The 55,186-nt window shown below is 66.1% G+C and carries 56 protein-coding genes (2 of these 56 cut by a window edge); 15 read left to right on the forward strand and 41 right to left on the reverse strand.

Annotated elements, in window-relative coordinates; genetic code table 11:
• Positions 1–923 carry the 3' portion of a S10 family serine carboxypeptidase-like protein gene (locus tag BKX93_RS05795; RefSeq protein ID WP_070979112.1) on the forward strand. The gene continues 331 nt to the left of window position 1, outside the view, so only the last 923 of its 1,254 coding nucleotides appear in the window; its start codon lies beyond the left edge, outside the window; the stop codon is at positions 921–923.
• Positions 924–1,134: 211 nt separating this feature from the next.
• A complete protein-coding gene (locus tag BKX93_RS05800; protein WP_070979114.1) occupies positions 1,135–2,328 on the forward strand; it encodes an MFS transporter in 1,194 nt (397 codons plus the stop codon).
• Here BKX93_RS05800 and BKX93_RS05805 read toward each other — a convergent pair.
• The 6 genes from BKX93_RS05805 to rbsK form a co-directional block, all read right to left on the reverse strand.
• Entirely contained in the window at positions 2,325–3,341 is a 1,017-nt protein-coding gene (locus tag BKX93_RS05805) for a substrate-binding domain-containing protein (protein ID WP_070979115.1), read from the reverse strand. The genes BKX93_RS05800 and BKX93_RS05805 overlap by 4 nt on opposite strands.
• 94 nt (positions 3,342–3,435) lie before the next feature.
• On the reverse strand, positions 3,436–4,371 hold the full coding sequence (gene rbsB, locus BKX93_RS05810) for a ribose ABC transporter substrate-binding protein RbsB (protein ID WP_046158460.1): 936 nt from the start codon (positions 4,369–4,371) through the stop codon (positions 3,436–3,438).
• A gap of 59 nt (positions 4,372–4,430) precedes the next feature.
• Positions 4,431–5,369, reverse strand: a complete 939-nt coding sequence (locus BKX93_RS05815; protein ID WP_070979117.1) for an ABC transporter permease — start codon at positions 5,367–5,369, stop codon at positions 4,431–4,433.
• Entirely contained in the window at positions 5,366–6,874 is a 1,509-nt protein-coding gene (locus tag BKX93_RS05820) for a sugar ABC transporter ATP-binding protein (protein ID WP_070979118.1), read from the reverse strand. Before BKX93_RS05820 ends, BKX93_RS05815 begins: the two co-directional genes overlap by 4 nt.
• Before the next feature lie 11 nt (positions 6,875–6,885).
• The gene (rbsD, locus tag BKX93_RS05825; protein WP_070979120.1) at positions 6,886–7,284 is read right to left on the reverse strand and encodes a D-ribose pyranase; all 399 of its coding nucleotides are present in this window, start codon (positions 7,282–7,284) and stop codon (positions 6,886–6,888) included.
• Entirely contained in the window at positions 7,281–8,171 is an 891-nt protein-coding gene (gene rbsK / locus BKX93_RS05830) for a ribokinase (RefSeq protein WP_046158456.1), read from the reverse strand. Before rbsK ends, rbsD begins: the two co-directional genes overlap by 4 nt.
• Positions 8,172–8,460: 289 nt before the next feature.
• Here rbsK and BKX93_RS05835 point away from each other — a divergent pair, with 289 nt between their 5' ends.
• Entirely contained in the window at positions 8,461–9,210 is a 750-nt protein-coding gene (locus BKX93_RS05835; RefSeq protein WP_046158455.1) for an MgtC/SapB family protein, read from the forward strand.
• Between the two features lie 15 nt (positions 9,211–9,225).
• Here BKX93_RS05835 and zapE read toward each other — a convergent pair whose 3' ends face one another.
• From zapE to BKX93_RS05885, 10 genes are all read right to left on the reverse strand, one after another.
• Positions 9,226–10,389: a cell division protein ZapE gene (gene zapE / locus BKX93_RS05840; RefSeq protein WP_070979122.1), complete on the reverse strand. Its 1,164-nt coding sequence runs from the start codon at positions 10,387–10,389 to the stop codon at positions 9,226–9,228.
• A gap of 90 nt (positions 10,390–10,479) precedes the next feature.
• Complete coding sequence (locus BKX93_RS05845; RefSeq protein WP_046167251.1) at positions 10,480–11,262, reverse strand: substrate-binding periplasmic protein; 783 nt, start codon at positions 11,260–11,262, stop codon at positions 10,480–10,482.
• A 53-nt stretch (positions 11,263–11,315) separates the two neighbouring features.
• Entirely contained in the window at positions 11,316–11,927 is a 612-nt protein-coding gene (yfcF, locus tag BKX93_RS05850) for a glutathione transferase (protein WP_070979124.1), read from the reverse strand.
• 76 nt (positions 11,928–12,003) lie between these two features.
• A complete protein-coding gene (gene cysM / locus BKX93_RS05855; protein ID WP_070979126.1) occupies positions 12,004–12,894 on the reverse strand; it encodes a cysteine synthase CysM in 891 nt (296 codons plus the stop codon).
• Positions 12,895–13,029: 135 nt separating this feature from the next.
• A complete protein-coding gene (locus tag BKX93_RS05860) occupies positions 13,030–14,664 on the reverse strand; it encodes a lactate permease LctP family transporter (protein ID WP_070979128.1) in 1,635 nt (544 codons plus the stop codon).
• A 126-nt stretch (positions 14,665–14,790) separates the two neighbouring features.
• Positions 14,791–17,607: an FAD-binding and (Fe-S)-binding domain-containing protein gene (locus BKX93_RS05865; protein WP_070979130.1), complete on the reverse strand. Its 2,817-nt coding sequence runs from the start codon at positions 17,605–17,607 to the stop codon at positions 14,791–14,793.
• Positions 17,604–19,061: a LutB/LldF family L-lactate oxidation iron-sulfur protein gene (locus BKX93_RS05870; RefSeq protein ID WP_070979131.1), complete on the reverse strand. Its 1,458-nt coding sequence runs from the start codon at positions 19,059–19,061 to the stop codon at positions 17,604–17,606. The genes BKX93_RS05865 and BKX93_RS05870 overlap by 4 nt, the downstream gene beginning before the upstream one ends.
• Positions 19,058–19,756, reverse strand: coding sequence for a LutC/YkgG family protein (locus BKX93_RS05875; RefSeq protein ID WP_070979133.1), 699 nt, complete (start codon positions 19,754–19,756; stop codon positions 19,058–19,060). The genes BKX93_RS05870 and BKX93_RS05875 overlap by 4 nt, the downstream gene beginning before the upstream one ends.
• Positions 19,753–20,496, reverse strand: coding sequence for a (Fe-S)-binding protein (locus BKX93_RS05880; protein ID WP_070979135.1), 744 nt, complete (start codon positions 20,494–20,496; stop codon positions 19,753–19,755). Before BKX93_RS05880 ends, BKX93_RS05875 begins: the two co-directional genes overlap by 4 nt.
• Positions 20,497–20,691: 195 nt before the next feature.
• A complete protein-coding gene (locus BKX93_RS05885; protein WP_046158445.1) occupies positions 20,692–21,636 on the reverse strand; it encodes a chemotaxis protein in 945 nt (314 codons plus the stop codon).
• A 258-nt stretch (positions 21,637–21,894) separates the two neighbouring features.
• Between BKX93_RS05885 and BKX93_RS05890 the strand changes: the two genes are divergently transcribed.
• Positions 21,895–22,665 (forward strand): FCD domain-containing protein, encoded by a 771-nt coding sequence (locus BKX93_RS05890; RefSeq protein ID WP_070979137.1) that lies wholly within the window; start codon positions 21,895–21,897, stop codon positions 22,663–22,665.
• Between the two features lie 58 nt (positions 22,666–22,723).
• Here BKX93_RS05890 and rfaD read toward each other — a convergent pair whose 3' ends face one another.
• The 10 genes from rfaD to cmk form a co-directional block, all read right to left on the reverse strand.
• A complete protein-coding gene (gene rfaD, locus BKX93_RS05895) occupies positions 22,724–23,725 on the reverse strand; it encodes an ADP-glyceromanno-heptose 6-epimerase (protein ID WP_070979138.1) in 1,002 nt (333 codons plus the stop codon).
• A gap of 46 nt (positions 23,726–23,771) precedes the next feature.
• Positions 23,772–24,362, reverse strand: a complete 591-nt coding sequence (locus BKX93_RS05900; RefSeq protein WP_070979140.1) for a DUF924 family protein — start codon at positions 24,360–24,362, stop codon at positions 23,772–23,774.
• 24 nt (positions 24,363–24,386) lie between these two features.
• A complete protein-coding gene (gene rfaE1, locus BKX93_RS05905) occupies positions 24,387–25,349 on the reverse strand; it encodes a D-glycero-beta-D-manno-heptose-7-phosphate kinase (RefSeq protein WP_082107240.1) in 963 nt (320 codons plus the stop codon).
• Between the two features lie 8 nt (positions 25,350–25,357).
• Positions 25,358–26,677: a UDP-glucose dehydrogenase family protein gene (locus tag BKX93_RS05910; RefSeq protein WP_070979142.1), complete on the reverse strand. Its 1,320-nt coding sequence runs from the start codon at positions 26,675–26,677 to the stop codon at positions 25,358–25,360.
• The gene (gene pyrF, locus BKX93_RS05915; RefSeq protein WP_070979144.1) at positions 26,674–27,417 is read right to left on the reverse strand and encodes an orotidine-5'-phosphate decarboxylase; all 744 of its coding nucleotides are present in this window, start codon (positions 27,415–27,417) and stop codon (positions 26,674–26,676) included. The genes BKX93_RS05910 and pyrF overlap by 4 nt, the downstream gene beginning before the upstream one ends.
• 63 nt (positions 27,418–27,480) lie before the next feature.
• Positions 27,481–28,638 (reverse strand): lipopolysaccharide assembly protein LapB, encoded by a 1,158-nt coding sequence (gene lapB / locus BKX93_RS05920; RefSeq protein WP_021477776.1) that lies wholly within the window; start codon positions 28,636–28,638, stop codon positions 27,481–27,483.
• 57 nt (positions 28,639–28,695) lie between these two features.
• Positions 28,696–28,989: a LapA family protein gene (locus tag BKX93_RS05925; RefSeq protein WP_021477775.1), complete on the reverse strand. Its 294-nt coding sequence runs from the start codon at positions 28,987–28,989 to the stop codon at positions 28,696–28,698.
• A gap of 136 nt (positions 28,990–29,125) precedes the next feature.
• A complete protein-coding gene (locus BKX93_RS05930; protein WP_021477774.1) occupies positions 29,126–29,440 on the reverse strand; it encodes an integration host factor subunit beta in 315 nt (104 codons plus the stop codon).
• Positions 29,441–29,447: 7 nt separating this feature from the next.
• On the reverse strand, positions 29,448–31,142 hold the full coding sequence (gene rpsA, locus BKX93_RS05935) for a 30S ribosomal protein S1 (RefSeq protein WP_115617398.1): 1,695 nt from the start codon (positions 31,140–31,142) through the stop codon (positions 29,448–29,450).
• A gap of 94 nt (positions 31,143–31,236) precedes the next feature.
• On the reverse strand, positions 31,237–31,905 hold the full coding sequence (cmk, locus tag BKX93_RS05940; RefSeq protein ID WP_070981716.1) for a (d)CMP kinase: 669 nt from the start codon (positions 31,903–31,905) through the stop codon (positions 31,237–31,239).
• A gap of 206 nt (positions 31,906–32,111) precedes the next feature.
• Here cmk and aroA point away from each other — a divergent pair, with 206 nt between their 5' ends.
• From aroA to BKX93_RS05955, 3 genes are all read left to right on the forward strand, one after another.
• Positions 32,112–33,401 carry a 3-phosphoshikimate 1-carboxyvinyltransferase gene (aroA, locus tag BKX93_RS05945; RefSeq protein ID WP_070979146.1) on the forward strand — a complete coding sequence of 430 codons (1,290 nt, stop codon included), beginning with the start codon at positions 32,112–32,114 and terminating at the stop codon, positions 33,399–33,401.
• 63 nt (positions 33,402–33,464) lie between these two features.
• Positions 33,465–33,944 carry a nucleoside triphosphate pyrophosphohydrolase family protein gene (locus BKX93_RS05950; protein WP_046158435.1) on the forward strand — a complete coding sequence of 160 codons (480 nt, stop codon included), beginning with the start codon at positions 33,465–33,467 and terminating at the stop codon, positions 33,942–33,944.
• Positions 33,945–34,007: 63 nt separating this feature from the next.
• Complete coding sequence (locus BKX93_RS05955; RefSeq protein ID WP_070979148.1) at positions 34,008–34,553, forward strand: cytochrome b; 546 nt, start codon at positions 34,008–34,010, stop codon at positions 34,551–34,553.
• 12 nt (positions 34,554–34,565) lie between these two features.
• On the opposite strand, the gene BKX93_RS05960 is transcribed toward BKX93_RS05955, so the two are convergent.
• On the reverse strand, positions 34,566–35,552 hold the full coding sequence (locus tag BKX93_RS05960) for a LacI family DNA-binding transcriptional regulator (RefSeq protein WP_070979149.1): 987 nt from the start codon (positions 35,550–35,552) through the stop codon (positions 34,566–34,568).
• Between the two features lie 187 nt (positions 35,553–35,739).
• Here BKX93_RS05960 and ptsP point away from each other — a divergent pair, with 187 nt between their 5' ends.
• The 5 genes from ptsP (at position 35,740) to BKX93_RS05985 (ending at position 44,191) form a co-directional block, all read left to right on the forward strand.
• Entirely contained in the window at positions 35,740–38,241 is a 2,502-nt protein-coding gene (ptsP, locus tag BKX93_RS05965) for a phosphoenolpyruvate--protein phosphotransferase (RefSeq protein ID WP_145929283.1), read from the forward strand.
• The gene (gene pfkB, locus BKX93_RS05970) at positions 38,238–39,194 is read left to right on the forward strand and encodes a 1-phosphofructokinase (RefSeq protein ID WP_070979152.1); all 957 of its coding nucleotides are present in this window, start codon (positions 38,238–38,240) and stop codon (positions 39,192–39,194) included. The genes ptsP and pfkB overlap by 4 nt, the downstream gene beginning before the upstream one ends.
• Positions 39,195–39,224: 30 nt before the next feature.
• Positions 39,225–40,883, forward strand: coding sequence for a PTS fructose transporter subunit IIC (locus BKX93_RS05975; protein ID WP_046158326.1), 1,659 nt, complete (start codon positions 39,225–39,227; stop codon positions 40,881–40,883).
• A 184-nt stretch (positions 40,884–41,067) separates the two neighbouring features.
• Positions 41,068–42,945, forward strand: a complete 1,878-nt coding sequence (locus BKX93_RS05980) for an NAD(P)-binding protein (RefSeq protein ID WP_070979154.1) — start codon at positions 41,068–41,070, stop codon at positions 42,943–42,945.
• 13 nt (positions 42,946–42,958) lie between these two features.
• Complete coding sequence (locus BKX93_RS05985) at positions 42,959–44,191, forward strand: cytochrome c (RefSeq protein WP_070979156.1); 1,233 nt, start codon at positions 42,959–42,961, stop codon at positions 44,189–44,191.
• A gap of 74 nt (positions 44,192–44,265) precedes the next feature.
• Here the strand turns inward: BKX93_RS05985 and BKX93_RS25060 are convergent, their stop codons facing one another.
• The 7 genes from BKX93_RS25060 to BKX93_RS06015 all read right to left on the reverse strand — a co-directional run bounded on the left by BKX93_RS25060 (position 44,266) and on the right by BKX93_RS06015 (position 48,438).
• Positions 44,266–44,418: a hypothetical protein gene (locus BKX93_RS25060; protein ID WP_160298962.1), complete on the reverse strand. Its 153-nt coding sequence runs from the start codon at positions 44,416–44,418 to the stop codon at positions 44,266–44,268.
• A gap of 40 nt (positions 44,419–44,458) precedes the next feature.
• Positions 44,459–45,094 carry a glutathione S-transferase family protein gene (locus BKX93_RS05990; RefSeq protein WP_070979158.1) on the reverse strand — a complete coding sequence of 212 codons (636 nt, stop codon included), beginning with the start codon at positions 45,092–45,094 and terminating at the stop codon, positions 44,459–44,461.
• Positions 45,091–45,630, reverse strand: a complete 540-nt coding sequence (locus BKX93_RS05995) for a GNAT family N-acetyltransferase (protein ID WP_052729391.1) — start codon at positions 45,628–45,630, stop codon at positions 45,091–45,093. Before BKX93_RS05995 ends, BKX93_RS05990 begins: the two co-directional genes overlap by 4 nt.
• Positions 45,614–46,030: a GFA family protein gene (locus BKX93_RS06000; protein ID WP_070979160.1), complete on the reverse strand. Its 417-nt coding sequence runs from the start codon at positions 46,028–46,030 to the stop codon at positions 45,614–45,616. The genes BKX93_RS05995 and BKX93_RS06000 overlap by 17 nt, the downstream gene beginning before the upstream one ends.
• An 81-nt stretch (positions 46,031–46,111) precedes the next feature.
• Positions 46,112–46,567, reverse strand: a complete 456-nt coding sequence (locus tag BKX93_RS06005) for a hypothetical protein (protein ID WP_046158321.1) — start codon at positions 46,565–46,567, stop codon at positions 46,112–46,114.
• Between the two features lie 37 nt (positions 46,568–46,604).
• Complete coding sequence (locus tag BKX93_RS06010; protein ID WP_046158320.1) at positions 46,605–47,498, reverse strand: LysR family transcriptional regulator; 894 nt, start codon at positions 47,496–47,498, stop codon at positions 46,605–46,607.
• A gap of 154 nt (positions 47,499–47,652) precedes the next feature.
• A complete protein-coding gene (locus tag BKX93_RS06015) occupies positions 47,653–48,438 on the reverse strand; it encodes an enoyl-CoA hydratase (protein ID WP_070979162.1) in 786 nt (261 codons plus the stop codon).
• 353 nt (positions 48,439–48,791) lie between these two features.
• Between BKX93_RS06015 and BKX93_RS06020 the strand changes: the two genes are divergently transcribed.
• Entirely contained in the window at positions 48,792–49,469 is a 678-nt protein-coding gene (locus BKX93_RS06020) for a sulfite exporter TauE/SafE family protein (RefSeq protein WP_046158319.1), read from the forward strand.
• Here the strand turns inward: BKX93_RS06020 and BKX93_RS06025 are convergent.
• From BKX93_RS06025 to BKX93_RS06050, 6 genes are read right to left on the reverse strand one after another with little or no spacing between them, the layout of a single operon-like run.
• Positions 49,450–50,346, reverse strand: a complete 897-nt coding sequence (locus BKX93_RS06025; RefSeq protein WP_070979164.1) for a metal ABC transporter substrate-binding protein — start codon at positions 50,344–50,346, stop codon at positions 49,450–49,452. The genes BKX93_RS06020 and BKX93_RS06025 overlap by 20 nt on opposite strands.
• Positions 50,347–50,364: 18 nt before the next feature.
• Positions 50,365–51,240, reverse strand: coding sequence for a metal ABC transporter permease (locus BKX93_RS06030; RefSeq protein WP_046168046.1), 876 nt, complete (start codon positions 51,238–51,240; stop codon positions 50,365–50,367).
• Positions 51,240–51,983 (reverse strand): metal ABC transporter ATP-binding protein, encoded by a 744-nt coding sequence (locus BKX93_RS06035; RefSeq protein WP_070979166.1) that lies wholly within the window; start codon positions 51,981–51,983, stop codon positions 51,240–51,242. Before BKX93_RS06035 ends, BKX93_RS06030 begins: the two co-directional genes overlap by 1 nt.
• Positions 51,980–52,165 carry a hypothetical protein gene (locus tag BKX93_RS06040; protein ID WP_046158315.1) on the reverse strand — a complete coding sequence of 62 codons (186 nt, stop codon included), beginning with the start codon at positions 52,163–52,165 and terminating at the stop codon, positions 51,980–51,982. The genes BKX93_RS06035 and BKX93_RS06040 overlap by 4 nt, the downstream gene beginning before the upstream one ends.
• Positions 52,162–53,079 (reverse strand): CobW family GTP-binding protein, encoded by a 918-nt coding sequence (locus tag BKX93_RS06045; protein ID WP_046158314.1) that lies wholly within the window; start codon positions 53,077–53,079, stop codon positions 52,162–52,164. Before BKX93_RS06045 ends, BKX93_RS06040 begins: the two co-directional genes overlap by 4 nt.
• 13 nt (positions 53,080–53,092) lie before the next feature.
• Positions 53,093–53,539, reverse strand: a complete 447-nt coding sequence (locus BKX93_RS06050) for a Fur family transcriptional regulator (RefSeq protein WP_342341858.1) — start codon at positions 53,537–53,539, stop codon at positions 53,093–53,095.
• A 131-nt stretch (positions 53,540–53,670) separates the two neighbouring features.
• Between BKX93_RS06050 and BKX93_RS06055 the strand changes: the two genes are divergently transcribed.
• Together BKX93_RS06055 and BKX93_RS06060 are read left to right on the forward strand one after the other, a co-directional pair.
• Positions 53,671–54,099, forward strand: a complete 429-nt coding sequence (locus tag BKX93_RS06055) for a c-type cytochrome (RefSeq protein WP_070979168.1) — start codon at positions 53,671–53,673, stop codon at positions 54,097–54,099.
• Positions 54,100–54,476: 377 nt separating this feature from the next.
• Positions 54,477–54,917 carry a c-type cytochrome gene (locus BKX93_RS06060; RefSeq protein ID WP_046158311.1) on the forward strand — a complete coding sequence of 147 codons (441 nt, stop codon included), beginning with the start codon at positions 54,477–54,479 and terminating at the stop codon, positions 54,915–54,917.
• 133 nt (positions 54,918–55,050) lie between these two features.
• Here the strand turns inward: BKX93_RS06060 and BKX93_RS06065 are convergent, their stop codons facing one another.
• A protein-coding gene (locus tag BKX93_RS06065) for an ATP-binding protein (protein ID WP_070979170.1) crosses the window boundary here: on the reverse strand, positions 55,051–55,186 show its end. 1,169 nt of this gene lie beyond the right edge of the window; only the last 136 of its 1,305 coding nucleotides appear in the window; the start codon falls outside the window, past its right edge; its stop codon occupies positions 55,051–55,053.

Genomic DNA, 55,186 nt, shown 5'->3' on the forward strand with positions numbered 1-55,186 from the left:
GCCAGGGCTTGTCCTTCACCACCCATCCCCGCTATCTGCCAGAGAATCATGACGAAGCCAGCCAGCAGTTGTATCACGCGCTGCAGGAATTCCTGCTGCGCTGGCCGCGCTACCGCGAGCGTGACTGCTATCTGTTCGGCAGCGCCGCCGCCGCCCATTCGATCGCGCGGCTGGCCCACCGCGTGCTGGACGGCAATAGCGGCGGCCAGCCCCCGATACCGCTCAAAGGCCTGGGCCTGGGCAATCCCCAACTGGCGCCGGAAATCCAGCTGCCCAGCCATATCGAATATGCGTACCAGCACCGGCTGATCAATCTGGATGAGAAAAACCGCGCGCAGTCCATGCTGGACGAGTTCATTCGCGCTTATGCCTCGCCCATCGCGCTGCAACGCCAATTGGCCAGCCAGACTGCCATCGAGATCGACCGCTTCATGCAACATTGCTGCGGCCGCGACCTGCGCGACATCCGCCATCCTCCGCAAAAGCCTTCCAAAACCTTGGGCGAATACCTGAAAAAACCCTCGGTGCAGCAGGCGCTGCATATCGACCGCCGCTCCAACAACGAATTGCAGCCGCAATCCGGCCTGATGGCCGAAGCCGCCTGGCTGGAAAACTCGTCCCATTTATTGCCCGCGCTGCTCGATCGACTGAAAGTGCTGTTCTTCCACGGAGAATGCTGCATGGCGGGAAACTATCTCGGACTCGATGCCTGGCTCAACACCCAGACCTGGCCTCAAGCCGACGCTTTCCGGCAGCAGAAGCGCCAGGCCTGGCGGCCTTACGGCCTGGCCGCGGGCTTGATCCGCAGCCATGGCAACCTCAGCCAGATCATCATCCAGAACGCCGGGCTGCGCGTGGCCCGGGATCAACCCGCCGCCGCGCAGGCGATGTTGCGCGACTTCCTCTGCGGCAGCGAAGCCTGAAAGACCTTTGAAAGCATGCCGCCTGTGCACGGCATGCACCGCCCAGCGGGCCGGCTCCGCCGGCACGGAACAGATCCTCGCATCTCCAGACCGGTAGCTTCCCGCGGTGGCGCTGGACAGCCGCGCCCCGGCCTGGACTGGCTGAAAAGACAGGTTTCACCGCGGACGGCCTCGCTAAAACTGGCGGTTTTCCCTATCCAGCGAGGCCTGGATGAAAGCCAATAAATACCTGATCGAAGCGCTGCTGTTTGCCAGCTACGCGCTGTTCGGCATGAGCTGGGCCGGCGGCAGCGCCTTCATCCCGCAAATCATGCGCGAGCTTGGCATCCACGATCTGGCCGCCGGCTCCCATATCAGCAACGCCGTGGCCGCGGCCAAATTGCTGGGAGCCTTCGTCGCCGCCTGCATATTGTCCCGGCTGCTGGCCAAAAAAGCGGTCGCGCTGGCGATGGCGCTGATGGCGCTGGGAATCTTGACGCCCTTCGTCCACAGCTATCCCTGGCTGTTGCTGACGCGCTTCCTGATGGGACTGGGCGGCGCGCTGGTCATCGTCTATTTCTCGCCCATCGTCATGCAATGGTTCTCCCCGGCGGAACGGCCTTTCGTCAATGGCTTGAACGCGGTGGCCTTCAATGTCGGCACCGCCGCCATCCTGTTCGGCCTGCCGTCGATGCTGGGATGGTTTGGCGACTGGCGCGCCACGTTGCTGGCCATCTCGCTGGGCAGCGTGCTCTGCCTGGCGCTGTGGCTGACGTTCGGCGCCGATGGCGTCGCAGAGACGAAGCCCGCCGCTAACGGACCGCGCCACACGCTGCGCCAGGGCCTGGCCGAGCGCTTCAACTGGCTGCTGGCCTTCACCTACTGCGGCACGCTGTCCTTCTACGTGATTCTGTTCAGCTTCTACCAGAACGCCGGCATCCGGCAGGCGAAATACGTGGTATTGGCGGGACTGGCCGGCACGGCGGCCGGCATCTGGCTGGCCAGGAAGATCACGCGCAGGCTCCCCATGCTGCGGCTGTCGGGCTTGATGCAATTGCTGGCGGTGATCGGCCTGCATGCCCAGGTCTGGGGCTGGAGCGGCGATGCCGGACTAGTGGCCGCGGCCGCGCTGGCCGCCGGCTTCTTCATCTTCCTGCCCCTGCCCAGCCTGGTGACGCTGGCGCAGGAACAGCCCGGCATGACGCCGGACAAGGCGGCGGTCACCTTTAGCCTGTTCTGGTTCCTCAGCTATCTCATCGCCACGGCGGCGCCCTATGTGTTCGGCTTGCTGGTCGATTTTCGCCATGGCGACTACGCGCTGGCGATGGCGTTTTCCACGCTGCTGTCGTCCACCTTCCTGCTGGGTTCGCTGATGATGCGCGAAGCGCGCGAACCCGCCGGGCGGCAGGCTGCGCAATCGGCCTAAACCGCCAGGCGGCGCAGGTTTAGGCTGGCCGGGACGCGCAGATCGCGCTCGGCCAGCGCCTCGCCTTGCAACAAGGCCAACACCTGGGCCAGGCTGGCTTCGGCCAACGCCGCGCTGTTCTGGCGGATGGCGTCTATCGGCAAGGGCAGGCAATCCAGCAAGGGATGATCGTCGAAAGTGAGCAGATATTGCGGCGCTTCGCGCAGCCGGTGGCGCTCGCGGATGAAGGACAATACGCCCTCCAGTAGCGTGATGGACGCGGTGAACAGCGCGCGCGGATAGCGGCCATGCCGCGCGTGCCAGTCGGCCATCATCCGGTAGCCGGATTCGCGCTGAAAATCCCGCTCGGCCACCCAGTCCGTTCCCTCTTCCAACCCTGCGGCTTTCAACGCCTGCCGGTAGCCGGCCAGACGCTCGCGGCTGGCCGACAATTCCGGCTGGCCGCCGAAATACGCCAGCTCATCCACGCCATCCGCCAACAGCGGAGACAGCAGCCTGGCGACGCTGTCGCCGGCGTCGGTGACCGTCGACGCTATGCCGCTGCCGGGAATGTGGCGGTCGGCGAACACGAACGGCAGCCTGCCGGTCCAGGGCTGATAGCGCGCGGCGTCTCCGCTGCACGGCACCACGATCATGCCGTCCACCTGGCGCGACGCCAACTGGCCGATGCCCGAGCTTTCCCGCTCCGGATCTTCGTCGCTGGTCACCATCAGCAGCTGATAGCCGCGCTCGCGGCAGCCGTTCTCCAACGCCTGCGCCAAGGCGGCATGGGTGGAGTTGGTCAGATCCGGCACCACCAGGCCTATGCTGCTGCTGCGCCGGCTGCGCAGGCTGCGCGCCTGCTGGGAAGGCTTGAAATGGTGCTCGCGCGCAGCCTTCTCCACTTTTTCCACGGTGGCCGGCGAGATGCGGTAGCGCTCGGCATGGCCGTTCAGCACCATGCTGGCTGTGGTGCGCGACACGCCGGCCAGGGCGGCGATGTCGTCTATGGTCAGGCGTTTGAAGCTGCTCATGGAGTATGGCTGGGCAATGAAACGGAAATGATAATCGCAATATGGCAAAACGGGGCCCGACGCGCAGGCGCCGGCCCCGTTGCTTGATTGCGGCTTATTGATGGACCAGGTTCAGCGGCACCGGGATGAACTTGTCCACTTTCTGGCCGTCGGCCAGCTTCTTGGCTGCCTGCACGCCGTACTGGCCGATCAAGGCCGGCTGCTGCTGCACGGTGGCGGACAGCGCGCCGGCCTTGACCGCGGCCACCGCGTCCGGAGTGGCGTCGAAGCCGACCACCGCCACGTTTTTCAGGCCGGCGGCCTGGATCGCCTTCACCGCGCCCAGCGCCATTTCATCGTTGTGCGCGAACACGCCCTGGATGTCCTTGTTGCCCTGGATGATGTTTTCCATCACCGACAGGCCCTTGGCGCGGTCGAAATCGGCCGGCTGCTTGGCCAGCAGCTTGACGCCTTCCTTCTTGTCCACCACCTGGTGAAAGCCCTCGCCGCGCTCGCGGGCGGCGGAAGAACCGGCGATGCCTTCCAGCTCGACGATGCGGCCCTTGCCGCCCAGCTTGTCCAGCAGGTACTTGCCGGCCATCACGCCGCCGGCGATGTTGTCGGAGGCGATGTGGGCGCTGACTTCGGCGCCGTTCACGCTGCGATCCAGCGACACCACCTTGATGCCCTTGGACGTCGCTTCCTTCACCACATTGGCCACGGCGGACGAGTCGGTCGGGTTGATCAGGATCACGCTGACCTTCTTCTGGATCAAGTCTTCCACGCTGGCCTGCTGCTTGGCCGGATCGTCCTGCGCGTCGACGGTGATCAGGTTGACGCCCTGCTTCTTCGCTTCCGCCGCCGCGCCGTCGCGCAGCTCGACGAAGAACGGGTTGTTGAGCGTGGATACCGCCAGGCCGACGGTGACCTTGCCGTCCGCCGCCGCGGCGCTGGCGTCGCCGGCCGGCGCGCTGCCCGGACCCTGCTTGGAGCAGGCGGCGATGCCGAAGGCCAGAATGCCGGCCACGAGCGGGGTAAGAATGCGTTTCATGCTGATGCTCCCTGGAAAATGGAATGATGCACTGCATTGGGCGGCGCGCGCCGCCATCGTCACTTCTTGTTGCTGTGATCCAGCAATACCGCCAGCAGAATCACCGCGCCCTTGATCACCTGCTGGTAGAACGAGGACACGCCCAGCAGATTCAAGCCGTTGTTGAGCACCCCGATCAGCAGCGCGCCGATCAGGGTGCCGAAAATCCAGCCGCGGCCGCCGCTGAGGCTGGTCCCGCCCAGCACCACCGCGGCGATCGCGTCCAGCTCATAGCCGGCGCCGGCCGTCGGCTGCGCCGAGTTGAGCCGCGAGGTCAGCACCACGCCGGCCATCGCCGACATCGCGCCGGAAGCGGTATACACCCACAGCTTGACCCGGTCCACCTTGACGCCGGACAGCCGCGCCGCTTCCTCGTTGCCGCCGGTGGCGTACAAATGGCGGCCGAACACGGTCTTCTTCAGCAGGAACCAGAAGCCGGCGAACAGGAGCAGCATCCACACCACCGGCACCGGCACCAGGCCGGCGACGTAGCCGCCGCCCAGCATCGAGAACAGCTCGCTGTCGAAGCCGGTGATCGGGCTGCCGTTGGAAAACACCAGCGCCAGGCCGCGCAGGATGGTCATCGTCGCCAGCGTGGCGATGAACGGCGCCACCTTGCCCTTGCTGATCACCAGGCCGTTGAACAGGCCCATCGCCGCGCCGGCCAGAATGCCCAGCAGCGTGGCCAGCATGGGGTCGACGCCCGCCTGCAGCAGCGTGGCGGTCAGCACCGAGGACAGCGCCAGGATGGAGCCCACCGACAGGTCGATGCCGCCCAGCAGGATCACCAGCGTCATGCCGAAGGCGATCAGCGCGTTGATCGACACCTGCCGCATCACGTTGAGCAGGTTGTTGACGGTAAGAAAGTCCGGGCTCATCACGGACAGGCCGATGGCCACCAGCACCAGGGCGATAAAGGGGCCTAGGCGTTGCAGATTGGCTTTCTGTTGCGGGGTCATGCTTGTTTCCTGGTTTCGGTGGAAGCGGCTCCGCCAGTGGCGGCGGCCATCAGGGTTTCCTGGCTGCAGCCGGCGGCGTCGAAAATGCCGGCCTGGCGGCCCTCGTGCAGCACCAGGATGCGATTGCTCAGCGCCAGCACTTCCGGCAACTCGGACGACACCATCACGATGGCGGCGCCGGCGGCGGCCAGCTGGTTGACGATGTGGTAGATCTCGGCCTTGCCGCCGACGTCGACGCCGCGCGTCGGCTCGTCCAGCAGCAGCACCTTGGGCGGATTCGCCAGCCATTTGGCGAACACCACTTTCTGCTGGTTGCCGCCGGACAATGACTTGACGTCCAGCTCGGCGTCGCGGGTGCGGATGCGCAGTTGCTCTATCATGCCGTCCACCGCCCGCTTCTCGTCGCCGGCGTTCACCACGCCCAGACGGGCGTAACGGTCCAGGTGCACCAGCGTCGCGTTCTCGCGCAGCGACATGCCCAACACCAGCCCCTTGCTCTTGCGGTCTTCCGGCACGAAGCCCAGGCCGGCTGCGATGGCGTCGCCCGGCGCGGCCACTCTCAATTCCTGGCCGTCCAGCTCGACGCGGCCGGCGGTGCGGCGCTTGGCGCCGAACAGCGTCTTCAGGATGTCGCTGCGGCCGGAGCCCATCAGTCCGGCGATGCCCAGCACCTCGCCGGCGCGCACCTCGAAGCTGATGCCGGCGATCATGTTCTCGTCGGCCAGGTTTTCCACCTTCAAGCGCACCTCGCCCGGAATGGCTTCGCGCTTGGGATAGCGGTCGCCGATCTCGCGCCCCACCATCATCCGCACCACTTCGTCGAAATCGGTGCCGGCGATTTCGCGCTCGCCGACGAAGCAGCCGTCCCGCAATACGCTGATGCGGTCGCAGACGCGGAAAATCTCCTCCATCCGGTGCGAAACATAAACGATGGCCACGCCGTTTTCCTTCAACTGGGCCATCAGGCCGAACAGCGTGTCGATCTCGCGCTCGGTCAGCGCCGCGGTCGGCTCGTCCATGATCAGCACGCGGGCGTTCAGCGCCAGCGCCTTGGCGATCTCCACCATCTGCTGCTGGCCGATGGAAAGGCCGCCGGCCTCGGCGTCGGGATCGATGCCGCCCACGCCCAGCGCCGCCAGCTGCGCCTTCGCCTCGCGGCGCATGCGGCCGTAGTCGATCAGGCCGAAGCGCGACGGCTCGCGGCCGAGAAACAGGTTTTCCATCACCGACAACTGCGGGATCAGGTTCAATTCCTGGTGGATGATGGCGATGCCGGCCGCTTCCGCCGCCGCGGTGTCGCGCAGCTCGGCCTTGCGGCCGTCCAGCAGGATTTCGCCGGCGTCGGCGCGATGGACGCCGCTGAGTATCTTCATCAGCGTGGATTTGCCGGCGCCGTTCTCGCCCATCAGCGCGTGGATCTCGCCGCCGCGCAGCGTGAATTCGACATTTTCCAGCACCTTGACCGGCCCGAAGGCCTTGCTGATGCCGCGCATGGTCACTTGCATGGTGCGGCTCCTCAGAAGATCACGCCGGAATGCAGGATCACGTTGGCGTATGGCGTGCATTCGCCGGTGCGGATCACCGCCCGCGCCGCCTGGCAGCGCTGCTTGAATTCCTCGTGGCTGACGAAATCCAGCGCCGCGCCGTCCTTCGCCATCCGCTCGGCCCTATCCTGCACCGCCTGGTTGTGCTGGCGACACTCGATGGCGAACACCGCGCGCTCGCACTGGAAATCGGCCAGGACGCTGTCCAGAGTTTCGACGAAGCCGGGCTGCCCCAGCGTCAGCGACAGGTCCACGCACTCGACGCCGGGCGGGATGGGCAGGCCGCAATCGGCGATCACCAGGCTGTCGGTATGGCCCATCGACGCCAGGATGCGGGCGATGTCGCGGTTCAGATGGCCGTGCTTCTTCATGCTTTGCTCTCCAGAAAGGCTTCCAGCTCCGCCAGCGTGGGCATGCCGCCCTGCGCGCCGGGACGGGTGACCGACAGCGCGCCGGCCGCGTTGGCGCGGCGCACCGCCTCTTCCAGCCCCAACGGCAGGAAGGCGGCCAGCGCGCCGTTGAAGGTGTCGCCGGCGCCGGTGCTGTCCACCGCCTTGACTTCGAAGCCCGGCTGATGGCGCAACTGGCCGCGCGCCAGCGCGAAATAGGCGCCGTGCTTGCCGTGGGTCATCACCAGTTTGCCGGGGCGCTCGGCCAGCAGCGAGCGCCAGTCGGCGTCGGGCTGGGCCAGCATGGTCAGGAATTCGTGCTCGTTTGGCGTCAGCAGCGCCACCCGTTGCAGCAGCTCTTCCGGCAACGGCACCGCCGGCGCGGGGTTCAGCAACAGCGGCTTCTTGTGGCGGGCGGCCAGCTCGGCGGCGCGGCGCACCGTCGCCAGCGGAATTTCCAGCTGGGTCAGCACCACGTCGGCGTCGATGAAGGCCTGCTCGGCGGCGTCAAGATGCACCGGCGTCAGTTTGTGGTTGGCGCCCGGCACCACCAGGATGGCGTTGTCGCCGCCGCTGACGGTGATGACGGCGATGCCGGTGGGACCATCCACGGTCTCCACCCGGCCGCAATCCACGCCTTCTCGCTCCAGATGGGCGCGCAAGTCGCGGCCGAAAGCATCGTCGCCGACGCAGCCCAGCAGCGTCACTTGCGCGCCCAGGCGGGCGGCAGCCACGGCCTGGTTGGCGCCCTTGCCGCCCGGATAGGTAGAGAATCCCTCGCCCAGCAGCGTTTCGCCCAGCTTCGGCATCCGCTTGGCGGACGCCACCAGGTCCATATTGATACTGCCGACTACCAGCACCCGAGTCATGCCGTCTCCTTGTGTACCTTTGCTACATTGCAACGCACAAATTGCGATTTTTTTGCTAAAACGTGATCAGCATCGATTTATAGCAGAGATGGACAGCTTCACGAAAGAGGGAAAGCGCAAAAATGTAGTCATCGCACTACATATTTTCACGTAAAGATATCAATGCGGCCCAGCAGCCCGCGCGCCGACAAATGCCTGCCGGATTGAGAAAACGGCGCGCGGCATGCCATGATGCCCGCTTAAGAAAATGAACATCGCATGCGCGCCCGACGGCGCGGGAGGAAAGAAAATGGACTTGAGCTGGCAGCAACTGGCCAACCTCTACTGGAGCGCGGGCAAATGGCAGGTCAACCTGCTGGTGATCGCCCACCTGCTAGGCGGCCTGATTCTAGGCAGCCTACTGGGCTACGAACGCTGGTACAACGGCCGCGCGGCCGGCATGCGCACCTATGGCCTGGTGTGCATGGCCTCGGCGGCGGCGATCAGCATCATCGGCTACTCCGGTTACTGGTACGGCGGGCAGTCCGCAGACATCATGCACGGCGACATGACCCGCGTGGCGCAGGGGGTGCTGACCGGCATCGGTTTCCTGGGCGCCGGCATGATCATGAAGGAGGGGCTGAGCATCAGCGGCCTGACCTCGGCCGCCTCGGTGTGGATGTCGTCGGTGATCGGCATCCTGATCGGCGTCGGCTTCTACGGCGCCGCCATCGCGCTGACCTTGCTGTGCATGGTTTTCGTCACCGTAGTGAACCGCATCGAGAACATCCTGCCGCGACGGGTCAGCCTGTTCGTCAGCGTCAAGCTGAGCGCCGACCACGATTGGACGGTGGAGCGGCTGGCGGAACGGCTGGCGCCGTCGGGCCTGAAGCTGCACGAGGAAAGCATCAGCATCCGCGCGGACCAGAGCGGCGCCAGCTGGAGCTTCCTGGTATCCGCCCAGGACCGACGCAGCTTCATCAGCGTGGTGGACCTGGCCCGCGACATCATGGTGGCCGACCACATTCTGGAGCTGGACCTGCAGCCGGCGCGCAACTGAGCGCGGCCGGCCCGCTTACAGCGCCACGCCCGGCGGCGGCTGGTCGTGGCTTTGCGCCATCGACTGGTGCGGCAGCTCCAGATAGCTCTTGGACTGCATCTCGGTCAGCCGGCTGGCGGTGCGGAAGAACTCGCCGGATTGCAGGCCCTCGGTGTAGATCTCTTCCGGCGGCGCGTCGGCCGAGGCGATCAGCTTGACGCGGTTGTCGTAGAACACATCGACCAACCAGGTAAAGCGGCGGGCGATGGACGCTTGCTTGGCCGTCAGCCGGGGAATGCCGGACACGAACACCGTGTGGTATTCGCTGGCGATTTCCAGGTAGTCTGTTTGCGCGCGCGGGCCGTCGCACAAGGCCATGAAGTCGAACCAGATCACGCCCGGCGACATCCGTTTGACCTCGATCTCGCGATCCAGCACGGTAATGCTTTTTTGCGGCAGGTCCGCGCCAGTGCCCACTTTGTGGAACAGTTGCTCCATCTTCCGCTCGCTGGCCTCGTCGGCCGGCACCATGAACAGCGGCTCCCGCGTCAGTTCGCGCAGCCGGTAGTCATGTCCGCCGTCGACGTTGAGCACGTCCATCTCGCGTTTGATCAGTTCTATCGTCGGCAGGAAGTTCTGCCGCTGCAGGCCGCCCGGGTAGAGATCGTCCGGCGCGTAATTGGAGGTGGTCACCACCACCACGCCGCGCTCGATCAAGGCAGACATCAGGCGGCCCAGAATCATCGCGTCGGCGATGTCCGACACGTGGAATTCGTCGAAGCACAGCAGCCGCGTCGACTTGGCGATCTCGTCGGCATAGGCCAGCAGCGGGTCCTTGCCGCCGGCGAACTTGCGCAGCTCGCGGTGGGTTTCCGCCATGAAATTGTGGAAATGGATGCGGCGCTTGCGGCGGTACGGCACGCAGGCGTAGAACGCGTCCATCAGGAAGCTCTTGCCGCGCCCCACCCCGCCCCAGAAATACAGGCCGCGCGGCACATCCGGGCTTCTCAGGCTGCGGCCCAGGAAGCGGTTGCGCTTGGTCTTGAAATCCACCAGCTCATGCCACAGCCGGTCCAGTCGCTCGATGGCGGCGGCCTGCGCCTCGTCATGGATGAAGCCGGGCTTCTCGCTGGCCAGCCGGTACCAGCCCTTGGGGCTGCAATGGACGTTCTCGTCCGGAGAGAATGCGTGTTGCGACATGGTTATGCTTGTTCTGCGCTGCGTTTGGCGCCGCCGCTGGCGGCGAAGGAATCCCTGAATGATAACCGCTTTGACCCACCCTTGCCGCACTCAGCGGCAGGTGGCCAGCCGAATGCCGGACGGCGCGGCCAGCCTGGCCAGGCTGCCGTCGCGGCACATGCCGTCCAGCGCCATGTTGAACGTTTCCAGCATGCCGGGCTTCGCCCGGCTGCGGGTGAAGCCGTACAGATACGTCAACTGCTTGACCTCGGCCAGCTTGCGCAGATTGCCCAGGCCATCGCGCTTGATCCAATAGCGGGCGACATCGTCGTTGGAAAACGCCACCGCATTGTTGCCGTAACGGCCCGCCGCCAGTTTGCGCAGCACCGTCTCCGGGTCCAGCTCCACGGTCAGGTTCACGCCGGCCACGCCCTGGACCAGCCGCTCGCTATTGGTCTGCGACAGCGACGGGCCATACACCGCGATGGTTTTCCCGGCGAGATCGCCAGGCTGGCGGTAACGCAAGGGACTGTTCGTTTTCACGTACAGGCCGTAGCTGCTGGCCAGCACCGGTTTGGACAGCTCCATCACCGCCCGCCGCTCCGGCGCGTCCTGCGCCAGCACCAGCCCGTCGGCCCCGCCCTGGCTTATCGTCAGCAACGCTCGCTTCCACACCATGGCCTGGACGGTGCAATTCCATGACGAACGCCGGCACGCCTCGCGCAGAATCGCCACCAGCGCGCCATCCAGCCTGCCGTCGGCATCCTGGGTGATGAAGGGGGGGAACAACTGGGTGACGAAATACAGATCGCGCGACGCCGCCTGCGCCTGCGCGCCGGCGCAGGCCAGCAACAGGCCGGCCCACAGCCTGGAACCCGTCTTCGCGATACCCATCGTCCCCGTCCCTCGCTCTTCTTTACCCGCAGTATAGAGCGGACGGGGCTGGCTCAGCGAGCCTGCCGGGCTCGCCAGGCCACGAGCGACGGCCGCAGCCACTGCCGCTCGGCGTAAGCGGACAGCCGCGGCGGCATCTCCTCCGCCGTCAGCCGCTTCAGCAGCAGGGCCAGTTCCGCGTCCGCCACGCACCAATCGCCGAACAGATTGCCGCCGTCGGCCGGCACCACCGCCTCGGCCACCGCGATCAGTTTATCCGCCGCTTTGCGCGCCGCCTCGCCCAACGGCAAAACCGGCTTGCGGCCGAACACCGTCTCGGTGCTGCGCTCATCGCGCAGCGGCAGCAGGTCGCTGCGCAGCCAGGCCTGCAACTGGCGGGCGCGGGCGCGGGCTTTCAGATCGACGGGCAGCACGCGGAGAGTGTCGGGGTAGGCGTCTTCCAGGTATTCGATGATGGCCGACGATTCGCTGAGCGCGAAATCGCCGTCCACCAAGGTCGGCACGCGGGAGGTCAGCGATTGCTCGCGGTAGGCGGGCTCGAACTGCTGGCCTGCGGCGAGGTCGCGGGTAAGCGCCTCGAAAGGCAGGCCCTTCTCGGTCAGCGCGGCGAAGGCGGCCATCGCGTAGGGGCTGAGGAAATCCTGATCGACGTAGAGTTTCAGCATATCGGCATCTTTCGAACAAAATGCCATGCTAATCGCCGCCGGCCCGGCTGCCAAGCCGGCAAGCGGCGACACAGCGTCAAACGCGGTCGAACAATCCGGTGGACAAGTAGCGGTCGCCGCGGTCGCACACCACCGACACGATCACCGCGTTCTTCAATTGCGCATCCAGCCGCAAGGCCACCGCCAGCGCGCCGCCGGAAGACGGGCCGGCCAGGATGCCCTCGCGCCGCGCCAGCAGCCGGGCGGTGTCTTCCGCTTCCTGCTGGCCGACATGCAGGATCTCGTCGATGCGGGAGAAGTCGCAGATCTTTGGCACGTACGGGTCTTCCCATTTGCGGATGCCGGCGATCTGGCTGCCCGGCTCCGGGTGGACGCCGACGATGCGGATGGCCGGATTCTTTTCCTTCAGGAAGCGGCCGGTGCCCATGATGGTGCCGGTGGTGCCCATGCTGGACACGAAATGGGTGATCTTGCCTTCGGTCTCTTCCCAGATTTCCGGACCGGTGCCCTCGTAATGCGCCAGCGGGTTGTCCGGATTGGAAAACTGGTCGAGGATGCGGCCCTCGCCGGCCGCCTCCATGCTGCGCGCCAGGTCGATCGCCGCCGGCATCGAACCGGCGGCCGGCGTCAGGATCACCTCGGCGCCGTAAGCCCGCATCGCCTGCACCCGCTCGGCGCTGGAGTTCTCCGGCATGATCAGCACCATGCGGTAGCCCATCATCGCCGCCGCCATCGCCAGCGCGATGCCGGTGTTGCCGCTGGTCGGCTCGATCAGCGTGTCGCCCGGCTTGATGTCGCAGCGCCGCTCCGCGCGGCGGATCATCGACAGCGCCGGCCGGTCTTTCACCGACCCCGCCGGATTATTGCCCTCCAGCTTCAGCAGCACCACGTTGCCGTTATCGCCCGGCAGGCGCTTGAGCCGCACCAGCGGCGTGCCGCCGACGAAATCTTCCAGATGTTTGTACACAGAGCCTCTCCCAGAACTGGCCCCATTATATCGATTGGCTATCAGCAGATGCGAAATCGTTATTTCTAATCTAATAACCATCTGTAACCGGACGATCCGCCCCGCGGCGGCGCTTGCCGCCACGGGGAATCGGCATCAGCCCATATACGCCATCAGCCAGGTCAACAGGCCGACGAAGCTGCAGAAAATCAGGCTGTGCTTGAGCGTGAAGCGGAACAGGTCCGCCTCCCTGCCTATCAGCCCCACCGCCGCGCAGGCCACGGCGATGGACTGCGGCGAGATCATCTTGCCGGTGACGCCGCCGGTGGTGTTGGCCGCCACCAACAGCACGTCCGAGACGCCCAGCTGGTGCGCGGTGGCCGCCTGCAAGGCGGAAAACAGCGCGTTGGACGAGGTGTCGGAACCGGTCAGGAACACGCCCAGCCAGCCCAGGAACGGCGAGAAGAACGGAAACGCCTTGCCGGTGCCGGCCAGGCACAGCGCCAGCGTGCTCGACATCCCGGAATAATTGGCGACGAAGGCGAAAGCCAGCACCATGCCTATCGACAATATCGGCCGGCGCAGCTCAATCAATGTCTCGCCCAGCGTGCGCAAGCCGTCGGCCGGGCGAAATTTCAGTAGCGCCATGGACAGCAATGCGGACAGGAAGATGGCGCTGCCGACTGCTGAAACGATGTCGAACTTGTATAGCGCCTCGTACGGCGTTTCATGCGCGACGATGGGCGCGGTCTTCAGCACCAGCTTGTCCAGACCCGGCACGTGCAGCTTCCAGATCCAGCCCTCCAACGCGCCGCCCTTGATGAACAAGGCCTTGAAAGGCTTGACGCTCCACACCGTCACCAGCGCGGTCAGAATCAGGAAAGGGCTCCAGGCGCGCGCGATCTGTCCCAGGCTGAAGCCGCTCGCCTGCCGAGCTGACGGCGCGCGGCGGCCGTTGAAGGTGAAAATCTCGCTGGGCTGCCACGTTTTCAGAAACAGCGTCAGGCACACCAGGCTGACCAGCGCCGAGGTGATGTCCGGCAGCTCCGGCCCGATGTAGTTGGACGTGAAAAACTGGGTGACGGCGAACGAGACGCCGGCCACCAGGATGGCGGGCCAGGTCTGGCGCACGCCCTTGAGGCCGTCCATCATCATCACCAGCCAGAACGGCACGATCACCGACAAGATGGGCAGCTGATGGCCGGCCTTGGCGCCGATCAGGAACGGATCCAGCCCGGTCACCTGCCCGGCCACGATGATCGGTATCCCCATCGCGCCGAACGCCACCGGCGCGGTGTTGGCGATCAAGCACAGTCCGGCCGCGTACAGCGGATTGAAGCCCAGCCCCACCAGCAGCGCGGCGGTGATGGCCACCGGCGCACCGAATCCGGCCGCGCCTTCCAGAAAGGCGCCGAAGGAAAACCCCACCAGCAGCATCTGCAGCCGCTGGTCCTCGGTCACCGACAGCACCGAGGCGCGGATGATGTCGAACTGCCCGGTCTTGACCGTGATCTTGTACAGGAACACCGCGGCGACGATGATCCAGGCGATGGGCCACAGCCCGTAGCCGAAACCGAAGGCGGCGGCGGCCAGCGCCATCTGCGCCGGCATGCCGTAGAACAGAATGGCCACCACTAGCGCGATCAGCACCGTCAGCGTGCCGGCGACGTGGCCCTTCAGTCGCAGCACCGCCAGCGCGACGAAGAAAAAAGCGATGGGCAGCGCGGCCATCAATGCCGACAGCGCAGGGCCGCCGGCGGGAAAGTACTGCTGGGTCCAGATGCCTTGCATGTGAAGCTTCTCCTCATTCCTGGTTTCGCAGGCGCAGCCGCTCCCCTGCCGATGAACGGGAGCGTTTCGGCATGGCAGGACTGGCTTGCGTTTCTTGGGTTTACATCAGCGTTGAAAAGGCGGCCTTCATGGCGGACCGCTTGGGTTGGTGCAGAAATCCAGCAGCGCCTCGATGCTTGCGTAGGGAATCCCGCCATGCTCGGTCAGGCCGATCTGGCAGGTGCGGCTCATCGACACGCCGTGGCGGCAGGCATCCGGCAAGGCCGGCTTCAATCTCCTCAGGCTATGGGCGTTCAGTTCCGGCACGGTGAAACCCTTGTCGCCGGCGAAGCCGCAGCAGGCGATGTCCGGCACGGTCAGCTTGTCGCAGCAACTGGCGGCCAGTTGTTTCAAGCTTCCAGCCGCGCCCATCGCCGTCGCGCTGCACGGGATATGCAGCGCCAGTTGCGGCAGCCGCCGGACGATGCTCAGCCGCGGCAGGACTTTTTCCGCCAGGAAACCGGCGGCGTCGAACAGCTGCAAGCGCGGGTCCAGCAAACCCTCGGCCTGCGCCTGCTTGACGCGGGCCGCGCACGGGCTGTTGTCGAGATAAACCGGGTGGCGGCCATCGCCGCTCGCTTGCAGCAAAGCCTCGTTCAACGACGCCTGGCTGAAGGCCAACGCATCAACCGCGTTGGCCGAGGCGAAAGGCTGGCCGCAACACAGGCCGTCATGGCCGGGCGGATAGATGGGTGCAAAACCGGCGCGGCGCAGCAGATTGATCGTATGCGCGGCCACCGACTCACCACCCTCGCCCTCCGCCAGCGCGCGGTTGACGCAGCTGACGAACAGCACCACCGGCTCGCCCTCACCGCCCAGCTTCGGCAGCGGCGCGGCGGCGCGCGGCAGGCTGGCCGGGATCAGCGGAATCACCTTGCGCTCGCCCGGCTGGCGGCGCGTCAACTGATTCAAGCGCCGCGCCCCGGTCAGATGCGCCAGCCGCAAGCCGGTCCGCGCCGCCGCCGTCATCCAGCCCATATGCCGCGCGGCGAAGCCGGCCAGAGCGGGACGCCGGCTGGGACCATGCAGCTTTTTCATCAGCAGGCCGGTGTTGATGCCCACAGGACAACGGGTGGCGCACATGCCGGTGGCGGCGCAGGTATCGACGGCGCGGTAGCGGTAGCCGGACTTCAACGCCGCCAGCTCCATCGCGCCCTCGCCTTCCCGTTCCAATTGGCGGATGCGCCGCCAGGCGACGATGCGCTGGCGCGGGCTCAGCGTCAGCCCGTGCGACGGGCAAGCCGGCTCGCAGAAGCCGCACTCGGTGCAGCGATCCACCAGATCGTCCGCCGCCGGCATCGGCTTCAGGTTTTCCAGGTGCAGCCTGTCGTTGTCGGTGATAATCACGCCTGGGTTGAGCAGGCCTTCCGGGTCGAACAGCGCCTTGATGCGGCGCATGATGTTCCAGGCGGCGTCGCCCCATTCCTGGCGCACGAAGGGCGCCACATTGCGGCCGGTGCCGTGTTCGGCCTTCAAGGAGCCGTCGTACTCGCCGGCCACCAGATCGCTGACGTCCTGCATGAAAGCCTCGTAGCGGTCCACCTCCGCAGGGCTTTCGAAACCGGGCGCGAACACGAAGTGCAGATTGCCGTCCAGCGCGTGGCCGAACAGCAGCGCCTCGTCGTAGCCGTGCCTGTCGAACAGCGCGGTCAGCTTGGCCACGCCGTCGGCCAACTGAAGGATGGGAAAGGCCACGTCCTCGATCACCACCGTGGTGCCCACCGGCCGCGCCGCGCCCACCGCCGGAAACAGCCCCTTGCGCAAGGCCCAGTAGGTTTCGCATTCGCGCGCGTCGCGGCTGAAGCCGCTGGACACCTGCGGCTGGTAATCGGCCAGCAGCCGCTCGATCGAGGCGGAATCCTCTCCCAGCCGCGCCTCGTCGCCGGCGCGCAGCTCGATCAACAGACAGGTGCTGCCAGGCCCCACCGGCTGATAGAGAAAATCCGGCAGTCCCGGCTTGCCCTGCACCGCGCGGATGCTGCGGCTGTCTATCAGTTCCACCGCCGATACCCCGCAGGCGTCGCGCGCCGCGCTCAAGGCCGACACCGCGCGGCAGCAACGTTCCAGGTCGTCGAACAGCACCAGCGCCGACGCCTTGTGCGGATGCTCGACCACGGTGTGGAAGGTGATCTCGGAAATGAAGCCCAGCGTGCCTTCGGAACCGATCATCAAATGGCTGAGCATCTCCAGCGGATCGGCAAAGTCCAGCAAGGCATTGATGCCGTAGCCGGTGGTGTTCTTCAGCCGGTATTTGCGGCGCACCCGCTCCGCCAGCTGCGGATCGCCGGCCAACTGGCGCGACAGCTGGACCAAGCCGTCGAGCAGGCCGGTATGCGATTCGCGGAAGGCCGCCACGCTGGCCGGATCGGCGGTGTCCAGCGCGGCGCCGTCGAGCAGCAGCAGCCGGATCGCCTGCAGGGTGTGGTAGCTGTTGTCGCGGGTGCCGCAGCACATGCCGCTGGAGTTGTTGGCGGCGATGCCGCCTATCTTGGCGGTGTTGATCGACGCCGGGTCAGGGCCGATCTTGCGGCCATACGGCGCCAGCATCGCGTTGGCGTGCGCGCCTATCATGCCGGGCGCCAGACGGATGCGCGCGCCGCCGTCCAGCACCTCGCCGCGGTTGAAGCCGTCGCCCAGCAAAACCAGCACCGAATCGCTGACGGCCTGGCCGGACAGGCTGGTGCCGGCGGCGCGGAAGGTGACGGCGACGCGGTGCAGCCTTGCCAGCCGCAGCAGCTCGGCCACCTCGTCCTCGCTCTCCACCCTGGCGACGATCTGCGGCCGCAGCCGGTAGAAGCTGGCATCGGTGCCATAGGCCAGCGTGGACAGCGGATCGGTATAGATACGCTTGTCCGGCATGACGCGGCGCAGGTCCGCCAAAAAAGCGGCGTGGGCTGGGGTCATGCTTTGCCTCCCTGCTTCGCCTCGCGCTCGCGCACCAGCTCATGCAGCGTTTTGGCCGCCGGCGTCAGCGGCAGGTGGTTTTGCGTCCAGCCCAGCTGATTCCTGGGCGCATGCCTGCGCAGCCGCGTCGCCGCCCAGCCAAACATCCGGTACAGATTGGGCGAGGCGTTGACCAGCCGCCATCCGGCCCAGGCCATGCGCTCCGCGCCGCTGGCCGCCGCGCCCTGGCCGCGCAGCGGATGCGCCACCCGCTCGCCGGCCGGCCGCTGGCTCTCCTCGCGCAGCCGCATCAGCATCTCCGGAATCGGAATCCGCACCGGACACACCTCGCCGCAGGCGCCGCACAGGCTGGATGCCGTCGGCAGATCGCGGGTGTTGTCCAACCCCATCAAATGCGGCGAGATGATCTCGCCTATCGGCCCCGGATAGGTGGTGCCGTAGGCGTGGCCGCCGATGCGGGTGTAGACCGGGCAGTGGTTCATGCAGGCGCCGCAGCGTATGCATTGCAGCGTCTTGCGCAATTGCTCGTCGGCGTAGGCCTGGCTGCGGCCATTGTCCAGCAGCACCAGGTGCACCTCGCGCGGGCCGTCCTTTTCGCCCGGCTTGCGCGGGCCGCTGATCATGTTGAAATAGGTGGTGATGGGCTGGCCGATGGCGGAGCGGGTGAGCAGGCTGTACAGCGGCACCACGTCCTCCAGCTTTTCCACCACTTTCTCGATGCCGGTGATGGCGACGTGCACGTCCGGCACCGTGGTGCACATGCGGCCGTTGCCCTCGTTTTCCACCAGGCACAGCGTGCCTGTTTCGGCCACGGCGAAGTTGACGCCGGACAGGCCGACGTCGGCGTCCAGAAACTTGCGGCGCAGCACGAGGCGGCCGATCTGGATCAGCGCGTCCACGTCCTCGGTGTAAGGCGTGTCCGGCAGTTGCTCATGGAACAGCCGGGCGATGTCCTGCTTGGTCTTGTGGATGGCCGGCATGATGATGTGGGTGGGTTTCTCGCCCGCCAGCTGGACGATGTACTCGCCCATATCGCTCTCCACCGCCTCCACGCCCTGCTCGGCCAGGTAATGGTTGAGCTCCACCTCCTCGCTGACCATGGACTTGCCCTTGACCATCAGCTTGCCTCGCCTGGCTTCGACGATGCCGTGGATGATGCGATTGGCCTCCTCCGCGCTCTCCGCCCAGTGCACTTTCACGCCGTTTGCAACGAGCTTGTCTTCCAGTTGCTCCAGCAGCTCCGGCAGCCGGGACAGGCAGCGCTGGCGTATGCCCTCGCCCAGCGTGCGCAAGGCGGACAGCTCCGCCTCGTCCGGAAACGACGCCAGCCGCTTGGCCATCAAAAAGTCCATCGATCCGCGCAGGCTTTGCCGCAGCTTGTCGTCGGTCAGCGCCAGCCTGGCGTTGTCCTTGAAGGCGCGCGACGGGTAAACGGTGATCTTGCTCTCGCTCATCTCGTCTCCCCTTCCACGTCATGGATGGCGATGTGCGGCGGCAGCACGGCCAGCACCAGCAAATCGCGCGGGCCGTGCGCGCCGTAGGCCAGCGTCTGCTGGATGTCGGCGGTCTTGGACGGGCCGGAGATCAGCAAGGCGTTGGCGGGCATGCCGGCGGCCCAGTTTTCGCCCTGCAGCGCCGAATAGAAATCCGGGTACAAGGTCGCGGCGTCGAACAAGGCGATGTGCAGGGGCGGAACCAGGCTCATGGTGCGCGGCTCGGCCTCGTCCGGCCACAGCGCCAGGGTGCCAGTGGCGGCGATGCCGCAGCGGGCGGCGGTGAAACCGGCGGCGATGTCGAACAGCTCCGCCTTCCAGCCATCCACCTCGCGCTCGAACCAGACGATGCGCGGCGCGTCTGCCCTACCCTCAAGGCATTGCGCCAGCCGCCGGCCATGCGGCGTGACGGACAACAGGATGGAATCTTGCGGATGCCCGGCCAGCCAACCGGCCAAGGCCGCGTCCCACTCGGCCTCGCGCGTCCACAGAATGTCGGTTTTCACCGCGCGCATCATCGCCGCCCAATGGCGCAAGCGGGCGATTTCATCGTCCTGGCTGGCAAAGCGCTGAAAATGGCTGGCCAGGTCCGGCCGCGGGCGCTCCTGCCTGGGCGCGGCGCGCAGCTTTTGCAAGATGGAGGCGCGGGCGCTCATCGCTTGCCTCCGGTGCGCTCCAGCAGAAAGCTGGCCAGATGGCGGCCCCTGAAACCGCTGCCGCACTGGCCGAGCTTGCCGTTGATATTGAGCAGGCAGCCGCCATCGGCGGTGACGAACTCCATCGCGCCGCTGTCCTGCAAGGACTGCGCCTTGTCCGCCACCATCGCGCCGGCGATGTCCGGATGCTTGATGGAGAAAGTGCCGCCAAATCCGCAGCACTCGGACTCATGGTCATGCGCCACGCGCTGAACATTCTGCAGCCGGTCCACCAGCGCCCAACTGGTCTTGTGCACGTTCATCTCGCGCCGCGCCGAACAGGAGGTGTGCACCGCCACCTTGACCGGCGCGCCCAGGTCTTGCGGCCGCCAGTCCAGGCGGTTGAGCAGGAAATCGGAAAACTCCACCACCCGCGCCGCGATGGCGCAGGCTGCCCTTTCATCCGCCTCTCCGGCGAACAGGCGCGGCCAATGATGCTGGATCATGCCGCCGCAGGAACCAGACGGCACCACGATGGGCCAGTCTTCCGGAAAACAGGCCAGTTGCGCGCGCGCCACCGCCAGCGCTTCCTTGGAGTGGCCGCTGGTATAGGCCGGCTGGCCGCAGCAGCTCTGGGCCTGGGGGAAATGCACCCGCACGCCCAGGCCTTCCAGCAGGGCGATGGCGTCTAGGCCAGCATCCGGCAGGAACAGGTCGAGCAGACAGGTGCCGAACAGGTAAACGTCGGCAGGCGTCTTCATGGCTTCCTTTGTAAATTGGTAAGACCAATTATTCTTATGAAAACCACTTTAGAGTGAATGCTTGAGTTCGTCAATATGACAAGAAGGCGTCGGGAAAAGAGTGAGAGGGCTGAGCGGAGACTTGCGCCCCTGAACGGAACGCAGGCAAGCGGAAATGGGAGGCGCGTCCCTGCCGGGCGACGCGCCGCATGGACGTTATTCCAACAACAGCATCTCGCGCAGCTTGCTGGCCAGCTTCTGCGGCTCGTCCTTGGACACATAAGCGTCCACGCCGACAGACTCGCCCAGCTTCTTGTTGGCCATGCCGGACAGCGACGAGTGCATCAGCACTGGAATGCCGACAAAACGCGCGTCGTCCTTGATCATCTTGGTCAACATGTAGCCATCCATCTCCGGCATTTCCACATCGGTGAGAATCAGGTGCAGCACCTGGCTCAGCTTCTGGCCCGCCGCCTCGGCCTGCTGCGCCATCTTCTGCAGGGTTTCCCAGCCGCGCATGCCGTTCATTTCCGATGAATAGCGGATATGCATCGCATCCAACGTGCGCTCGATCTGCTTGCGCGCCACCGCGCTGTCGTCGGCGAAGAAGATGTGCCTGTCCTCCTTCACCGGCTCGATGGAGATATAGTTCTGGGTTTCGTCCGACAGGCAGGTCTCGGCCAGCACCTTCTCCACGTCCATCATCATCACCAGCGTGCCGTTCTCCAACTCCGTAACCGCGGTGACCAGCCCCGCCATCCGGTTGGTGATCATGTCCGGCGGCACCCGCATCGCCGACCAGTCCAGCCGCAATATGGTATCCACCGTCTCCACCAGGAAGCCCTGGGTATGGCCGTTGTACTCGGTGATGATCATGATTTCCGGCCGCTTGGGCGTAACGATGCCGGTGTATTTTCCCAGGTCGATCACCGGCACCAGCGCGCCGCGCAGGCTGACCATGCCCTCCACCGAGGCCGGCATCTCCGGCGCGGTGGTGATTTCCGGCGTGCGCATCACCTCGCGCACCTTGAACACATTGATGCCGAATACCTCCTTGCGGCCGGTGCGCTGATCGTCGCCCAGCGAAAACAGCAGGATTTCCAGCTTGTTGGTGCCGGCCAGCTTGGTTCGGGCGTCGATTTTTTTCAGCAGGTCGGACATTGCGTAACTCCTTGCAAAAGACAGTATGTCTTTATAGCAAATATCTAAAATTAAATGGTGTCAGCTAAAAGATATACCTGGATCATTTCTCGCGCACCTGCGCCAGACGCGCAAGCCAGGCTTGAGCCTCAGCGGGGCATGCTTCATGCGAATATTCCGCGGCGCCAAAGGCCGCAACCATGACAGGCGGCTGTCCGCTCTGCTATGCTGGGCCATCTGGTCAGACCAATATTCCACTTGCCGTGGATTCATTTCATTATGGCTTACCCCAAAGTAAACCTGCCCAAACTGTCCGACATGATCGTGCAGCAACTGGAAAAACGCATACTCGACGGCGTGCTCAAACCCGGCGACCGGTTGCCGCCGGAAAGACAATTGGCCGAGGAGTTCGGCGTGTCGCGGCCATCGCTGCGCGAGGCGATCCAGCAACTGGCGTCGCGCGGCCTGCTGTCCAGCCGCCAGGGCGGCGGCACCTGGGTGACGGACAGGCTGGAAACGGCGTTTTCCGACCCCTGGGAAAAGTTGCTGAACCAGCACGAAGAGCTGCACGGCGACTTGCTCGAGTTCCGCCGCGTGCTGGAAGGCACGGTGGCGCGCTGCGCCGCCAGCCGGGCGACGCCGGCCGACGTGGAGCGGCTGCGGCGCTGCGTGGACCGGCTGCAGCAGGCTTACCGCGGCGGCGATCTGGCGGAGCAGGCGCAGGCCGATGTCGAGTTCCACCAGGCGGTGGCCGAAGCCTCCCACAATGTGCTGTTCGCCCATCTGTCCGGCAGTCTGCTGGCCATGCTGCAGCGGCATGTGAAGGACAATATCGCCAATTTGTTCGCCGTCGGCGAAGTGGCCGAGGCGCTGCGCGAGCAGCATCTGGCGATCTGGCAGGCGATACGCGACCGCCAGCCCGACGCCGCGCAACTGGCGGCGGAGCGGCATATCGATTTTGTCGCCGACACGCTGCAAAACCAGATGCTGCTGGCCGAACGCGATGCCCGGGCCCGCATGCGGCTGGAGCAGGAAAACGCCGGACGCTGAAATGACAAAAGCCGCGCCATCATAAAAACGACGCGGCTTGATATCACTGCCCGGTCGATCAACCCTGGCGGCTGATCAGCCAATCGACGTAGCGGTCCACGCCCTCGGCCACCGACAACATGGCCTCGCCGTAGCCCGCCTCGCGCAGCCGCGCGATATCGGCCTGGGTGAAGCTCTGGTACTTGCCTTTCAACGCGTCCGGGAAGTCGATGTACTCGACGATGCCCTGCGCGATCATCTCGGCCAGAGTCAGCGCCGGCTTGCCCTCATGGCGGCGGCAGGCGTTGACGGTGGCTTCTGCCACATCGTTGAACGGCTGCGAACGGCCGCTGCCCAGGTTGAAGATGCCGCTCTTCTCCGGATGGTCCAGGAAATGCAGGTTGACCTTGACCACGTCCTCCACCGACACGAAGTCGCGGCTCTGCATGCCGTTGTCCCAGCCATCCCAGCCGCCGAACAGCTTGACCTTGCCGTGCTCGCGGTATTGGTTGAAATGATGGAAGGCGACGGAAGCCATGCGGCCCTTGTGCTGCTCGCGCGGGCCGTAGACATTGAAGTAGCGGAAGCCCACCGCCTGCGCGGACAGGCCTTCCTTCATCCGCTGGCGCAGCACCTGGTCGAACAGGAACTTGGAATAGCCGTAGACATTGAGCGGGCCTTCGCACTGGCGCTCCTCCTTGAACACGGTACCCTTACCGTAGGTGGCGGCGCTGGACGCGTACAAGAACTGGATTTCCTCGTGCTGGCAATAGTCGAACAACGCCAGCGTGTACTGGTAGTTGTTGTCCATCATGTACTTGCCGTCATGATTCATCGTGTCGGAGCACGCGCCCTGGTGCAGGATGGCGGCCAGCTCGCCCTCGTACTCGCCGTCCAGCAGCAGGTGCAGGAATTCGTGCTTGTCGAGGTAATGCGAAATCTCGCAATCGACCAGATTGTGGAATTTGTCGCCGCTGCTGAGGTTGTCTACGGCGATGATGTCGGTGATGCCGCGCTGGTTCAAACCCTTGACCAGATTGGAGCCGATGAAGCCGGCGGCTCCGGTGACGACGATAGTCATATGTCGATCCTTAGTTCTGCTGCGGACCCTCGGGTCCGGATGAAATTCAGAAGCCCGCGCCCGGCTGGGCCAGGTAGGACTGTTCTGCCGGCGTGCTGGTTCTGCCCAGCGCCGCGTTGCGATGCGGAAAGCGGCCGAATTCTGCGACTACCCGCTCATGCCGCCGCGCGAAATCCAGATAATTGGAGCCCGGCAGAGCCGCATCGAGCGCGGAAAACAACTCCAGCGACCGCCGCTGGTCAGCCATGTCCTCGCTATGCTCGAACGGCAGGTAGAAGAAAACCCGCGCCACCAGCGGCAGCGTCTGTTCCACCCCCTGGCCAACGGCCGACCGAGCGCCCTCTCTCGCCTTCTCGTCGCTGGAGAACGCCCGAGCTTCTCCGCGGAACAGGTTGCGCGGGAATTGGTCGGCCACGATCAGCCAGGCCAGCGCCGCGCGAGCATCGCCGGCGTCGATGGCCAGCGCGCCATCCGCCAACGCCTGCCATAAGGGCAGGAAACGGCGGCGGATCTCGGCATCGAACGCGTCGTCGCGGCGGAACCAGGCCTCGCGCGGCCGGCTCAAGGCCGCATCGTCGCTGGCCTCGAACCAGAAGGCCAGCACCTCTTCAACTTGTTGCGCGGTCAGCTTTGTCATCACGTCTCCTGCCGGCGCGCCGGCTTACAAGGCAAACAGTTCCTGTTGCGAACATACGGCGGTGCCCAGCTTGCCCACCACCACGCCGGCGGCGGCGTTGGCCAGATTCATCGCCACCGGCAGCGGCTGGCCGGCGGCCAGCGCCAAGCCCAGCGTGCCGATCACGGTATCCCCTGCGCCGGACACATCGTAAACCTCGCGGGCCAGCGTGGGCTGATGCAAGGCGCCGTCGGCGCGGAACAACGTCATGCCTTCTTCGCTGCGCGTCACCAGCAACGCGTCCAGATTCAGCTCGGCGCGCAGCGCCTGCGCCTTGGCGGTCAGGCTGGCCTCATCCTTCCAACCGCCCGCAACCTGGCGAAACTCGCTGCGATTGGGCGTCAGCAGCGTGGCGCCGGCGTATTTGCTGTAATCGTCGCCCTTGGGGTCGATCAGCACCGGCTTGCCGGCGGCGCGGGCCAGCTGGATCATCTCGGCCACATGGGTCAGGCCGCCCTTGCCGTAGTCGGACAGGATCACCACGTCGTGCGCGGCGACGATGTCGGCGAACTCTTCCAGCTTGCCGGCCAGGATTTCATGGCTGGGCGCGTCTTCGAAGTCCAGCCGGATCAGCTGCTGCTGGCGCGCCACCACTCTCAGCTTCACCGTGGTGGCGATGTTGGAATCGCGCTTGAACGAAGTGACGATGCCATCGGCCTTCAACAGCCTCTCCAGCGCGTCCGCCGCCTCGTCGTCGCCGACCACCGACAAAATGGTGGCCTTGCCGCCCAGGCCGGCGATATTGCGCGCCACGTTGGCGGCGCCGCCGGCCCGCTCCTCGCTGCGGCCAATCTTGGCCACCGGCACCGGCGCCTCGGGCGAAATGCGCGACACGTCGCCGAACCAGTAGCGGTCCAGCATCACGTCGCCGACCACCAGCACCTTGGCCTTGGCCAGGGAAGAAGCCAGCGCGGCGGGCTTCAGTCCCAGGGTTTGCATCAGACTCATGGCTTACCTCAGCGGCCGATGGCGTGGTAATCGAAGCCCTGCTCGCGCAGCCAGGCCGGGTCGTACATATTGCGGCCGTCGAAAATCAGCGGCTGCTTCAGGCTGCGGCGGATCGCCTCGAAGTCCGGCGCGCGGAACATCTTCCACTCGGTCACGATCAACAGCGCGTCCGCGCCTTGCAGCGCCTGCATCATGTCGTCGGCGAACGCCACGCCGTTGACGCCGGACATCACCCGTTGCGCCTCGTGCGCCGCCACCGGATCGAAAGCGACGATTTCGGCGCCGCGGCGGGTCAGCTCCTCGACGATCACGCGGCTGGGCGCCTCGCGCATGTCATCGGTATTGGGCTTGAACGCCAGGCCCCACAGAGCGAAACGGCGGCCGGACAAATCCTCGCCGAAACGGGAAACCACTTTCTCGACCAGGCGCAGCTTCTGCACCTCGTTGGCCTCTTCCACCGCGGTCAGCACGCGCAGCGTGTGGCCGTTTTCCTTGGCCGTCTGCACCAGCGCCTTGACGTCCTTGGGGAAGCAGGAGCCGCCGTAGCCTACGCCGGGGTACAGGAAGTGGTAGCCGATGCGCGGATCGGAGCCCATGCCCTGGCGCACCTGCTCGATGTCGGCGCCCATGGTCTCGGCCAGATTGGCCAGCTCGTTCATGAACGAGATGCGGGTGGCCAGCATCGCGTTGGCCGCGTACTTGGTCAGTTCGGCCGAGCGCACGTCCATCAGCAGCACGCGCTCGTGGCTGCGCTGGAACGGCTTGTACAGGCGGCGCATGATCTCGGCCGCGCGGTCGTCATCGACGCCGATCACCACGCGGTCGGGCCGCATGAAATCTTCGATCGCCGCGCCTTCTTTCAGAAATTCCGGGTTGGACACCACGCTGAACGGCAAGTTGGCGCCGCGCTGCGCCAACTCGTCGGCGATGGCGGCGCGCACCTTGTCAGCCGTGCCCACCGGCACGGTGGACTTGTCCACCACCACCCGGTAGCCGGTCATGTGGCGGGCGATGTTGCGCGCGGCGGCCAACACATACTGCAGATCGGCGGAGCCATCCTCGTCCGGCGGCGTGCCGACGGCGATGAACTGTACTTCGCCGAAAGCGACCGAAGCCGCCACGTCGGTGGTGAAATGCAAGCGGCCGGCGGCCACGTTGCGCTTCACCATGTCTTCCAGGCCCGGCTCGAAAATCGGGATGCCGCCGTTTTGCAGGATTTCGATCTTGCGCGGGTCCACGTCCAGGCAGCAGACGTGGTAGCCGGTCTCGGCCAGGCAGGTGCCGGTCACCAGGCCGACATAGCCCGAGCCAATTACCGTGATTTTCATGATTGTTTACCCAGGAATGCGGAAATGTCTTGATTGATGGCGCGCAGCGCGGCCAGCGGGTAGGCGGCGCGGGTGATCGGGCGGCCGATCACCAGGTAATCTGAGCCGGCGGCCAAGGCGGCGGTCGGCGTCATCACGCGGCGCTGATCGTCGCCGGCGCTGTCGGCCAGGCGGATGCCCGGCGTCACCAGCTTGAAATCGCCGCCCAGGGCCTGCTTCAGCATGGAAGCTTCCTGTGCCGAGCACACTACGCCGTCCAGGCCGCAATCGCGGGTCAGCGCGGCCAGGCGCAGCACGTGCTGCTGCGGCGGGACATCGATGCCGACCTCGGCCAGATCCGACGCTTCCATGCTGGTGAGCACCGTCACCGCGATCAGCAGCGGACGCTGGCTGTAAGCGGCCAGCGCCTCGCGCGCGGCCTCCATCATCCGGCGGCCGCCGGAGGCGTGGACGTTGACCATCCACACGCCGGACTCGGCCGCGGCCTTGCAGGCATGGGCGACGGTATTGGGAATGTCGTGGAATTTCATGTCCAGGAAAACCTGGAAACCGCGCGCGGCCAGCGATTCGACCAGATGGCGGCCGCTGGAGGTGAACAGCTCCTTGCCCACCTTCAGCCGGCACTCCGCCGGGTCCAGCCGGCTGGCGAAAGCCAATGCGCTATCCGCGTCGGCGAAGTCCAGCGCCACCACCACCGGGGACGTCGTCCGGCTTTCGCTTTGTGCGATCAGGGGATTCATCGATGCTCCATCATTCTATATTGCCGCGGCGCGCGCCGTTCAAGCGGCCGCGCGCCGAGTGATTCAGTTTTCCGAACGGTTGGCGGTGAAGCTTTCCCACTCGCCGCAAGCCGGACAGTGCCAGAAGAAGGCGCGCGAACGGAAGTTGCAGCACTTGCAGCGATGCACGCTGAGGCGCTGGGAATGCTTGAGGATCAGCGCGCGCGCCACCTCGGCGTCCATCCTCCCCTCTGGAGACAGCTCGTCCATCTGCGCTTCTATCATCCGGTACACGCCGGCCAGGCTGGGGCGGGCATGCACCGCTTCGCGCACGCCGTCCAGCGCCTTGGCCTCGCCATCATAGGTGGCGATCTTCTGGTACAAGAGATCGGTCAGCTCCAGTTGCGGGAAGGTGCGCTGATAGCCGCGCAGCAGCGCGATGCCCTCCTGCGGACGCCCCAGCTTTTCGTAAGCGTCGAACAGGCGCTCGGCCGCCATCGCCAGGTATTCGTAATTCTGTTTCTCTATGTTCTGCCAGGCGGCGATGGCCGCCTCCAGATTGCCTTCGGCAAACTCGATGTCGCCGAGGATCAGGCTGGCGCGCACGCATTTGCGGTTGGCCGCCAGCGCCTCGGCCACGTATTGCCTGGCCTGGCTGTGATCGGACTTGTACAGCTCGCCCTGCGCCAACTCGCAGTAGAACTGCGCGACCTCGTGCTGGAACGAGTGCGCGTCGCTGCGCAGCTCGCGCGCAGTCTCGATCGCCTTTTGCCAGTCGCGGTCCTGCTGATAGATGTCCAGCAGCTGGCGGCGCGCCGCCAGCGCCATATTGCCGTTCAAGAGCTTGAGCAGGATCTCCTCGGCCCGATCCACCAGGCCGGCCTTGCGAAAGTCCTGCGCCAGTTCGTTGCGCACCAGGTCACGCTGCTCGCCCGGCAGGTCGGAAGAATCCAACATCTGCTGATGCAGGCGGATCGCGCGGTCGTTCTCGCCGCGCTTGCGGTACAGCTTGCCGAGGATGTGCTGCAACTCGAGCGCCGAACCCTGCTGGCGCGCCACCTCGGCCAACGCCTGGGCCGCGACGTCGGTCTTGTCTTCCACCAGCGCGTCCAGGCCGCGGAAATAGGAAATCGGCACCGACTTCGCCTGCTTCAACACGGTGCGCATGTCCACCCGGGCCGCGAACCAGCCCAGGCCGAAAAAGGCTGGAAACAGCAGCAGCCACCACAAATCGAGTTCCAACAGCAATCCTTTCGGGATGATAGAACGGGGTCAAGGCCATGCCCCGTGAAGACAAGCTCAATCGGCGATGGCGTCGCTGGGATCGTTAACCACCTTGCCGGCGGGAGGCCGATTGCGCAGTTCTTTTTTCAACTGCGACAGCTCGCGGCGGGTTTTCAGGTAGAAGCTGAAGGTGGCCAGCAGGCCGACGACGGCGCCGACGACGAAGAACAGCAGCAGGAACACGATGAACGGAGCCGACCATGATTGGCCGAAGAACAGTTTGAATTCGACTGAGTGGCTGTTCTGCACGGTGACGGCGACCAGCAGCAACAACAGGGCCAGTTCGACGATGCGCAACAAATATCGCATGGGATCGCTCAATGAGTTTGCCGGAGTGCAATTCTAAACGATAGCCCGCCGCAACCCAAGCCGCTCAAGCGGCGCGAATACGAAAAAAGCGCCGCATATGCGACGCTTTTTAGCATGTAGACCGATAAAACTGCGATCAGGCCTGGGTCTGTTCCACAAGGGACAAGTCCACGCGCTCGCGCAGTTCCTTGCCGGCCTTGAAATGAGGCACGTATTTCTCAGGAACCGAGACGCTGGTGCCCGACTTCGGGTTGCGGCCGACCCGCGGCGGACGGTAGTTCAGATCGAAGCTACCGAACCCGCGAATCTCGATGCGGCTTCCCTGCGCCAGGTTGTTGGCCATCGCGTCCAGAATGGTCTTGACGGCCAACTCAGCATCTTTGTAGACCAACTGAGAATTGCGCTCGGCCAGTCGTTCAGACAGCCTCGCGATCAGCTCAGACTTGGTCATGACGCTATTACTCGTTGGAACCGGACAGTTTGGCCTTCAGCAGGGCACCCAGGTTGGTGGTGCCGGCGGAAGCGCTGTCAACGGTCGACAGGTTCTTCATCGCGGCATTCTCTTCCTGAGCGTCCTTAGCCTTGATGGACAGGCTGATGTTGCGGGACTTGCGATCCACGGCAACGATCACGGCCTCGACGGCATCGCCATCCTTCAGGATGGAGCGAGCGTCTTCCACGCGGTCGCGGGACAGTTCCGAAGCGCGCAGGTAGCCTTCAACGTCGGTGTCCAGAGCGATAACCGCGCCCTTGGCGTCAACGGACTTCACGGTACCCTTGACCAGGGCGCCCTTGTCGTTCATCGCAACGAAGTTGTTGAACGGATCGCCTTCCAGCTGCTTGATGCCCAGGGAGATGCGTTCTTTTTCCACGTCGATGGACAGAACAACGGCGTCAACCTCGTCGCCCTTCTTGAACTTGCGCACGGCTTCTTCGCCAGCTTCGTTCCAGGACAGGTCGGACAGGTGAACCAGGCCGTCGATGCCGCCCGGCAGGCCAACGAACACGCCGAAGTCGGTGATGGACTTGATCGCGCCCTTCAGCTTGTCGCCCTTGTGGAAGTTGTCGGCAAACTCGTTCCACGGGTTGGCCAGGCACTGCTTCATGCCCAGGGAGATACGACGACGGTCTTCGTCGATTTCCAGGATCATGACTTCCACTTCGTCGCCAACTTGAACCACCTTGGACGGGTGTACGTTCTTGTTGGTCCAGTCCATTTCGGACACGTGCACCAGGCCTTCGATGCCTTGTTCGATTTCCACGAACGCGCCGTAGTCGGTCAGGTTGGTCACCTTGCCGAACAGACGGGTGCCGGACGGGTAGCGGCGGGACAGGCCCACCCACGGATCTTCGCCCAGTTGCTTCAGGCCCAGGGATACGCGGTTCTTCTCTTGGTCGAACTTCAGTACCTTGGCTTCCACCTCGTCGCCCACGGCCAGAACTTCGGACGGGTGCTTCACGCGGCGCCATGCCAGGTCGGTGATGTGCAGCAGGCCATCGATGCCGCCCAGGTCAACGAACGCACCGTAGTCGGTGATGTTCTTGACGATACCCTTGATGACTGCGCCCTCTTTCAGGGTTTCCAGCAGAGCCTTGCGCTCTTCGCCCAGGGTTTCTTCCAGCACGGAGCGGCGGGAAACCACGACGTTGTTGCGCTTGCGATCCAGCTTGATAACCTTGAACTCGATCTGCTTGTTTTCGTACGGGGTGGTGTCTTTCACCGGACGCACGTCGACCAGGGAACCCGGCAGGAAGGCGCGGATGCCGTTGACCATGACGGTCAGGCCGCCCTTCACCTTGCCGCTGATCATGCCGGACAGGATGGTGCCGGCTTCCAGAGCTTCTTCCAGCTCAACCCAAGCAGCCATGCGCTTGGCTTTTTCGCGGGACAGCTTGGTCTCGCCGAAGCCGTTTTCCAGCGCGTCGATAGCGACGGTAACGAAGTCGCCGATGGCAACTTCAACGACGCCTTGGTCGTTCTTGAATTCTTCAGCCGGAATCAGGGACTCGGACTTGAGGCCTGCGTTCACGGTTACAAAGTTGGAATCAACTGCCACGACTTCAGCAGTGATCACTTCGCCCACGCGCATATCGTGCAGGGTGAGGCTTTCCTCGAACAGTTGAGCGAAGTTTTCCATGGAGAGGGTAGTCATCAAGCGTACTCTCGGTTGCAGGCCTTGCGGCTTGCGGGGTTAGGGTTGGAACAAGATCGTTTCCGCAATGCAGCAAAAACGACCATACAAAAAATCAACGGCCGGAAACCCGTTTCTCCTCAAACCACACGAGGACCTTGTCGACCGCCTGGTCTATGGTCAGCTCCGTGGTATCGAGCAAAAAGGCGTCCGGCTCCTGGCGCAGCGGCGCTACCGGCCGGGCCGCGTCCCGCGCGTCCCGATCGATAATGTCCTGCATAATCTGGGCGAGGTTAGCAGATTCCCCCTTGCCGATCAACTGCTTATGACGGCGACTCGCCCTTTCCTCCGCGCTGGCGGTCAGAAATATCTTCAACATGGCGTCCGGAAACACCACCGAACCCATGTCGCGGCCATCCGTCACCAGGCCCGGCGATTCGCGAAAATCGCGCTGGCGCTGCAATAGCGCGGCGCGTACCACCGGCAGCGCGCCGACCTTGGACGCGCCGATGCCGATTTCCTCGGCGCGGATGTCCTGGCTGGCATCGTTGCCTTCCAGCCACACCGCGCCGTCGGAGAACTCCACCGGCAAGCCGGCTGCGGCCTCGGCCAGCGCCGGCTCGTCGTCCCAGGCGATGCCGCGGCGGCGCGCGTGCAGCGCCAGCAGCCGGTACAGCGAGCCCGAGTCGAGATAATGGAAGGCGAGGCGCGCGGCGACCTGGGCCGCCACCGTACCCTTGCCGGAAGCGGACGGGCCGTCGATGGTAATCACCGGAACTGTCATCGGAATCTGATCCTGTTGCATTCTGCCAAGGCCCCGCCGGAACCGCCGCGCATTGCGACAGCCGCCGGCCGGCCAAACCGCGCATTGTAACTCAAGTGGTGTGGCATGGTGTGGTGCCGCACAATTTGCGCGCAGCCGTGCGCGGCGGGTACAGTGTCCCTTACGCATCAAGCAACGCCATTCCGAAAACACAAGCGCGACACTCAATGGAACAACTGCACCTCTCTCCCTGCGTCCGCCTCGGCGGCGCCATCAAGCTTCCCGGCTCCAAGAGCATCTCCAACCGCACGCTGCTGCTGGCCGCGCTGTCAGGCGGCAGCACGCTGGTGCGCGACCTGCTGGACTCCGACGACATCCGCCACATGCTGAGCGCGTTGAAGCTGCTGGGCGTGAAGATAGAACAACAAGGCGACAGCCGCGATTTCCGCGTCCACGGCTGCGGCGGCCCCTTCCCGGTGAAAAACGCCGAGCTGTTCCTCGGCAACGCCGGCACCGCCTTCCGCCCGCTGACCGCGGCGCTGGCGCTGATGGGCGGCAGCTACCAGCTGTCCGGCGTGCCGCGCATGCACGAACGGCCGATCGGCGACCTGGTGGACGCGCTGAACGCCGCCGGCGCCAGCATCGCCTACCTGGGCCAGCCGGGCTTCCCGCCGCTGGCCATCTCGCCGGCCGACGTACGCTGCGCCCATCCTATCCAGGTGAAGGGCAACGTTTCCAGCCAGTTCCTCACCGCGCTCCTGATGGCGCTGCCGCTGACCGACGAAACGTCCGAAATCGAGGTGGTGGGCGAGCTGATCTCCAAGCCCTACATCGAAATCACGCTCAATCTGATGGCGCGCTTCGGCGTGCGCGTCGAGCGCGACGGCTGGCAGCGTTTCATCATTCCGGGCGGCCAGTGCTACATCTCGCCGGGGGAGATTTACGTCGAAGGCGACGCCTCCAGCGCGTCCTACTTCCTGGCGGCCGGCGCGCTGGCCGGCGGGCCGGTGCGGGTGGAAGGCGTGGGCGAGGCCAGCATCCAGGGCGACGTGCGCTTCGCCGAGGCCCTGGAATTGATGGGCGCGACGGTGCGCCGCGGCGACAACTGGATCGAGGCTCGCGCCGAAGGCCGGCTCAAGGCGATAGACCTGGACTGCAACCATATCCCGGACGCGGCGATGACGCTGGCCGTGGCCGCGCTGGCCGCCGACGGCACCACCACGCTGCGCAACATCGCCAGCTGGCGGGTGAAGGAAACCGACCGCCTGTCGGCGATGGCGACCGAGCTGCGCAAGGTGGGCGCGACGGTGGAGGAAGGCCCGGACTACATCCGAGTCACCCCGCCGGCCGCGCTGACGCCGAACGCACAGATCGACACCTACGACGACCACCGGATGGCGATGTGCTTCTCGCTGGTTTCGCTGCTGGGCGCGCCGGTCATCATCAACGACCCCAACTGCGTGGCCAAGACCTTCCCCGACTACTTCCAGGCGCTGGCCGCCCTGCAGGCGCAATAATCACAATATATTGATGATTTAATCAATAGGCTCCACAATATATGCATCAAAAGGAGTCTATCGATGAGCGACCTGTTCCGGATGCGCCGCGATTTCATGCGGCGCTTCGACATCCCCTCCCCCTCCCGCCCCGAATACCAGCCCGAGCAGCTGGCGATGTGGCAGACCATGCTGGATGAAGAGCTGGAAGAGCTCCGGCAGGCGCTGGCCGACTACCGCGCGCTGCCCGCGCAATCCGCCGAACAGCAGCTGCAAAGCCGCGCCGAGCTGACCGCCGAAGCGGTGGACGTGCTCAATGTGGTATGCGGCCTCTTGCTGTCGCAGGGCCTGCCGCTGGAAGCGATGTGCGAGGCGATACACGACGCCAATCTGCGCAAATGCGTGGACGGCCAAGTGGTGCGCCGCGCCGACGGCAAGGTGCTGAAACCGGAAGGCTGGCAACCGGCGGACAAGCTGGGCGTGATCCGCGGCGCGTCCACAGCGGACGCGCAAACGCCTGGACGCGCTTGCCAGCCCATTGCCCCTCGCATTGAAATGGATTAAGACCGGCTTAAGATTGACCGGCTAAGCTTGCAACATGTTCCAATCAAAACAACAGGAGCCGACATGTTGCGCAACACTCTCCACAGTTACGGCAAAATCGCCCGCGGCCTGCACTGGCTGTGCGCGCTGGCGGTGATCGCCGCGCTGGTCTTCATCGAGCTGAAAGGCAACTTCCCCAAGGGCGATCCAGTCCGCAGCGGCCTGGGCTACGCCCATGTTCAGGCCGGGCTGATCGTCCTGCTGCTGGTGCTGCCGCGACTGGCCTGGCGCCTGGGCAATCCGCCGCCCGGCATTTCTCCCGCGCCCAGCCCACTGATGAAGCTGCTGGCCCATGCCGGGCACTGGGCGCTGTACGCGCTGATGCTGGCGCTGCCCATCCTGGGCATCGCCTTTATCCAGGCCAAGGGCGGCGAAGTGGCCCTGTTCGGCCTCGGCCTACCCTCCTTCATGCCCAACAGCCCGGAGCTGGGCAAGAGCCTGAAGGAGCTGCACGAACTGTTGGGCAATGTCTTGCTGTGGCTGAGCATCCTGCACGCCGCCGCCGCCGCGTGGCACCACTTCATCGTCAAGGACAATACCGTAACCCGGCTGACCGGCCCGATGCGCTGAACGCGGCGCGCCTCAGCCGCGAGGCTGGCTGGAGCCGCGTTCCACCAGCCGGCCCGCCAGCACCACCTTGCGCAGCGGCCGCTCCGGCCGCTCCAGCCGCTCCAGCAGCATTTCCATCGCCGCGCGGCCTATCTCGTCGACCGGCTGCTCGATCACCGTCATGCCGGGATCGGCCAGCTCGGTCCAGCTGTCGTTGTCGAAACCAGCCAGCGCCAGCCGGCCCGGCACGGCGACGCCGGCCTCCCGCACCGCCTTGACCACGCCCAGCAACAGCAGGCCATTGCTGGCGATCAGCGCCTCCGGCGCGCCCGCCTCCCCCAGCCACTTCGCCGCTTCGGCCTGCGCCGCTTCGGCGCTGGGCGCGACGAAACGCGCCGCCGCAGGCAGCCCCGCCCTTTCCATCGCCTCGGCGAATCCCGCGTGGCGCTCCGCGCCGGTGCTGCTGGTATTGCCGAACAGACCGCCGATGTGGCGATAGCCGCGGCCCAGCAAATGCTCGACCAGTTGCGCGGCCGCTGTCCGGTTGTCCAGCAGCACCGCGTCGCAGCGGGCGGCCGGCCCCGCGCGGTCTATCATCACCACAGGGAAGCCCAGGCCGGCGACGTCCAGCGAATCGGCGGTGGCGCGGGTGGCGGCGAAAATCACCCCGCTCACCCTCTCCTCCTGCATCAGCCTGAGGTACATCGCCTCCTTGTCCGGGTTCTCGTCGGTGTTGCACAGGATCACCCGCATGCCGGCCCGATAGGCGACATCCTCCACCGCCCGGCTGACCGAAGTGAAAAAAGGATTGCGGATGTCCGACACGATCAGACCTATGGTGCGCGAGGCCTGCGAGCGCAGCCGGCGCGCCGACAGGTTGGGCCGGTAGCCGCTCTGGGCGACGGCGGCCTCCACCTTGGCGCGCAGCGCGGCGCTGACCGGGCCGTTGCCCAGCACGCGCGACACGGTGGCCACCGACACGCCGGCCAGCAGCGCGACATCCTTGATGCTGGTAGTCATTTTTTGGAAATCGTTTTCAATTGACGGAAGCGATGTTGCGCCAGCGAACACCCGCTGGCAAGCGCGAAATAGCGACAGTTATCAGGATTACGCCACAAGTTTGATTTTAACCAGTTCTGTCTGATTGACAGAAAAAATGTAATCGTTTTCAATGCCAGCCATATCGAGCCCAAAAACGAGGTATGCCGTGTCCGACGCCCTGCTCACTCCGCAACTGATACGCCTGGGCTGCCAGCCCGCCGGCAAAGAGGCCGCCATCCGCGAGGCGGGCCGCATGCTGGCCGACGCCGGCTGCATCGCGCCCGACTACATAGACAGCCTGCTGCGCCGCGAAGCGGTGGCCAACACCTACCTGGGCAACGGCATCGCCATCCCCCACGGCATGGTGGAAGACCGGGCGATGGTGCTGCGCACCGGCGTCGCCATGCTTCAGATTCCGGACGGGCTGGAATGGAACCCCGGCCAACGCACTCACCTGCTGTGCGCGATCGCCGCCCGTTCCGACGACCACCTGGTGATGCTGCGCCAGCTGACCCGGCTGCTGCAGGACGAAGCCCGGCTGCTGCCGCTGTTCTCCACTCAGGACAGCGCCGACCTGATCGCCGCGCTGGAGCAGCCGCCGGAAAACCCGCCGCCGGACGCCGAGGCGCGCGACCTGGACACAGGCGAGGAATGGCGGCTCGATTACCCCAACGGCCTGCACGCCCGCCCCGCCGCGCTGTGGGTGGAGGCCGCGCGGCGCAGTCCGGCGCAGCTTCAGGTACGCCACGGCGGCCGCGTCGCCGACGCCAAGAACCTGATCTCTCTGCTGCAGCTGGGCCTGCGCCAGGGCGATCTCGTCTCCGTGTCCGGCCGCGGCCCGCAAGCCGAAGACGGCGTGCGCCAATTGCTGAAGGCGATGCGCGAGGCCAGCCTGGCCGAGCAGACCGCCGCCGCCATCGCCGCCCAGCGCGCAGCCGGCGCGCGCAAAACCGCCGGCTGGCAGCCGGCCGGATCGCTGATCTCCCTGCCCGGCATCGCCGCCAGCCCGGGCCTCGCCATCGGCACCGCGCGCATCCTGGCCGGCGAGCGGCTGCAAGTGCCCGACCGGCCGGTCAGCCTGGCCGAGGGCGGCGACCGCCTGCACGAAGCGCTGGCCGCCACCCGCCAGCAGCTGGCGCAGCTGGCCGACGCCACCCAGGCGACGCTGGGCGCCGGCGAAGCCGGCATCTTCCGCGCCCAGGCCGAGCTCTTGAACGACACCGACCTGATCACCCTCAGCTGCCAGCTGATGGTGGCCGGCCACGGCGTCGAGTGGTCGTGGCATCAGGCGGTGGAGCGCTTGGCGGAAAAAATCTCCGCGCTGGGCAACCCGCTGCTGGCCGCGCGCGCCGCCGACTTGCGCGACGTGGGCCGCCGCGTGCTGTTCCAGCTGGACCCGGCGCTGCAAGGCCATGCGCCGGCGGAATTCGGCCCCGACACCCTGCTGCTGGCCGCCGATCTCGCGCCGTCGGACACCGCCAGCCTGGACCTCACCCGAGTCAAAGGCCTGGCCACCGCCCACGGCGGCCCCACCGCCCACACCGCCATTCTGGCGCGCACGCTGGGCCTGCCGGCGCTGGTGGCTGCCGGAGCCGCGCTGCTGGACGTGGCCGACGGCAGCCGGGCCATCCTGGACGGCGATGCCGGCCGGCTGTACCTGAACCCCAGCGACGCGGATCTGGAATCCGCCCGCGCCTGGCAGCAGCGCCAGCGGGAAGATCAGCAGAAGCAGCAGGCTGAGCGGCAGCAACCGGGCCAGACCGCCGACGGCAAACGCATCGAGATCGCCGCCAACATCAATCGCCCGGACCAGGCCGCCGCCGCGCTGGAGGCCGGCGCGGAAGGCGTGGGCCTGATGCGCACCGAATTCCTGTTCCTGGAGCGCGATGCCGCGCCAGACGAGGAAGAGCAGCTGAAAACCTATCTGGCGATGCAGCAGGCGCTGCAAGGCCGGCCACTGATCGTCCGCGCGCTGGACATCGGCGGCGACAAGCAAGTGCCCTACCTGAACCTGCCGCATGAGGACAATCCCTTCCTCGGCATGCGCGGCGCGCGGCTGTTGCTGTCCCGCCGCGAGCTGCTGGAGCCGCAGCTGCGCGCGCTGTACCGCGCCGCCAAGGCCGGCAAGCCCTTGTCCATCATGTTCCCGATGATCAGCTCGCTGAAGGAGATCACCCGCCTCAAGGGCCTGTGCGAAGGCGTGCGCAAGGAGCTGGACGCGCCGCCGGTGCCGATCGGCATCATGGTGGAAGTGCCGGCCGCCGCGCTGCTGGCCGACCAGTTCGCGCCCTATGTCGATTTCTTCTCCATCGGCACCAACGACCTGACACAGTACGCGCTGGCGATGGACCGCCAGCACCCCGAGCTGGCGGCCGAGGCCGACAGCCTGCATCCCGCCGTGCTGCGGCTGATCCGCCAGACCGTGCAGGGCGCGGCGGCCCACCAGCGCTGGGTGGGCGTGTGCGGCGGCATCGCCGGCGACCCGCAGGGCGCGGCGGTGCTGGCCGGCCTGGGCGTGGACGAGTTATCGATGAGCCCGCACGACATCGCCGCGGTAAAGGCGATGCTGCGCCGCCACAGCCACGCCAGGCTGCGCGAGCTGGCCGAACAGGCGCTGGCCTGCGACAGCGCCGAAGAAGTGCGGCAGCTGCTGGAGGCGCTGGCATGAGCGGCGCCATCCACACCGTCACCCCCAACCCGGCGCTGGACCAGACCGTGACGCTGGACGCGCTGCGGATGGGGTCGGTCAATCTGGCGCGCGCCGCCCACGTCAACGCCGGCGGCAAGGGCGTCAACGTCGCCTCCTGCCTCGCAGACTGGGGGCTGCCGGTCCACGTCCATGGCCTGCTCGGCCGCGACAACAGCGGCCCGTTCGAGCAGCTGTTCGCCGCCAAGCGCATCGACGACCGCATGCTGCGGGTGGCCGGCGCCAGCCGGGTCAACATCAAGCTGGCCGATCTGGAAACCGGCGACACCACCGACATCAACCTCCCCGGCCCGGAAACCGGAGAAGCCGAGCTGGAAGCGCTGGCCTCCGGCCTCGCCCATGTCGGCGCCGGCGACCTGGCCGTGCTGGCCGGCAGCCTGCCGCCCGGCCTGCCGCGCGACGCGCTGGCGCGGCTGTGCGCGCAGCTGAAGCGGCAAGGCGCCTGGGTGCTGGTGGACAGCAGCGGCTCGCCGCTGGCCGCCGCGCTGGCCAACCCGCCCGAAGCGCTGCCCGACTGTGTGAAACCCAACCGCGAGGAGCTGGCGCAATGGGCCGGCCGCCCGCTGCCCGGCCTGGACGACGTGGTCCGTTGCGCGCGCGGCCTGCAGCGGATGGGAGTCGGCCGGGTGGTGGTGTCGCTGGGCGAACAAGGCGCGCTGCTGGTGGACGCCGACGCGGCGCTGCTGGCCAGCCTGCCGCCGCAGCGGCCTTTGAGCACCGTGGGCGCCGGCGATGCGCTGGTGGCCGGCCTGGTCGCCGCCCGGCGCCAGGGCCTGGACGCGGCCGACAGCCTGAGGCTGGCGGTGGCCTTCGCCGTCGCCAAGCTGCAGCGCGTCGGTCCCCATCTGCCGCCGGAACAACAGATACGAGAGCTGGCCGCCGCCGTCAGCCTGCAAACCCTGGACGCGGCCTGAGCCGCGCCCGCTTAGCAACAGGGGAAACACATGAGCATCGTCGCCATCATCCGCGCAGGAGAACGCAGCACCCAGGCCAGGCTGGCCGCCGAAGCGCTGCGACAGGCCGCCCAGCGTCAGGGCAAGCGGATAGACATCGAAATCGACGGACAACCGGCGCTGGACGCGGATCGCCTGCAGGCCGCCAGCCAGATCCTGCTGGTGGACTGTCCCGACGACGGCCGCGCCGGGCAGCGGCCCGCGCGCCATGCCACGCTGGACGCGGTACTAGCCGATCCGGCCGCGCAGCTGGATGGCGCGGCGGCGACCGAGCGCGCGCTGAGCATCGTCGCCATCACCGGCTGCCCCACCGGCATCGCCCACACCTTCATGGCGGCCGAGGGGCTGGTCCAGGGCGCGAAGGCGCTGGGCCACGCGATGCGGGTGGAAACCCAGGGCTCGGTCGGCGCGCAGGACGCGCTGACCGACGCCGAGATCGCCGCCGCCGATCTGGTGGTGATCGCCGCCGACACCCAGGTGCAGTTGGACCGCTTCGCCGGCAAGCGGCTGTTCAAGAGCGGCACCAAGGCCGCCATCGGCGACGGCAAGGCCTTGATCCGCCGCGCCATCGAAGAAGCGCGGCCATGGGAAGGCGCAGGCTCGGCCACAGCCGCGAGCCCGGAAAAAGCCAAGGACGGCCCCTACCGCCACCTGATGACCGGCGTGTCCTTCATGCTGCCCTTCGTCACCGCCGGCGGCATCCTGATCGCGCTCGCCTTCGCGCTGGGCGGCATTTACGCCTTCGACGACGCGCACAAGGGCACCCTGGCGTGGTCGCTGTTCCAGATCGGCGCCAAATCCGCCTTCGCGCTGATGGTGCCCATCCTGGCCGGCTACATCGCCTATTCCGTGGCCGACCGCCCCGGCATCGCGCCCGGCATGGTGGGCGGCATGCTGGCCGCCAGCCTGGGCTCCGGCTTCCTGGGCGGCATCGCCGCCGGCTTCATCGCCGGCTACGGCACCCGCGAATTGAACCGCCGGATCAAGCTGGGCCAGCATCTGGACGGCCTGAAGCCGGTGCTGATCCTGCCGGTGCTGGGCTCGCTGCTGACCGGCCTCTTGATGATCTACGTGGTGGGCCAGCCGGTGGCCGCCGTGCTGTCGGCGCTGACCGAGGCGCTGAAGGGCATGCAGGGCAGCAGCGCGCTGGCCCTGGGCGCGCTGTTGGGCGCGATGATGGCCTTCGACATGGGCGGTCCGGTCAACAAGGCGGCCTACGCCTTCGCCACCGGCCTGATCGCCAGCCAGGTGTACACGCCGATGGCCGCGGTGATGGCCGCCGGCATGACGCCGCCGCTAGGGCTAGCGCTGGCCACCCGATTATTCCGCGACCGCTTCACCGCCGACGAGCACGAGGCCGGCAAGGCCGCCGCGGTGCTGGGCCTGGCCTTCATCAGCGAAGGCGCCATCCCTTTCGCCGCGCGCGACCCCTTCCGCGTGATCCCGGCCTTGATGGCCGGCTCGGCGCTGGCCGGCGCCGTCTCGATGACCATGGGCGTGCAACTGAAGGTGCCGCACGGCGGCGTGTTCGTGCTGCCCATCCCCAATGCGGTGGAACACCTGCTCAGCTACCTGGCGGCGCTGGCCGCCGGCACCCTGGTCACGGCATTGGCGCTGGGCCTGTTGAAGAAGAGAATCGCCCTGGCCTGATCCCGCCGCCGCGCGGCCCCATCCCATCCTCCCAGGCCCGGCTCAACCGGGCCTGTTCGTTTCCCTGCCTCGATTCGTCATTCCCGCAGCATAAAAATTAACTATATTTACAATTTGTTATAATGGAACGCCAGACAGCACGCAGAGGCTGCTGGTTTATTCCAACAACAACACAGGAAAAGCCATGTCCATTACCCGACGAGACTTCCTCAACGGTTTTGCGCTGACGGTGGCTGCCGGGCTCACTCCGCTGGAAATCCTCCGTGCCGCACCCCGACAGATCAGCGCCAGCTACTACCCGCCTTCGCTCACCGGACTGCGCGGCAACCATGACGGCTCCTTCGAGAACGCCCACAAGCTGGGCCGCGCCCACCACGCGTTCAACCTGGGCGGCGCCAAGGTGGAAGAGCAATACGACCTGGTGGTGGTAGGCGGCGGCATCAGCGGCCTCGCGGCCGCGCATTACTACCGCAAGAAGCATCCGCAAGCCAAAGTACTGATCCTGGACAACCACGACGACTTCGGCGGCCACGCCAAGCGCAACGAGTTCAAGGTCGGCAACCGCCTGATGCTGGGCTACGGCGGCACCGAATCGCTGCAATCGCCCAAGCACGTGTTCAGCAAGGAAGCGCTGGCGCTGATGAAGGAACTGACCATCGACATCGATGGCCTGGCCAGCCACTTCCACCGCAATTTCTATCCCGACCTCAAGCTGTCGCGCGGCGTGTTCTTCAATAAGGAAGACTTCGGCGTCGACAAGACCGTAGGCGGCGACCCCTATCTGCAGGTGGCGGACGACATCGATCCCAAGCGCCTGAACGCGCGCCCGATCCGCGACTTCATCAACGACTTCCCGATGTCGAAGCAGGACCGCGACGCGCTGATCGCCCTGCACACCAGCACCCGCGACTACCTGGGCGACATGCCCAAGAACAAGCGCGAAGCCTATCTGGCCAAGATCAGCTACAGCACCTACCTGTCCCGCCACGTCGGCCTGAGCGCCACCGCGATCCGCTTCTTCCAGTCGCGCAGCAACGACTTCCAGGCGGTGGGCATCGACGGCCTGCCGGCGCTGGACGCGCGCAACCTCGACCTGCCGGGCTTCCACGGCGTGGCCGGCCTCGGCAAGATCAGCGCCGAGGCGGAAGCCGAGCTGCGCGACCCGTACATCTACCACTTCCCGGACGGCAACGCGTCCATCGCCCGCCTCCTGGTGCGCAAGATGATTCCGCAGGCGGCGCCGGGCAAGGACATGAACGACATCGTGCTTGCCCGCTTCGACTACAGCAAGCTCGACCTGCCGGAAAATCCGGTGCGGCTGCGGCTGAACAGCACCGTGGTGCGCGTGGAAAACGCCAAGGGCCCGGTGGACGTCGGCTATCTGGACAAGGGCGGCAGGCTGCGCCGCGTGCAGGGCCGCCACGTGGTGATGGCCTGTTACAACATGATGATCCCGCACATCATGCCAGAGCTGGAAAACGATCAGAAGCAGGCGCTGGCGATGAACGTCAAGGCGCCGCTGGTCTACACCAAGGTGGTGCTGAAGAACTGGGACAGCTTCATGAAGCTGGGCGTGCACGAGCTGTACTGCCCGTCGATGCCGTACAGCCGCATCAAGATGGATTATCCGGTGGACATCGGCGGCTACCAGCATCCGCGCAAGCCGTCAGAGCCGATGTGCCTGCACATGGTCTACGTGCCCACCATCGCCGGCTCCAATCTGGACCCGCGCACCCAGTGGAAGATGGGCCGCGCCAAACTGCTGGCCATGCCGTTCTCCGAGCACGAGAACATGATCCGCAGCCAGCTGCAGCGCATCCTCGGCCCCGCCGGCTTCGACCACAACCGCGACATCGCGGCCATCACCGTCAACCGCTGGTCGCACGGCTATTCCTACTTCCTCAACTCGATGTACGACGACGACGAAGAGTCCAAGCGCATCATCGCCACCGCCCGCCGCCCGGCCGGCAAGGTGGCGATCGCCAACTCCGACTCCGACTGGAACCCGTACACCCACGCCGCCATCGACCAGGCATGGCGCGCCGTCAACGAGCTGAGCTAACAGGAACACCGTGATGAAACTGATGAAAACCCTGGGTCTCGCGGCCCTGCTGGCCTGTGCGGCGAACGCCGCGCTGGCGCATGTCGACACCGACGGCGTGCGCCGCGGCGCCTACCTCGCCCGCGTGTCGGACTGCATCGCCTGCCACAGCGCGCCCGGCGGCAAGGAAAACGCCGGCGGGCTGCCTATGGACACCCCGGTGGGCAAGATCTACTCCACCAACATCACGCCGGACAAGGAAACCGGCATCGGCGACTACAGCTACGAGGACTTCGCCCGCGCGCTGCGCCGCGGCGTGGCCAAGGAGGGCCACTCGCTGTACCCGGCCATGCCCTACACCTCGTTCGCCCGCATCAACGACGACGACATGCGCGACCTGTACGCCTACTTCATGCACGGCGTCGCTCCGGTGAAGCAGGCTAACCGCGACAGCGACATTCCCTGGCCGCTGTCGATGCGCTGGCCGCTGACGCTGTGGCGCTGGATGTTCCACGACGACAGTCGCTACCAGCCTGACGCCGCCAAGAACGCCGAGTGGAATCGCGGCGCCTACCTGGTGCAGGGCATGGCCCACTGCGGTACCTGCCACACCCCGCGCGGCGTCGCCTTCCAGGAAGTGGCGCTGAGCGAGAAGAAGCCCGGCTACCTGACCGGCGCGCAGCTGGCCGGCTGGTACGCCGGCAACCTGACCGGCGACGCGCGCGAAGGCCTGGGCGGCTGGTCGGCCGACGAGCTGGTGCAATACCTGCAGACCGGCCGCAACCGCTACACCGCGGCATTCGGCCCGATGGCGGAAGTGGTGCACTACAGCAGCCAGCACATCAACACCGCCGACCTGTCGGCGATCACCGTCTACCTGAAGAGCCTTCCGGGCGCGGGCGCGGCCGACGTCGCCCCGGTGCGCACCGGCGCCACGTTGTTCTTCGAGAACTGCGCCACCTGCCACCAGGCCAACGGCCAGGGGCATGACAAGGTGGTGCCGGCGCTGGCCGGCAGCTCGGCGGTGATGGCGCGCGACGCCACCTCGCTGATCCGCGTGGTGCTGGAAGGCGGCGTCAACGCCCGCACGCGCCACCTGGCCTGGGAATACAGCATGCCGGGCTACGCCCAGCAGATGAACGACCAGGAGGTGGCCGACGTGCTCACCTATATGCGCCAGAGCTGGGGCAACGCCGCCAGTCCGGTGGCTGCCGGCGACGTGGCCAAGGTGCGCGGCATCGTGGCCGACGACGCGCATCAGAAGTAATTCCATCAAGCGTCAACGACAACGCCGCCGCATTGTGAAATGCGGCGGCGTTTTATTGTGTCATCGCAGCAGGGTCAGGGCGCAGTCAGCGTGAACACATCGCCGCACTTCACCGTGTTGCCCTTGCCGTAGACGTCGAGAACGATCTGCCGCCCGGACTGCACCGCGCTGACGATGTCGCCGGTAGTGAAGCAGTAATACCAGCCGCCGCTGCGGTCGTTGATCACGCCCCAGGGACATGCAGGATATGTTATTTGACGCAGCGCATCAAAAACGGACCGGATACGCGCCATCTCCATACGGCGCAGCCCGGAACGCGTCCAGAGCCTCCGCCCGCGCGGACAGGGCGGCCAAGGCCGGATACTCATCAGCCTGCACGATGTCAGCCGTCATCCGCCTGCTGAAGTGCCAGGCGACGGCAGTGCTCAACCAGGCCTGATCAATGGCCCCGCCGCCGATGTCCGGCACGCCGGATGCCAGCTCCCGCTCCAGTTCGTCGTAAGCGGCCAGCAACTGGCTGCTGATCCGCTCCAGCCAGGGCTGGTAGCGCGCGTCTTCAGGGCGCAGCTTGCGCTCGTAGACGATCTGCACGCTCTTCTCGCAGGCCGCCAGCGCCAGCCCCGTCACCCGCAGGCTGCGCAGCAGGCGCTGCGGATCGGCCGGCAGCAGGCTGCGCCCCGGCGCGATCGACTCCGCGTACTGCAGGATCAACGTGGAGTCCATCAGCGCCGTGCCGTCGTCGCAGATCAGGGTGGGAGCCTTGACTACCGGATTGATCTCCCGGAAACGGTCGAATGCGCTGAACACCGACAAGGGATGGTGTTCGAATGGAAGGTCCAGCAACTGCAGGGAAACCGCGACGCGGCGGACATAGGGGGAATCCAGCATGCCGATCAGCTTCATGGCGCTTCTCCATCATGGGCAAAATCAGTTGAAGGCGGCCACAGCCATTGCGCCAACGGCTCGCCGTCATCGTCCAGCCTCACCTCGCCGCGGACGAAACCCAGCTTGTCCGCCACCCGCGACGACGCGGCATTATCCGGATTGATCCGCGCCAGCACCCGGCGCGCGCCGCCGCGGATGACCGCCTCCTCCAGCAACAGCCTCACGGCGGCCGCGGCAATGCCGCGTCCACGCCGCAGGGGGGCCACACCGTAGCCGATCTCCACCAGCCCCAGGCAGGGAGCTCCCTTGAAGCCGCAGGCGCCGACAATCGCGCCGCGCTCATCGATCATCGCGTAGGGCAGGCTCCAACGCTCGGCCACGCCTGACGCCAACAAACGCAATGCCCGGCTTGCCACCTCCGGCGGCGGCAAGGCGCCCTCCTCGCAGCGGCGGCCCAGGCTTGCCGGCTGCCTGCCATCGGCCAGATCGGCCAAGGCCTCGGCCGAAAAGGCTTCCAGCCGGATAAGGGGAAGGCGATCAGACGAAACGGACATCGGGGATCCAGTTGCGGGCGCGCCGCGCCAGCCTCTCCGTTTCGCTCTCGCCATCGAACGATACGTCGGCCGCATCGCCCAGCGGCAGGCCAGGCGTCTCGAAGGCGTTGACGCTGACCACGGCGCGCAAACGGCCGCCGATCTCGCTGGTGACCAGCGGCGCGGCGCCGCAATCGGAACAGATGTGGAAGTCGGCGGTACGGGTGCCGAAGCGGTAATGCGATACCCGCTGCGTATTGCGCAGCGTCACCTCCAGCCTGCCGGCGGGGGAGGCGGTCCAGACGCCGCCATGCTTGCGGCAGAAGCCGCAGCCGCAACGACGAGCGGGGATCGCCGCGCCGTCGGGCCAGTCGAGGTCGAAGGAAATATTGCCGCAGTGACAGGCGCCATGGATTCTCATCGCACGCTTTCCGCTGATGCCCATCTCCGGGCCGATGCGGTCAGCATACCATGCGCCTGCGCAAACCGCGGCGACCGCGGATCAGGATTGCCGCAGCACGCGCCTCACATCGCGGGCGGCTTTCAGCGGAATGCCGGAAAAGTTGGTGGCGGCGAAATGCCCGGCCTGCCGCGACGCGGTGGACAAGGCCGCGCCGGAAGCGCAGCCCACCTCCAGCGCCTGGCGCACCGCCGCGATCGGCGCCGCCCCGTCATCGGGCAGCTGCCGCGCGATGCTGCGTCCCATCTCGGTCCACAGCCTCTCGGCAGCCAGCATCAATCCACGCTGGATGTCGGCCTGGGCCTGCCATATCGAGGCGCCCGCCAGCAGACCGCCATCGATCCGCCGCTCCATCTCCCCTTCCGACAAGGCGAAGCTCGGCGTGATCGACGACAGCCAACAGCTGCACGCCTCCTGCTGAGCGTCCAGCCAGCGGCGCTGCCCCTGCTCCACCGCGCCGCAATATGTTTCCATCGCTCCGACTATCCATCTGGCCATGCGGCCTCCTCATTCGACGGCGCTCGCGCGCCCGGACTCACGTTTGCGGACAGGGAAGCTCCCAGACCGCCAGCAACTCGCGCAACAAGGTTTCCAGCACCGGATCGCCGGTCCGGTCGGCCGGATAGACAAACTGCAGCTCGGCGCTCTTGCGCAGGTCAGGCACCAGCCGGACGCGCCCGGCGGCCTCCCAGGCCAGCGCGTCTTCCTCGCGCACCAGAGCCGCGCCCACGCCTGCGGCCACCAGCTCCAGTATTACAGACAAGTGATCGCTCTCCGCCACCTTTTTAGGCGAGATATTGAGTTCCCGCCACAACTCGGCGGTGATCTTGGACAAGCTGGAAAACTGCGAGATGCCGACCCAGGGCAGCTTGCCAAGCTCCTTCAGCCGCCCTTCCGCCGCCTGCCCCGCCCAGGCCGGCGGCAAGGCGACGCGGAAATTCAGCATCCGCAAAGGCACGGTGCTGACGTTCATATAGGGGTTCTTGCCCAAGTAGAAGCCGGCGTCCAGCTCTTTCTTGCGCACCAGATTCAGCACATCCACCGATACGCCATGGGTGAGCTTCACCTCCAGCAGCGGGTGGGCGTCCGCCAGCGCCGCCACCCATGGCCCCAGCTTCAGGAGGTCCGGCATCAGCGTCACGCCGATGCGCGCCTGTCCCGACAGCTGGCCCTTCAGTTGCTTGGCGTGGTTGATGATGTCGCGCGCGGCGGCCAGCACGCCCTGCGCCTGCGGCAGCAACTCCTGGCCGGCCCGGGTCAGGCTGACGCCGCCGGCGCTGCGCTCGAACAACTGCATGCCCACTTCTTCCTCCAGGGCCTTGATTTGCGCGGTCACCGCCGGCTGCGACAGATGCAGCAACTCGGCCGCCTGCGTCAGGTGGCCTTGCTGGGCCACGGTGACGAAGGTGCGCAACTGGTAGATTTCCATGCTCTCCCCTGCGATGCCGGCCGCAGGCGTCCGCGGCCGAATATGCCAAATGACGACTAGGCTAACATGGCAGACGCCGCCAAAACAAAGCCGCCGGCGGCAAAACTTGCGCGCAGGCGGCTGTCGTCATATCGGCTCGCAAAGCGGCGACGGCTCAGTCGTCGTCGTCCTGCGCCCAACTGGCCGCGCGTTTGGCCAGAAAGGCGGCCACGCCCTCCAGTTGTTCCGAACCGCCCACCAGCCCCAGCGTCGCCGCGCGCTCGCGCTTCAGATGCTCGTCCAGATTGAGATTGGGGCTGTCTTCGATCAGCTTGCGCGCGGCGGCCACCGCGACCGGCCCCTGCCCCGCCACCTTGTTGGCCAGGCTGACCGCGACGATCTTGGCGAAGCCCTGATCCACTACCTCTTCGATCAGGCCTATCTTCAGCGCCTGCTCGGCCGACACCACCTCGCCGCCCAGGATGATGCGCTTGGCCCAGGACACGCCCACCTTGTCGGCCAGCGTCTTGGTGCCGCCGGCGGCGGGAATCAGACCGACCTTGGCTTCCGGCAGGCCCAGCTTGGAGCCGCGCTCGGCGATGATGTAGTCGCACACCAGCGCGCACTCCAAGCCGCCGCCCAGCGCGAATCCGTTGACGGCGGCGACAGTGACGCCGCGGTAGGCGCGTATCGCCTGCAGCGCGTTGGCGAAGGCCTGCAGCACCACATCCGCCGCGGCCTTGTCGCCAGCGGCGAACTGCTTCAAATCTGCTCCGGCGGAAAAAAACGCGTCGCCGGCGCCGGTAATCACCACCGAACGCACGTCATCATCCGCATTCAGCGCCTGCAGCGTCGCCGTCAGCTCGTTCAGGCCATCGGTCGTCAGCAGATTGGCAGGCAGGTTGGAAAGCGTGATGATGGCCGATTTGCCCAGCCGTTCAAGTGTCAGATACCTGGCCATATTGTGTTCCTCATGTATCCCCATTCCTTTTCATTGCAGCCCAGGCCGGATCGATCCGCCTTACGCGGCAATCGCTCCCATATCCCAGCCTGGCTCCGGGCTTGGACCGCGTCCGTCTTATAGACAGCGCCGCCCTTCTTGTCTCGCCCAAACCGCCATTTTCTTTGCAAACTGTACTTTTGGCCAGTAGGCGAAACAATTATCTTCAACCTTTTTTGTAGAATGACTGTTTCAACAATGCCAAAAAGAATCGAACAAACCGCCGCAAACCCCGTCGTCAAGCCAAATCGGCACGTTCAAGCCGCTACGTCATGCCCTCTGTTACCATAGAGCTTTCCTGAAGCGCTTGCGGCATGATTGAGACAAATTTCTGGATCTTGTTCCTCGCCGGCCTGCTGGGCGGCGGGCACTGCGTCGGCATGTGCGGCGGCATCGTCGCCGCGCTCACCCTGCACCAGCCGCCCGGCTACGCCCGCTGGCGGGTGCTGGCCGGCTACAATTTGGGACGCGTCGCCAGCTACGCGCTGATCGGCGCCTTGCTGGGCGGACTGGCGGCGGGCGGGCTCAGCCTGGCCTCCACCCATGCCTGGCAGCTGGGTCTGGCCTTGCTCGCCGATCTGATGCTGATCGCGATGGGCCTCTATCTGGCGGGATTCGCCCAGGCCGTGGTAGCGCTGGAAAAGCTGGGACAACCGCTTTGGCGGCGGGTGCAGCCGCTGGTGGGCCGGCTGCTGCCGGTGCGGTCGGCCGGCGGCGCGGTCGCGGTCGGCGCGGCCTGGGGCTGGCTGCCCTGCGGCCTGGTGTACAGCGCATCGATCTCGGCGCTGGCCAGCGGATCGGCCTGGAACGGCGCCGGCATGATGCTGGCCTTCGGCCTGGGCACCTTGCCCAATCTCTTGCTGATGGGCGTGTTCGCCGACGGCCTGCGGCGCTGGATGCAAAAACGCCCGGTGCGGCTGGCGGCCGGACTGGGCGTGGCGGGAATCGGCGTGTGGAAGCTTGCTCAACTCGTCAGCGGAACGATTTCATGATGGTGTCGACGTTGTAGCGCATCAGCTGCAGATAGCTGGCAGCCGGGCCGCTGGGGCCGGACAGCGCGTCGGCGTACAGCTTGCCGCCTATCCGCACCTTGGCTTCGGCCGACAGCTGCTTCAGCAGCCTGGCGTCGCTCATGTTCTCCATGAAGATCGCCGTCACCCCTTCTTTCCTCACCTGGCGCGTCAGCTGCGCGACCCCCTTGGCGGAAGCCTCGGACTCGGTGCTGACGCCCTGGATCGCCAGCACCTTCAGCTGATAGCGCTCGCCCAGATAGCCGAAGGCGTCGTGCGAGGTCAGCATCTTGCGCTTGGCGGCCGGCACCGCGGCGAACTGCTGCTTCGCCCAGTCGTCCACCGCCTTCACCTTGGCGGCGTAATCGGCCGCGCGGCGCTGGTACTCGGCCTTGCCGGCCGGATCGGCCTGGATCAGGCCGGCGCTGATGTTCTTGATATAGGTCTGCACCCGCGCCGGGTCATGCCAGGCGTGCGGATCGACGTCGCCGTGGTCATGGCCGTGATCCTCGTCGGCATGCTCCTCTTCCGGCGCCTGGCGGGTCTTGATGCCCTTGGACGCCACCACGGTCGCGCCGCGGAAGTTGGCCGCCTTGTCAAGACGCGACATCCAGCCCTCCAGGCCCAGACCGTTGGTCACCAGCACCTTGGCGGCGGATACCTTCTTGATGTCGGCCGGCGACGGCTGGAACACGTGCGCGTCCTGGTCCGGACCGACCAGCGACACCACTTCCACGCGGTCGCCGCCGATCTCGCGGGTCATGTCGGCGATGATGCTGAAACTGGCCACCACCGGCACCTTGGCCAGCACCAAGGCCGGCATGCCCAGCAGCAACAAAGCGGCTAAAGTCTTCTTCATGGGTTTTCCCCTATCGGTTCAAGATTCGAGATGCCGCGCGCGGATATAGCGGGGCAAGGCTCCGCCCACCGGCGCGAACAACAAGGACAGCAGGTAGACCACGCCGGCCAGCAGGATGATGGCGGGGCCGGATGGCAGTTCGAAGTGATAAGACAACAGCAAGCCGCCGAGGCCGCTGAGGAAGGAGATGCCCACCGCCAGCGCCAGCATGGCCTCGATGCGCTCGGTCCACAGCCGCGAGGTGATCGCCGGCAGCATCATCAAGCCCACCGCCATCAGCGTGCCCAGCGACTGGAAGCCGGCCACCAGGTTCAGCACCACCAGCATCAGGAACAGCAGATGCCACCAGGCGCCGCGCGCGCCCACCGCGCGCAGATAGACCGGGTCCAGGCTCTCCAGCAGCAGCGGCCGGTAGATGACGGCCAGCGTCAGCAGCGTCGCCGTGGCCACGCCGGACACCAGGTACAGCGCGGCGTCGTCCACCGCCAGCACCGAGCCAAACAGGATATGCATCAGATCGACATTGCTGCCGCCCTTGGACACCAACAGCACGCCCAGCGACAGCGACAGCAGGTAGAACGCCGCGAAGCTGGCATCCTCCTTGATGCTGGTGAAGCGGGTGGCGAGACCCGCCAGCAGCGCCACCAGCACGCCGGCGACGAAGCCGCCCAGGCTCATCGCCGGCAGGCTGAGGCCGGCGAACATGAAGCCGACGGCGGCGCCCGGCAGCACCGCGTGGCTCATCGCGTCGCCCATCAGGCTCATGCGCCGCATCACCAGGAACAGGCCGATGGGGCCGGAGCCCAGCGCCAGCGCCAGGCAGCCGGCCAGGGCGCGGCGCATGAAGGCGAACTCGACGAAGGGCGACACCAGAAGATCGTACAAATGTTGCATCAGGCGCTTACTCCATCCAGGCCGCAAACCGGCGCCTGGGACTGCCAATGGGCGGCGGTGTCCACCGCGCGCCGCAGATTGTCATCGTTCAATACCGCGGCGCTTTCGCCCCAGGCGATCACCTCGCGCGCCATCAGCAGCGTGTACGGAAAATGCGCCCTCACCTGCAGCGCGTCGTGCAGCACCGCGATCACGGTGCGCTTCTCGCGCCGCCACTGCGCCACCAGGCCCAGCAGGTCTTCCGTGGTCTTGGCATCCACCGCGTTGAACGGCTCGTCCAGCAGAATCAGCCTGGCGTCCTGCACCAGGATGCGGGCGAACAGCACGCGCTGGAACTGGCCGCTGGACAACGCCGCGATCGGCCGCAACGCGAAGTCGGCCAGCCCCACCTGCTCCAGCGCCTCGATCGCGCGGGCCATGCCGTCGCGCCCCACCCGGCCGAACGGCCCGCTCTGGTGCCACAGGCCGGTGCCGACCAGCTCCAGCACGCTGACCGGCATGCTGCGGTCGATCTCCGCCTGCTGCGGCAGGTAAGCGATGTCGGAGCGGCGGTGGCCGTTCAGGTCCACATGGCCGGAATCCGGCGTCAGCGCGCCTATCATCGCCTTCAGCAAGGTGCTTTTCCCGGCGCCGTTGGGCCCGAAAATCGCGGTGGCGTCGCCGTCGGCGAAGCGGCCGCTGATGTGGTGCACCGCCGGATGACGCTGGTAAGACACCGTCAGGTTGTTCAGGATGATGCTCATGCCAGCTCCCGCAATGCCCACCACACCAGCAGCCACAGGCCAGCCAGCGGCAGCAGCGTCAGCGCGACGCGCTGGCCGGCCGACATGGCCAGCAGGCTCAGCGGCGGGCGCAGATTGGAGGCGGTGACATGGCGGTGCGGCTCGTGCGCGTGGCCGTGATCGTGCGAATGCGATCCGCTCATTCCAGGCACTCCTTCAGCCAGGCTTCCACCGCGGCGGCGTCGAATTCCGGCGCGATCAGCTCGAAGCGGCTGTCGCGGCGCCAGGACACCTGGGCGGCGCCCCACTGCCCGGCCGCCCAGTTCAGCCACACCCAGCTGTCCAGCACGCGGAACACGCCCTTGGCGCGCACCAGGCCCGGCACTTTGGCGGGCAGGTCGTCGAACAGCCGCGTCAGCCGCTCGCCGTCGAAATTCAGTTCCGGCTCGAAAGTCCAGCCGGCCGATTGCCACGCGCTTGTGTTGTCAGGCAGCACCGCCGGGCGGTAGCGCGGCTTGGCCGCCAGCTCGGCGTCCAGCCAGGCGACGTCCAGCTGGCCGTCCTTCACCTCGCCGACCAGCGACTTGGGCGGAAACAGCGCCGCCGCCTGCGCGCGGAAGGCTTCCATGGTCGGGATGTCGGCGGTGTCTATCTTGTTGGCCACCAGCACGTCGGCGATGGAGATCTGGTCGCGGTACAGCGGCTGGCGGTGGTAATCGGGCTGGATGAACTGGCGCGGGTCCACCAGCGTCAGCACCGCGGCCACTTCCAGCGCCTCGCCCAAGGGCTTGGCGCGCAATTCGTCGATGACGCCGGCGGCGTGGGCCAGGCCGCTGGCTTCGATCAGCAGGCGGTCCGGCTTCTCGCGGCGCAGCAACGTGGCCACGGTGGCGGTCATCTGCGGGCCGGCGACGCAGCACAGGCAGCCGCCGGCGATCTCGGCCACCGCCAGCTCGTCGTTGAGCAAGGCGGCGCCGTCTATGCCCACTTCGCCGAATTCGTTGACGATCACCGCCCACTTCTCGTGCTGCGGGCGATTGGCGATCAGGTGGCGCAACGCGGTGGTCTTGCCCACGCCCAGAAAGCCGGTAAACAGATTGACTTTGGTCTTGTTCATGATTTCTTCAGATTCAGGCTGCACAGGACTGGCAGCGTCCGGCCAGCACCAGATTTTGCGGGCTGAGCGCGAAACCGGCGGCCTGCGCCATCTCGCGCAGCCGGGCCAAGCCGCTGGCGGCGTCCACCTCGTTGACGCGGCCGCATTGTTCGCACACCAGGATCAGGCTCTCGTGCTGGCAGTCGAAGTGCTCGCAGACGATGAAGCCGTTCAGCGCGTCCACCTTGTGCAACAGGCCGAGCTCCACCAGGAAGTCCAGCGCGCGGTAGACGGTGGGCGGCGCGGCCGAGCCGCGCTGCTGCTGCAAGTCGGCCAGCACCTGGTAGGCCTTGACCACGCCGCGGCGGTTCAGCACCAGTTCCAGCACCTGGCGGCGCAGATCGGTGAGCTTGCTGCCGCGCGCGGCGCAATGGCGCTCGGCGGCGGCGAGATAGACGGTGGGGTCCATAGGATATGGCATCAGCTGAATAATGAGCGAATGTTACTGTATAACATCACAACCATTCAACCATTTACATAATGCGGGTTTTGACGGTCCGCCCGCTGTGATAGGCTGCGGGCGTCTTTTCATGCCAAAAAAGGAAGCTTTCGATGAAAAAGATGTTAATGGCGTCGCTGGCGCTGCTGATCGCCGGCCAGGCGTTCGCCGCCGATCCGGTCAGCCAGCGCAAGGAGACGTTCAAGCAGTACAAGCCGGTGGTCGGCGAGATGGGCAAGATGGTCAAAGGCGAAATTCCTTACAACAAGGACGAATTCGCCAAGCAGGCCGCCAAGCTGGAACAGCTGTCGCAGCAACCCTGGCAATACTTCCCCGCCGGCAGCGGCGCGGGCAAGACTGACGCCAAGCCCGAAATCTGGAGCAAGCCCGCCGACTGGCAGAAAGCCATCGACAACCACAAGGCCGCCACCGCCAAGCTGAAGCAAGTGGCGCTGACCGGCGATCTGGCCGCGATCAAGGCCCAGTTCGGCGCCACCCAGCAGACCTGTAAGGCCTGCCACAAGGATTTCCGCAAGGATTGATCCGCCTGGGCCGCCCACCCGGCCCCATTTCCCGCCGTCATCGATATAATCGGCTTAGAGCCTGTTTACGATCTTTTTGTGGCATCGGCCATTTTCTGCCGGATGCAGGGCACGAAAAACGGCCCGCCGCAGTGTCATTCACTACAAGGGCCGCTTGACAAAGCCATGCGCCGACAGAGAATGGCCCCGGAGGGCAGCCCAGCCAACAGGCCAGATGCAAGGCGGAGGGCGTAGGCCTTGGTGATTCCAAGGCCTAGCCTGACAACGCGGCAGATGGCCTGTTGGCTGGGCTGTGATGCTCGCAGAAAGATCGTAAACAGGCTCTTACGGCGCGCCGCGCCGGCATTCGACAAGCATAGCCATCCATTCGAGACGCCATGAACAAGACATTGACCGCGCTGCTGCTGGCAGCGATCGCCATTCCCGCCGCCCACGCCGACACGCCGGCCGAGATCCGCAGCCAGGCCTTCAAGAAGATGCTGCTGCAATCGTTCGAGCCGATGGGCATGGCGGTGCGCGAACGCGCGCCCTACGACAAGGCGAAGTTCGAGCAGCAGGCGGAAGCGATGAAGACGCTGGCCGCGGAACCGTTCAAGCACTTCCCGGCGAACAGCATCACCGGCAAAAGCCGCGCCAAACCGGAAATCTGGAGCCAGCCGGCCAAGTTCCAGGCCGACCGCGACGTCTTCCTGAAGTCGGTGGACAACCTCGCCGCCGTCGCCAAAGCCGGCGACCTGGCCGCCATCAAGAAGGCCTACGGCCAGGTGGCGCAGAACTGCAAGACCTGTCACGACGCCTTCCGCGGCCCGGAAAAATAAGCGCCCCGCGCGACGAGAATCAAAAAGCCGGCTACGTGCCGGCTTTGTCGTTTGGATCGTTTTTGATCTGTTCAACGTTTTGGAGCGGGACAACCGCGCGCAAAACACCTTGCCCGCCGCCGCTCCGCCAACATCAATCCCGCGCCGGCAAAGTCAATATGACGCGTAAACCGCCCGCCTCTTCCGCGCGCAGCGCCAGCCGCCCGCCAAAACGCTCGACGATGGCCGCCACAATCGCCAGCCCCAGGCCGCTGCCGCCATCCGCCGAC

Source organism: Chromobacterium vaccinii (assembly GCF_001855275.1).
GTDB lineage: Bacteria > Pseudomonadota > Gammaproteobacteria > Burkholderiales > Chromobacteriaceae > Chromobacterium > Chromobacterium vaccinii.

Excerpts from the sequence above, each read along its gene's own strand:
- BKX93_RS05800 (WP_070979114.1), top strand. The coding sequence starts at position 1,135 with ATGAAAGCCAATAAATACCTGATCGAAGCGCTGCTGTTTGCCAGCTAC.
- BKX93_RS05805 (WP_070979115.1), bottom strand. The coding sequence starts at position 3,341 with ATGAGCAGCTTCAAACGCCTGACCATAGACGACATCGCCGCCCTGGCC.
- rbsB (WP_046158460.1), bottom strand. The coding sequence starts at position 4,371 with ATGAAACGCATTCTTACCCCGCTCGTGGCCGGCATTCTGGCCTTCGGC.
- BKX93_RS05815 (WP_070979117.1), bottom strand. The coding sequence starts at position 5,369 with ATGACCCCGCAACAGAAAGCCAATCTGCAACGCCTAGGCCCCTTTATC.
- BKX93_RS05820 (WP_070979118.1), bottom strand. The coding sequence starts at position 6,874 with ATGCAAGTGACCATGCGCGGCATCAGCAAGGCCTTCGGGCCGGTCAAG.
- rbsD (WP_070979120.1), bottom strand. The coding sequence starts at position 7,284 with ATGAAGAAGCACGGCCATCTGAACCGCGACATCGCCCGCATCCTGGCG.
- rbsK (WP_046158456.1), bottom strand. The coding sequence starts at position 8,171 with ATGACTCGGGTGCTGGTAGTCGGCAGTATCAATATGGACCTGGTGGCG.
- BKX93_RS05835 (WP_046158455.1), top strand. The coding sequence starts at position 8,461 with ATGGACTTGAGCTGGCAGCAACTGGCCAACCTCTACTGGAGCGCGGGC.
- zapE (WP_070979122.1), bottom strand. The coding sequence starts at position 10,389 with ATGTCGCAACACGCATTCTCTCCGGACGAGAACGTCCATTGCAGCCCC.
- BKX93_RS05845 (WP_046167251.1), bottom strand. The coding sequence starts at position 11,262 with ATGGGTATCGCGAAGACGGGTTCCAGGCTGTGGGCCGGCCTGTTGCTG.
- yfcF (WP_070979124.1), bottom strand. The coding sequence starts at position 11,927 with ATGCTGAAACTCTACGTCGATCAGGATTTCCTCAGCCCCTACGCGATG.
- BKX93_RS05860 (WP_070979128.1), bottom strand. The coding sequence starts at position 14,664 with ATGCAAGGCATCTGGACCCAGCAGTACTTTCCCGCCGGCGGCCCTGCG.
- BKX93_RS05865 (WP_070979130.1), bottom strand. The coding sequence starts at position 17,607 with ATGACCCCAGCCCACGCCGCTTTTTTGGCGGACCTGCGCCGCGTCATG.
- BKX93_RS05870 (WP_070979131.1), bottom strand. The coding sequence starts at position 19,061 with ATGAGCGAGAGCAAGATCACCGTTTACCCGTCGCGCGCCTTCAAGGAC.
- BKX93_RS05875 (WP_070979133.1), bottom strand. The coding sequence starts at position 19,756 with ATGAGCGCCCGCGCCTCCATCTTGCAAAAGCTGCGCGCCGCGCCCAGG.
- BKX93_RS05880 (WP_070979135.1), bottom strand. The coding sequence starts at position 20,496 with ATGAAGACGCCTGCCGACGTTTACCTGTTCGGCACCTGTCTGCTCGAC.
- BKX93_RS05885 (WP_046158445.1), bottom strand. The coding sequence starts at position 21,636 with ATGTCCGACCTGCTGAAAAAAATCGACGCCCGAACCAAGCTGGCCGGC.
- BKX93_RS05890 (WP_070979137.1), top strand. The coding sequence starts at position 21,895 with ATGGCTTACCCCAAAGTAAACCTGCCCAAACTGTCCGACATGATCGTG.
- rfaD (WP_070979138.1), bottom strand. The coding sequence starts at position 23,725 with ATGACTATCGTCGTCACCGGAGCCGCCGGCTTCATCGGCTCCAATCTG.
- BKX93_RS05900 (WP_070979140.1), bottom strand. The coding sequence starts at position 24,362 with ATGACAAAGCTGACCGCGCAACAAGTTGAAGAGGTGCTGGCCTTCTGG.
- rfaE1 (WP_082107240.1), bottom strand. The coding sequence starts at position 25,349 with ATGAGTCTGATGCAAACCCTGGGACTGAAGCCCGCCGCGCTGGCTTCT.
- BKX93_RS05910 (WP_070979142.1), bottom strand. The coding sequence starts at position 26,677 with ATGAAAATCACGGTAATTGGCTCGGGCTATGTCGGCCTGGTGACCGGC.
- pyrF (WP_070979144.1), bottom strand. The coding sequence starts at position 27,417 with ATGAATCCCCTGATCGCACAAAGCGAAAGCCGGACGACGTCCCCGGTG.
- BKX93_RS05925 (WP_021477775.1), bottom strand. The coding sequence starts at position 28,989 with ATGCGATATTTGTTGCGCATCGTCGAACTGGCCCTGTTGTTGCTGCTG.
- BKX93_RS05930 (WP_021477774.1), bottom strand. The coding sequence starts at position 29,440 with ATGACCAAGTCTGAGCTGATCGCGAGGCTGTCTGAACGACTGGCCGAG.
- rpsA (WP_115617398.1), bottom strand. The coding sequence starts at position 31,142 with ATGACTACCCTCTCCATGGAAAACTTCGCTCAACTGTTCGAGGAAAGC.
- cmk (WP_070981716.1), bottom strand. The coding sequence starts at position 31,905 with ATGACAGTTCCGGTGATTACCATCGACGGCCCGTCCGCTTCCGGCAAG.
- aroA (WP_070979146.1), top strand. The coding sequence starts at position 32,112 with ATGGAACAACTGCACCTCTCTCCCTGCGTCCGCCTCGGCGGCGCCATC.
- BKX93_RS05950 (WP_046158435.1), top strand. The coding sequence starts at position 33,465 with ATGAGCGACCTGTTCCGGATGCGCCGCGATTTCATGCGGCGCTTCGAC.
- BKX93_RS05955 (WP_070979148.1), top strand. The coding sequence starts at position 34,008 with ATGTTGCGCAACACTCTCCACAGTTACGGCAAAATCGCCCGCGGCCTG.
- BKX93_RS05960 (WP_070979149.1), bottom strand. The coding sequence starts at position 35,552 with ATGACTACCAGCATCAAGGATGTCGCGCTGCTGGCCGGCGTGTCGGTG.
- pfkB (WP_070979152.1), top strand. The coding sequence starts at position 38,238 with ATGAGCGGCGCCATCCACACCGTCACCCCCAACCCGGCGCTGGACCAG.
- BKX93_RS05975 (WP_046158326.1), top strand. The coding sequence starts at position 39,225 with ATGAGCATCGTCGCCATCATCCGCGCAGGAGAACGCAGCACCCAGGCC.
- BKX93_RS05980 (WP_070979154.1), top strand. The coding sequence starts at position 41,068 with ATGTCCATTACCCGACGAGACTTCCTCAACGGTTTTGCGCTGACGGTG.
- BKX93_RS05985 (WP_070979156.1), top strand. The coding sequence starts at position 42,959 with ATGAAACTGATGAAAACCCTGGGTCTCGCGGCCCTGCTGGCCTGTGCG.
- BKX93_RS05990 (WP_070979158.1), bottom strand. The coding sequence starts at position 45,094 with ATGAAGCTGATCGGCATGCTGGATTCCCCCTATGTCCGCCGCGTCGCG.
- BKX93_RS05995 (WP_052729391.1), bottom strand. The coding sequence starts at position 45,630 with ATGTCCGTTTCGTCTGATCGCCTTCCCCTTATCCGGCTGGAAGCCTTT.
- BKX93_RS06000 (WP_070979160.1), bottom strand. The coding sequence starts at position 46,030 with ATGAGAATCCATGGCGCCTGTCACTGCGGCAATATTTCCTTCGACCTC.
- BKX93_RS06005 (WP_046158321.1), bottom strand. The coding sequence starts at position 46,567 with ATGGCCAGATGGATAGTCGGAGCGATGGAAACATATTGCGGCGCGGTG.
- BKX93_RS06010 (WP_046158320.1), bottom strand. The coding sequence starts at position 47,498 with ATGGAAATCTACCAGTTGCGCACCTTCGTCACCGTGGCCCAGCAAGGC.
- BKX93_RS06015 (WP_070979162.1), bottom strand. The coding sequence starts at position 48,438 with ATGGCCAGGTATCTGACACTTGAACGGCTGGGCAAATCGGCCATCATC.
- BKX93_RS06020 (WP_046158319.1), top strand. The coding sequence starts at position 48,792 with ATGATTGAGACAAATTTCTGGATCTTGTTCCTCGCCGGCCTGCTGGGC.
- BKX93_RS06025 (WP_070979164.1), bottom strand. The coding sequence starts at position 50,346 with ATGAAGAAGACTTTAGCCGCTTTGTTGCTGCTGGGCATGCCGGCCTTG.
- BKX93_RS06030 (WP_046168046.1), bottom strand. The coding sequence starts at position 51,240 with ATGCAACATTTGTACGATCTTCTGGTGTCGCCCTTCGTCGAGTTCGCC.
- BKX93_RS06035 (WP_070979166.1), bottom strand. The coding sequence starts at position 51,983 with ATGAGCATCATCCTGAACAACCTGACGGTGTCTTACCAGCGTCATCCG.
- BKX93_RS06040 (WP_046158315.1), bottom strand. The coding sequence starts at position 52,165 with ATGAGCGGATCGCATTCGCACGATCACGGCCACGCGCACGAGCCGCAC.
- BKX93_RS06045 (WP_046158314.1), bottom strand. The coding sequence starts at position 53,079 with ATGAACAAGACCAAAGTCAATCTGTTTACCGGCTTTCTGGGCGTGGGC.
- BKX93_RS06050 (WP_342341858.1), bottom strand. The coding sequence starts at position 53,539 with ATGCCATATCCTATGGACCCCACCGTCTATCTCGCCGCCGCCGAGCGC.
- BKX93_RS06055 (WP_070979168.1), top strand. The coding sequence starts at position 53,671 with ATGAAAAAGATGTTAATGGCGTCGCTGGCGCTGCTGATCGCCGGCCAG.
- BKX93_RS06060 (WP_046158311.1), top strand. The coding sequence starts at position 54,477 with ATGAACAAGACATTGACCGCGCTGCTGCTGGCAGCGATCGCCATTCCC.